Annotated in this window: 54 protein-coding genes and 3 tRNA genes (1 of these 57 running past the window's edge); 19 read left to right on the top strand and 38 right to left on the bottom strand. The window is 56.7% G+C overall.

Annotated elements, in window-relative coordinates; translation table 11 throughout:
* Positions 1-921, top strand: partial view of an MFS transporter gene (locus GC165_17805; protein ID MBI1334726.1) — the 3' portion only. The gene continues 246 nt to the left of window position 1, outside the view; only the last 921 of its 1167 coding nucleotides appear in the window; its start codon lies beyond the left edge, outside the window; it ends in the stop codon at positions 919-921.
* On the opposite strand, the gene GC165_17800 is transcribed toward GC165_17805, so the two are convergent.
* From GC165_17800 to GC165_17775, 6 genes are all read right to left on the bottom strand, one after another.
* The gene (locus tag GC165_17800; GenBank protein MBI1334725.1) at positions 918-3233 is read right to left on the bottom strand and encodes an aldehyde dehydrogenase family protein; all 2316 of its coding nucleotides are present in this window, start codon (positions 3231-3233) and stop codon (positions 918-920) included. The two genes, GC165_17805 and GC165_17800, sit on opposite strands and share 4 nt — an antisense overlap.
* A gap of 34 nt (positions 3234-3267) precedes the next feature.
* Positions 3268-4239 (bottom strand): deoxyribose-phosphate aldolase, encoded by a 972-nt coding sequence (gene deoC, locus GC165_17795; protein ID MBI1334724.1) that lies wholly within the window; start codon positions 4237-4239, stop codon positions 3268-3270.
* A gap of 47 nt (positions 4240-4286) precedes the next feature.
* Positions 4287-6704 (bottom strand): FtsX-like permease family protein, encoded by a 2418-nt coding sequence (locus GC165_17790; protein ID MBI1334723.1) that lies wholly within the window; start codon positions 6702-6704, stop codon positions 4287-4289.
* On the bottom strand, positions 6698-7414 hold the full coding sequence (locus tag GC165_17785; protein MBI1334722.1) for an ATP-binding cassette domain-containing protein: 717 nt from the start codon (positions 7412-7414) through the stop codon (positions 6698-6700). Before GC165_17785 ends, GC165_17790 begins: the two co-directional genes overlap by 7 nt.
* The gene (locus GC165_17780) at positions 7404-8897 is read right to left on the bottom strand and encodes an efflux RND transporter periplasmic adaptor subunit (protein ID MBI1334721.1); all 1494 of its coding nucleotides are present in this window, start codon (positions 8895-8897) and stop codon (positions 7404-7406) included. The genes GC165_17785 and GC165_17780 overlap by 11 nt, the downstream gene beginning before the upstream one ends.
* Positions 8898-8975: 78 nt before the next feature.
* Positions 8976-10451, bottom strand: coding sequence for a DUF853 family protein (locus GC165_17775; GenBank protein MBI1334720.1), 1476 nt, complete (start codon positions 10449-10451; stop codon positions 8976-8978).
* 193 nt (positions 10452-10644) lie between these two features.
* On the opposite strand from GC165_17775, the gene GC165_17770 reads away from it, so the two are divergent.
* The gene (locus GC165_17770; protein ID MBI1334719.1) at positions 10645-11097 is read left to right on the top strand and encodes a pyridoxamine 5'-phosphate oxidase family protein; all 453 of its coding nucleotides are present in this window, start codon (positions 10645-10647) and stop codon (positions 11095-11097) included.
* Here GC165_17770 and GC165_17765 read toward each other — a convergent pair.
* The 3 genes from GC165_17765 to GC165_17755 form a co-directional block, all read right to left on the bottom strand.
* Positions 11094-11735: a PAS domain S-box protein gene (locus GC165_17765; GenBank protein MBI1334718.1), complete on the bottom strand. Its 642-nt coding sequence runs from the start codon at positions 11733-11735 to the stop codon at positions 11094-11096. The two genes, GC165_17770 and GC165_17765, sit on opposite strands and share 4 nt — an antisense overlap.
* A 124-nt stretch (positions 11736-11859) precedes the next feature.
* Positions 11860-12276, bottom strand: a complete 417-nt coding sequence (locus GC165_17760) for an Hsp20 family protein (GenBank protein ID MBI1334717.1) — start codon at positions 12274-12276, stop codon at positions 11860-11862.
* 3 nt (positions 12277-12279) lie between these two features.
* Positions 12280-12474, bottom strand: coding sequence for a hypothetical protein (locus GC165_17755; GenBank protein MBI1334716.1), 195 nt, complete (start codon positions 12472-12474; stop codon positions 12280-12282).
* Between the two features lie 7 nt (positions 12475-12481).
* Here GC165_17755 and GC165_17750 point away from each other — a divergent pair, with 7 nt between their 5' ends.
* The 6 genes from GC165_17750 to GC165_17725 all read left to right on the top strand — a co-directional run bounded on the left by GC165_17750 (position 12482) and on the right by GC165_17725 (position 18116).
* On the top strand, positions 12482-13315 hold the full coding sequence (locus GC165_17750) for a PAS domain S-box protein (GenBank protein ID MBI1334715.1): 834 nt from the start codon (positions 12482-12484) through the stop codon (positions 13313-13315).
* Positions 13316-13386: 71 nt separating this feature from the next.
* A complete protein-coding gene (locus GC165_17745) occupies positions 13387-13578 on the top strand; it encodes a hypothetical protein (GenBank protein ID MBI1334714.1) in 192 nt (63 codons plus the stop codon).
* A gap of 5 nt (positions 13579-13583) precedes the next feature.
* Entirely contained in the window at positions 13584-15992 is a 2409-nt protein-coding gene (gene ppsA / locus GC165_17740; protein MBI1334713.1) for a phosphoenolpyruvate synthase, read from the top strand.
* A gap of 24 nt (positions 15993-16016) precedes the next feature.
* Positions 16017-16793 carry a glucose 1-dehydrogenase gene (locus GC165_17735; protein MBI1334712.1) on the top strand — a complete coding sequence of 259 codons (777 nt, stop codon included), beginning with the start codon at positions 16017-16019 and terminating at the stop codon, positions 16791-16793.
* 132 nt (positions 16794-16925) lie between these two features.
* Entirely contained in the window at positions 16926-17486 is a 561-nt protein-coding gene (locus GC165_17730) for a protoporphyrinogen oxidase (GenBank protein MBI1334711.1), read from the top strand.
* Between the two features lie 3 nt (positions 17487-17489).
* The gene (locus GC165_17725) at positions 17490-18116 is read left to right on the top strand and encodes a hypothetical protein (GenBank protein ID MBI1334710.1); all 627 of its coding nucleotides are present in this window, start codon (positions 17490-17492) and stop codon (positions 18114-18116) included.
* Here GC165_17725 and GC165_17720 read toward each other — a convergent pair.
* The 4 genes from GC165_17720 to GC165_17705 form a co-directional block, all read right to left on the bottom strand.
* The gene (locus tag GC165_17720; protein ID MBI1334709.1) at positions 18106-19374 is read right to left on the bottom strand and encodes a 4-hydroxybutyrate CoA-transferase; all 1269 of its coding nucleotides are present in this window, start codon (positions 19372-19374) and stop codon (positions 18106-18108) included. The two genes, GC165_17725 and GC165_17720, sit on opposite strands and share 11 nt — an antisense overlap.
* Positions 19375-19469: 95 nt before the next feature.
* Positions 19470-19868, bottom strand: a complete 399-nt coding sequence (locus GC165_17715) for a hypothetical protein (protein ID MBI1334708.1) — start codon at positions 19866-19868, stop codon at positions 19470-19472.
* A gap of 167 nt (positions 19869-20035) precedes the next feature.
* Entirely contained in the window at positions 20036-20461 is a 426-nt protein-coding gene (locus tag GC165_17710) for a hypothetical protein (GenBank protein MBI1334707.1), read from the bottom strand.
* Between the two features lie 67 nt (positions 20462-20528).
* Positions 20529-20972 (bottom strand): hypothetical protein, encoded by a 444-nt coding sequence (locus tag GC165_17705; GenBank protein ID MBI1334706.1) that lies wholly within the window; start codon positions 20970-20972, stop codon positions 20529-20531.
* A 157-nt stretch (positions 20973-21129) separates the two neighbouring features.
* Between GC165_17705 and GC165_17700 the strand changes: the two genes are divergently transcribed.
* From GC165_17700 to GC165_17680, 5 genes are all read left to right on the top strand, one after another.
* On the top strand, positions 21130-21957 hold the full coding sequence (locus tag GC165_17700) for an aldolase (GenBank protein ID MBI1334705.1): 828 nt from the start codon (positions 21130-21132) through the stop codon (positions 21955-21957).
* On the top strand, positions 21954-23063 hold the full coding sequence (locus tag GC165_17695; GenBank protein ID MBI1334704.1) for a gfo/Idh/MocA family oxidoreductase: 1110 nt from the start codon (positions 21954-21956) through the stop codon (positions 23061-23063). The genes GC165_17700 and GC165_17695 overlap by 4 nt, the downstream gene beginning before the upstream one ends.
* A complete protein-coding gene (locus tag GC165_17690) occupies positions 23060-24028 on the top strand; it encodes a carbohydrate kinase family protein (protein MBI1334703.1) in 969 nt (322 codons plus the stop codon). Before GC165_17695 ends, GC165_17690 begins: the two co-directional genes overlap by 4 nt.
* A gap of 76 nt (positions 24029-24104) precedes the next feature.
* The gene (locus GC165_17685) at positions 24105-24710 is read left to right on the top strand and encodes a PEP-CTERM sorting domain-containing protein (protein ID MBI1334702.1); all 606 of its coding nucleotides are present in this window, start codon (positions 24105-24107) and stop codon (positions 24708-24710) included.
* Between the two features lie 102 nt (positions 24711-24812).
* A complete protein-coding gene (locus tag GC165_17680) occupies positions 24813-26090 on the top strand; it encodes an NAD(P)-binding protein (protein MBI1334701.1) in 1278 nt (425 codons plus the stop codon).
* 10 nt (positions 26091-26100) lie between these two features.
* Here GC165_17680 and GC165_17675 read toward each other — a convergent pair whose 3' ends face one another.
* The 19 genes from GC165_17675 to GC165_17585 form a co-directional block, all read right to left on the bottom strand.
* Positions 26101-26496, bottom strand: a complete 396-nt coding sequence (locus tag GC165_17675; GenBank protein MBI1334700.1) for a DoxX family protein — start codon at positions 26494-26496, stop codon at positions 26101-26103.
* A gap of 117 nt (positions 26497-26613) precedes the next feature.
* On the bottom strand, positions 26614-27396 hold the full coding sequence (locus GC165_17670) for a helix-turn-helix domain-containing protein (protein ID MBI1334699.1): 783 nt from the start codon (positions 27394-27396) through the stop codon (positions 26614-26616).
* 232 nt (positions 27397-27628) lie between these two features.
* On the bottom strand, positions 27629-28297 hold the full coding sequence (locus GC165_17665) for a PEP-CTERM sorting domain-containing protein (protein ID MBI1334698.1): 669 nt from the start codon (positions 28295-28297) through the stop codon (positions 27629-27631).
* 323 nt (positions 28298-28620) lie between these two features.
* Positions 28621-29481 carry a prepilin-type N-terminal cleavage/methylation domain-containing protein gene (locus tag GC165_17660; GenBank protein MBI1334697.1) on the bottom strand — a complete coding sequence of 287 codons (861 nt, stop codon included), beginning with the start codon at positions 29479-29481 and terminating at the stop codon, positions 28621-28623.
* 154 nt (positions 29482-29635) lie between these two features.
* Positions 29636-30163 carry a hypothetical protein gene (locus tag GC165_17655; GenBank protein MBI1334696.1) on the bottom strand — a complete coding sequence of 176 codons (528 nt, stop codon included), beginning with the start codon at positions 30161-30163 and terminating at the stop codon, positions 29636-29638.
* 32 nt (positions 30164-30195) lie between these two features.
* Positions 30196-30272 (bottom strand) — tRNA-Pro (locus tag GC165_17650).
* 120 nt (positions 30273-30392) lie between these two features.
* Positions 30393-31313, bottom strand: coding sequence for a ferrochelatase (gene hemH / locus GC165_17645; GenBank protein MBI1334695.1), 921 nt, complete (start codon positions 31311-31313; stop codon positions 30393-30395).
* On the bottom strand, positions 31310-32614 hold the full coding sequence (gene hemG, locus GC165_17640) for a protoporphyrinogen oxidase (GenBank protein MBI1334694.1): 1305 nt from the start codon (positions 32612-32614) through the stop codon (positions 31310-31312). The genes hemH and hemG overlap by 4 nt, the downstream gene beginning before the upstream one ends.
* Complete coding sequence (hemE, locus tag GC165_17635; GenBank protein ID MBI1334693.1) at positions 32607-33623, bottom strand: uroporphyrinogen decarboxylase; 1017 nt, start codon at positions 33621-33623, stop codon at positions 32607-32609. The genes hemG and hemE overlap by 8 nt, the downstream gene beginning before the upstream one ends.
* The gene (gene hemL / locus GC165_17630) at positions 33620-34915 is read right to left on the bottom strand and encodes a glutamate-1-semialdehyde 2,1-aminomutase (GenBank protein ID MBI1334692.1); all 1296 of its coding nucleotides are present in this window, start codon (positions 34913-34915) and stop codon (positions 33620-33622) included. Before hemL ends, hemE begins: the two co-directional genes overlap by 4 nt.
* Positions 34915-35586, bottom strand: a complete 672-nt coding sequence (locus GC165_17625) for a chlorite dismutase (GenBank protein MBI1334691.1) — start codon at positions 35584-35586, stop codon at positions 34915-34917. Before GC165_17625 ends, hemL begins: the two co-directional genes overlap by 1 nt.
* Complete coding sequence (gene hemB, locus GC165_17620; GenBank protein MBI1334690.1) at positions 35568-36536, bottom strand: porphobilinogen synthase; 969 nt, start codon at positions 36534-36536, stop codon at positions 35568-35570. Before hemB ends, GC165_17625 begins: the two co-directional genes overlap by 19 nt.
* Positions 36529-37299, bottom strand: coding sequence for a hypothetical protein (locus GC165_17615; protein ID MBI1334689.1), 771 nt, complete (start codon positions 37297-37299; stop codon positions 36529-36531). Before GC165_17615 ends, hemB begins: the two co-directional genes overlap by 8 nt.
* A complete protein-coding gene (gene hemC, locus GC165_17610) occupies positions 37296-38234 on the bottom strand; it encodes a hydroxymethylbilane synthase (GenBank protein MBI1334688.1) in 939 nt (312 codons plus the stop codon). The genes GC165_17615 and hemC overlap by 4 nt, the downstream gene beginning before the upstream one ends.
* Positions 38221-39618, bottom strand: coding sequence for a glutamyl-tRNA reductase (gene hemA, locus GC165_17605; protein ID MBI1334687.1), 1398 nt, complete (start codon positions 39616-39618; stop codon positions 38221-38223). The genes hemC and hemA overlap by 14 nt, the downstream gene beginning before the upstream one ends.
* Before the next feature lie 224 nt (positions 39619-39842).
* Positions 39843-40130, bottom strand: a complete 288-nt coding sequence (locus tag GC165_17600) for an RNA-binding protein (GenBank protein MBI1334686.1) — start codon at positions 40128-40130, stop codon at positions 39843-39845.
* A 116-nt stretch (positions 40131-40246) separates the two neighbouring features.
* On the bottom strand, positions 40247-41335 hold the full coding sequence (locus tag GC165_17595; protein ID MBI1334685.1) for an acyl-CoA desaturase: 1089 nt from the start codon (positions 41333-41335) through the stop codon (positions 40247-40249).
* Positions 41336-42071: 736 nt separating this feature from the next.
* Positions 42072-42146: transfer RNA gene (locus tag GC165_17590), tRNA-Thr, on the bottom strand.
* A 37-nt stretch (positions 42147-42183) separates the two neighbouring features.
* Positions 42184-43011: a phytanoyl-CoA dioxygenase family protein gene (locus GC165_17585; GenBank protein MBI1334684.1), complete on the bottom strand. Its 828-nt coding sequence runs from the start codon at positions 43009-43011 to the stop codon at positions 42184-42186.
* Positions 43012-43068: 57 nt separating this feature from the next.
* Here GC165_17585 and GC165_17580 point away from each other — a divergent pair, with 57 nt between their 5' ends.
* From GC165_17580 to GC165_17560, 5 genes are all read left to right on the top strand, one after another.
* Entirely contained in the window at positions 43069-43920 is an 852-nt protein-coding gene (locus tag GC165_17580; GenBank protein ID MBI1334683.1) for a helix-turn-helix domain-containing protein, read from the top strand.
* A gap of 6 nt (positions 43921-43926) precedes the next feature.
* Positions 43927-44970 carry a threonine synthase gene (locus tag GC165_17575; protein ID MBI1334682.1) on the top strand — a complete coding sequence of 348 codons (1044 nt, stop codon included), beginning with the start codon at positions 43927-43929 and terminating at the stop codon, positions 44968-44970.
* On the top strand, positions 44967-45893 hold the full coding sequence (gene thrB / locus GC165_17570; GenBank protein MBI1334681.1) for a homoserine kinase: 927 nt from the start codon (positions 44967-44969) through the stop codon (positions 45891-45893). Before GC165_17575 ends, thrB begins: the two co-directional genes overlap by 4 nt.
* 57 nt (positions 45894-45950) lie before the next feature.
* On the top strand, positions 45951-46436 hold the full coding sequence (locus GC165_17565) for a sigma-70 family RNA polymerase sigma factor (protein MBI1334680.1): 486 nt from the start codon (positions 45951-45953) through the stop codon (positions 46434-46436).
* 86 nt (positions 46437-46522) lie between these two features.
* Complete coding sequence (locus tag GC165_17560) at positions 46523-47854, top strand: hypothetical protein (GenBank protein MBI1334679.1); 1332 nt, start codon at positions 46523-46525, stop codon at positions 47852-47854.
* Between the two features lie 17 nt (positions 47855-47871).
* On the opposite strand, the gene GC165_17555 is transcribed toward GC165_17560, so the two are convergent.
* Complete coding sequence (locus GC165_17555) at positions 47872-48846, bottom strand: family 10 glycosylhydrolase (protein ID MBI1334678.1); 975 nt, start codon at positions 48844-48846, stop codon at positions 47872-47874.
* Positions 48847-48929: 83 nt separating this feature from the next.
* Positions 48930-49015: transfer RNA gene (locus GC165_17550), tRNA-Tyr, on the bottom strand.
* A 76-nt stretch (positions 49016-49091) separates the two neighbouring features.
* Here GC165_17550 and GC165_17545 point away from each other — a divergent pair.
* Positions 49092-49652: an NADPH-dependent FMN reductase gene (locus GC165_17545; protein MBI1334677.1), complete on the top strand. Its 561-nt coding sequence runs from the start codon at positions 49092-49094 to the stop codon at positions 49650-49652.
* 3 nt (positions 49653-49655) lie between these two features.
* On the opposite strand, the gene GC165_17540 is transcribed toward GC165_17545, so the two are convergent.
* The 4 genes from GC165_17540 to GC165_17525 form a co-directional block, all read right to left on the bottom strand.
* Positions 49656-51743: an alpha-galactosidase gene (locus GC165_17540; protein ID MBI1334676.1), complete on the bottom strand. Its 2088-nt coding sequence runs from the start codon at positions 51741-51743 to the stop codon at positions 49656-49658.
* A gap of 26 nt (positions 51744-51769) precedes the next feature.
* Positions 51770-54832 (bottom strand): preprotein translocase subunit SecA, encoded by a 3063-nt coding sequence (locus GC165_17535; protein MBI1334675.1) that lies wholly within the window; start codon positions 54830-54832, stop codon positions 51770-51772.
* 60 nt (positions 54833-54892) lie between these two features.
* The gene (locus GC165_17530) at positions 54893-55204 is read right to left on the bottom strand and encodes a hypothetical protein (GenBank protein ID MBI1334674.1); all 312 of its coding nucleotides are present in this window, start codon (positions 55202-55204) and stop codon (positions 54893-54895) included.
* A 122-nt stretch (positions 55205-55326) separates the two neighbouring features.
* Positions 55327-57036, bottom strand: coding sequence for a hypothetical protein (locus tag GC165_17525; GenBank protein ID MBI1334673.1), 1710 nt, complete (start codon positions 57034-57036; stop codon positions 55327-55329).
* Between the last annotated feature and the right edge of the window lie 635 nt (positions 57037-57671).

Here is a 57671-nt window from a genome sequence, read left to right as displayed (position 1 = left end):
GGCATTAGTGTAGTAGCTAAGCCACTGGTCGGATTGGCGGCATCGTGGCCGTTTGTGCTCGTGTGTCGCCTTGCCGACCGAGTCGGAAAGGGCATTCGAACGTCGTCTCGCGACGCGCTGATCGCCGACTCGGTCGAACCCGCGCAGTCGGGACGGGCGTTCGGATTTCATCGCATGATGGATACCGCGGGGGCCTTTTGCGGCGTGTCGATCGGAGCCGCGATTGTTTGGCGGTTCCCGGACGCGTTACGAACGATTCTCCTGCTAACCGCCTTTCCGGGCCTGATCGCGGTGGCCATCACCTTCTTGGTTCGCGACGCTGATCATCACAAAGCGGTGTCGCCAACCTCGGCACTCAAATTTGACCTTCATCTCCCAAAACGGATATGGATCCTGCTAGGTGTCCTCGCCCTTTTCGGGCTGGCCAACAGTAGCGACACCTACTTACTTTTGTACGCAGGGGCCAACGGGGCGGCTCCCTATCAGGTCACGCTCCTTTACGCCTTGTTCAATTTGGCGTACGCCATCAGTTCATCCCCCTTGGGGTCCATTTCGGACAAAATCGGCTCGGGTCGAGTTCTGCTGGTGGGATGGGCATTGTTCGGGGTCTGCTACATGCTTTTGTCGCGTTCGTTTGGTTGGGGAATGGTGCCAGTATTCGCACTCTACGGAGTTGCGGTTGCCGCTACCGACGGCGTCTCGAAGGCGTTTTTGGTTCAACAGGGCGTCGAGATTCCGAAGGGGACGCTCATTGGCGCTCACTACTTCATCGTGGGATTGGTGACGCTCGTTGGTAACCTGCTGGCCGGTGCAATTTGGGCGAAAGTCTCGCCCGAAGCGATGCTGGTCTTCGGCGGCGGCCTGGCCCTCGTGAGCGGAGTGGGGCTTAGCCTTTACCTGACGGCAAAGGCTAAGGCTTAGGCGCCGTAGGGCACCCAGACGTTCTTGATCTGGGTTGCTCGGCGCAAAAACTCTCGCGACGGCGTCGCGTTCCAGTTCAACGACTTTCCAAGTTGGCACCAAGTCTGTTTGAGGTTCCCAGCCGATGATCGCTGAGCCATTTCGCCGCCTTCCTTCGATCCGAAATGCCAGATGGCCTGGATTCCGTCGTGGTCGGCCAACGTCTTTTCCAATTCCTCCGGCGTGCCCGTGATGATGTTCCAGACTCCGGCGGGAAAGTCGCTCGCTTCGATGATGCGATAGAGTTCCAGCGCGGGGAGCGGGTTGGCGTAGCTCGGGACTGAAATCACCGAGTTGCCCATCGCGATGAGCGGCAGGCAGCCGGAAAGAAAGCCGAGCAACGGGGAGTCGGCGGGAGCGACGACGGCAACCGGGCCAATCGCCTCCTTGCGAGTGTAGATCAGCGATCGCGACGGGGCTTGATGGGTTTCCGCCTCGAACTTGTCGGCCATAGCTGCGTAATGGAGAATCCGGTCCAGGCTCGCTTCGAATTCGGCGGTGGCGGCCTTGGGTGTGGCTCCCATCGTCGTTAGCGCTTCGACGATCTGGCTCTTGGCTGCTTCAAAATTCTCGGCGAAGTAATACAGAACCTGCGACCGATTGAAGGCGGTGGCGGCCGACCATGCCAGATACGCAACGTCAGCGGCTTCGACCGCATTGCGGATATCCTTGCGGTTGCCCCGTCCAATCTCGACCGGACCTTCGGTCGTTTGCAGGGTCAGCGAATAGCCCGAATCAGGTCGCGCTTGTTTGCCGCCAACGTAGAGCTTGTGCGTCTTGTCGATGCCGCTCGTTCGTTCTTGGGGCTTCACAGTTGGCATCGCAGTCGGTTTGACCGTCTCCAGCTTTGGCTTCAGATATTCAAAAAGACCTTCGCGACCACCTTCTCGACCATAACCGCTTTCGCGGTAGCCACCGAATCCGGCGCTGGCGTCGAACTGGTTGGTGCAGTTGATCCACACCGTTCCTGCCTTCACCTTAGCGGCGATATCGTGGGCGACATCGAGGTTTTGAGTCCAAACCGAGCTGGCCAGTCCGTACACCGTGTTGTTGGCTAAGGCGACGGCTTCGGCTGGCGTTCGGAACGTCATGGCGACCAGGACCGGGCCGAAGATTTCAACCTGAGCGACCGCGCTGGCGGGTTCAACATTCGTCAACAAGGTCGGTGGGTAGAACCATCCACCTGCCGGGAAGGCGCATTCGGGTTGATAGATCGTGGCTCCTTCCTGCACGCCTTCCTTGACCAAACTGTCTATGCGGTCAAGTTGGACCTTGTCGACAATAGCTCCAATATCGACAGCCTTGTCAAGCGGGTCACCGATGCGGAGCGTCTCCATTCGACGTCGAATCTTGCCGTACAGCTTTTCGGCAACGCCTTCTTGCACCAGAAGTCGCGAACCGGCGCAACAGACCTGCCCCTGATTGAACCAAATCGCATCGACCACGCCTTCGACGACCGAATCGAGATCGGCATCTTCGAATACGATGAAAGGCGATTTGCCGCCCAACTCAAGTGAGAGTTTCTTATCCGTTGCCGCCGTCGCACGTCGGATGATCTTGCCGACTTCAGTCGAGCCAGTAAAGGCGATCTTCTGAATTCCCGGATGCTCGACGATCGCCGCGCCTGCTTCTCCATCACCGGTCACGATGTTGACCACACCCTTCGGCAGTCCGACCGTCTCACATATTTCGGCAAAAAGAAGGGCCGTTAATGAAGTGAACTCGGCTGGTTTGAGGATGACAGCATTGCCCATCGCCAAGGCGGGCGCAATCTTCCACGACAACATCAGGAGCGGGAAGTTCCAAGGGATGATCTGTCCGCACACGCCGACCGGCTCGTAGTCGGGGAATTCGGTCTCCATCACCTTTGCCCAGCCCGCGTGGTAGTAGAAGTGTCGAGCGACGAGCGGGATATCGATGTCGCGGGTCTCGCGGATCGGTTTCCCATTGTCCAAAGATTCCAAAACCGCAAAAAGCCGGGAGTGTTTCTGCACCTGGCGTGCCAACGCGTACAAATACTTGGCTCTGGCAGTGGCCCCGATTTCCATCCAAGCCTTCTGTGCTTTCGCCGCCGCTTTTACCGCCGCGTCGATATCGGAAGCCGAAGCTTGTCCAATTTGGGCGATCTTTTGGCCAGAACTGGGCGAAAAAGTGTCGAAATGAGAATCGGCATTTCGCCATTTTCCGTCGATGAACAGACCGAACTTCCGTCCATGCGCCTCCAGCCACTCGTTGGCGAGGTTCGCCGCTTCCGGCGCGGGACCGTAGTCCATTGTTGCTAAGATTTCTGCGACTTTGCTCATGGGGTTATGCCATCGGGTGGCGGTTGAACGCCGAGTATCGACCGGTGATGAAGTGCTCGAGTTGGCGCTCGATATCGGAAAGTAGGGTGCTCGCGCCTAGTCGGAACAGGTTCGGTTGGAGCCATTCGTCGCCCAGTTCCTCTTTCATCAGAATCAGGAAGTCGAGAGCTTGCTTGGCGGTTCGAATACCTCCGGCCGGCTTGAAGCCGACTTTGTAGCCGGTGTCGGCGTGGTACTCGCGGATCATGCGGTCCATCACCAAGCCATAGGGAATCGTGGCGTTGACCGGCTCCTTGCCGGTCGATGTCTTGATGAAGTCGGCTCCGGCCATCATGCAGACCATGCTTGCCTTGGCAACGTTTGTCAGTGTTCCAAGTTCACCGGTCGCCAGAATCGCCTTCACGTGGGCTTCACCGCACGCCTCACGAAACATCTGCATCTCGTCGTAGAGCGCCTGCCAGTCGCCGCGCAACACGTGGGCGCGAGTGATGACGATGTCGATTTCATGAGCGCCAGCCGCCACGCTTGCCTGAATTTCGTGGATGCGCTCGCGCAACGGTGAAAGTCCAGCCGGGAAGCCGGTCGAAACGGCGGCAACGGGGATTCCGGTCCCGGAGAGGTTCTTGACGCACTCTTCAACGTATTGGTGGTACACACATACGGCTCCGGTGGTGATCCCCGACACGCCAAGGGCATCCAGAAGGTCCTGACGGACCGGTTGCCGAGCTTTGGCGCAAAGTCGATGCACATTGCCTGGCGTGTCGTCGCCACTCAGGGTCGTGAGGTCGATACAGCGAATGGCTTGCAGGAGCCAAGCCGCCTGCCAATCCTTCTTCACGGTTCGACGCCCGCCAAGGGTGGCGGCACGGCGCTCCACCGCGCTTCGGTTAACCGTCAATCCCTCGACATGGTCGAGGTTTAGCGGCGTTCCGGGGTTTCTTGGATGAGCCTTGATGGCGCGCTCCAAAGTTGACATAGTCCTTCTATTGTACGTTGTTCGCCGACATCCGAATTCGAGTTGGTTCATCCGGCGGCCCTCTCCTTGGTCGACTTGGCAAGATCCATTCGATTCAGTCGGAGGAGAGAGGGGACCGTCGAAACAACTGCAACGACCAGTACAGCAATGCAAGTCCACAAGTAGGTTGACGAGTGGATGGCAATCTTGAAGCTGAACAAGTCTTCCTGCTCGGGGCTCTGCGAAGCCCGCCAGAATGCCCCAACGAACCAGCGCCCAAATGGTAGCCCGATCGCCATGCCAAGCAGACTTACCGCCAAATTCTCAATCGTAATCAGCCAACTAATTTGGCTACGGCTCACCCCTATCGTCCGAAGGGTCGCCACTTCGGTCGAACGCTCGAGAACATTGATCGACACCATGTTGAAGATCACTGCAAATGCTAGGAAAACGCCAAAGATTTCCATGATCCAAACGAAGATGCGCATCGTCTTCATCATGTCGTGAACAAGAATGGAGATATCGGCGCGAGACAGAACCGACCCGGCGTCGGATAGATTCTCCAGTCGCTGCTTCACAACCTGTTGATAAGATGGGTCGCACACGAGTGCGATTCCAGTTATCGCATTGGGTGGCAGTTCTAGGTCGCGACGGAACATACGCTCCACCGAGTCTCTTCGGCAGTACATGACCGTGCCCATCGCTTCGTCGTTAAACCCAGCTACACGAATGGTTCGGTGAGAAGACTTTTCCGCAGTCAGTTGTTCCGGCAATGACAAGTCGACTTGGTCGCCCAACTCCAGGTTCAGCCTTTTTCGGAGGGTGGGACCGAAGATCGCCCCCTCAACCGGAACCGAAATTGCCTGTCCGTCAAAATCAACCAAACTGCGTAGCCGCTGGCCATCGGGAAGCCCGGACACCATAGCCGAGTAGGTCTTGGTTCCGTGACGAATCTCTAATGGAAGCTCAAGAGCCCCTTCGGCGTACCGAACTCCGGGCCAGCTTCGCACTCGCTCGACCACGTCGTTGGACTGATAACGGATGAAATCGACACGTAGGTCATAGTGGTAAGAACCCGAAACGATTTGGTCCATCGCCGTCTCGCTGGAATCAAGCAGTCCCTTGGCCGTCATCATCAGGGCCATCCCGGCAACAATCCCGAAGAGCGTTGAAAGCGTCCGCTTCGGCTGTCGAAAGACGTTTCGAAGCGGAATCCGCCACAGCAGGCGAACGGAAGGCAAGAGCCGATCGAGCATCAACGAGCTAGCTCCGAAAGTGGGTATCTCTGGACGCATTGCCTCAGCCGGTCGAATCCTCGCCGCAGCCAGTGACGGAAAGACTCCGGCCAATCCGCAAGTCACCACCCCGACGATGAGCCCTACACCAAGCACATCGTAACGAGGAATGATCTCCTTAAATGGAACCTGAAGCATCCTCATATACAAATGGGATATCCATTGGGCGAACCAGATTCCGGCGAGGTCTCCAAGGAGACTTGCTACGACGCCAAGGACCAAGGCGCCGCTGAGGTAATGCCATAGGACTTCCCAGCGGGAAAGACCCAGACTTCTCAGCAGACCAATCGCGGTTCGTTGCTGGCTCACCATCCGCATCATCAGCGTGTACACGGAAAGGAAGGCGACACCGAGGAAAAAGGCGGGGAAAAGGGTGGCGTAGGCTTGAAATCCCGATAGATCCTGCTGAAGCATTTGGTAGCCGGGTTGGTCTTTGTACGAAACCGGGTCCTCGGGCTTATAGATGTGCAGAGCTTCTTTGGTCCGCCTCATCGTTGCCTTTAGGTCGGCGTCCTTGGCGATGCGGACCTTGACTTCGTCCACTTCGCCAGACTTTTCGACGAGCGGCCCCAAGACGTCTTCGGAGACAAACATGACGCCAAAGGTGCTTGGCATCGCCATGAGTTCCTGCTTGCTCCGAACGACGTACAGATACTCCGGACTCTGAACAATTCCTGCCACCTGGAGCTTGACACGGCTAGCGCCACGAACCGCCACTACGAAGTCTCCGGGAACGAGCTTGTGGTATTTAGCAAAGGCGGCTTCAAGCAGAATCTCTCGGGCCGTTGCTTTGATGAGCTTTCGCCCTTCGACAAGTTTTAAGTCGTCGACCGCGGCTGGCCGTCCTACTGGAACAGAGATCAGCCGCCCGACGAGTTTCAGGTTCCCTCTGTTTGGTAGCTCCAAACCAACGTCCTCAACCAAACGGGCTTCGACCGCAGCAACGCCAGGAACCTTTTGAATCCTCTCGGCCACTCGACGCGGTGCGGCATTGAAAGACACCCCGAAGTCCTCGAATCGAAGCTGCCTATATGATCCGCTGTACGATGAATCGAGGTTTACGTAGGCCGAATAGGCGGCGTTGAAGAACGTAATCCCCAGCATGACGGTGACGGTAATGGCAATGTATTGCCAGCCCGAAGCGATCCAATCCCGAACGAGTTTACGGGTGAGGATGCTCATACCTACCATTCCAACTGATCCGGCGAAATGGGGTCAGGGTTTGTCTCGTCAGCAACAATTCGTCCGTTGCGGAGCCTTAGGATTCGGTCGGCAATTCTCGAAATCGTCGCGTTGTGCGTCACCATCATCACGGTCTGGCCATGGTCGTGGGTGATCTGGTGTAACAGGGCCAAAACCAAGCGCCCGGTTTCGGAGTCCAGTTCGCCTGTCGGTTCATCGCAAAGCAGCAGAGGGGCATTTTTCACCAGCGCCCTCGCAATGGCCGTGCGCTGCTGCTGTCCTCCGCTGAGTTCTGAAGGGAAGTGACTCGCGCGATCAGCGAGCCCAACGGCCTCGATAACCTCATCGACGTCGCGTGGATGGCGGCTCATCTCCGCCACCAGTTGAACATTCTCTCGAACTGTAAGCGTCGTCACCAGATTAAAGAACTGAAAGATGAAGCCGACGCGGTTGCGACGATAGTTTGTCAGTTCGACTTCTGTGTATAGGGTGATGTCCTCTCCCGCCACTTTCACCACGCCGGAAGTTGGAGAGTCCAGCCCGCCGATGATATTCATCATCGTGCTTTTGCCGCAACCGCTGGGACCGAGGATCACCACAAATTCTCCCGCGGCAACCGATAAGCTGGCATCAGAGAGGGCCGTCACCTGCACCTCCCCCATCGGATAGACCTTGGAGACGTGGTCGAGTTCGACGATCCTTTCGGGGCTACTTGCCATGCTCGCCGCTCTGGTGGACCTTGGCTCCTACGGTCACTTCGTCTTTGCCTTTCACCACAACCAAATCACCGACGGCCAGTCCTTTGACGATTTCGGATTCCGTCGCCGATGCGTAACCGACCTTGACCTTGCGCTTCGAGGCCGTTTGTCTCTCGATTCGCCAAACGTAGGCGTCGCCGTTTTCGTACAAAAGCGCATCGCTCGGCACAACGAGAACCTTTCTCAGAGTGGCGATACCTTCAACATCCAACTCCATCTCGGGACGGAACCGATCCCACCCGCCGTCGAGAGAAACTCTGACGCGGACGATACGCGTTCGAATCGCTGACCCCGGCTTGAGTTCGCCGGAGGCCATGATGGACTCGACTCGTCCGTCGAATTCTTGCGATGGATACGCCGCGGAAGTCACTTTCACCGGCATGCCGACCGAAACCTTGGCGATGTCTTCGGTATCGACCTCGGCTTCGATGTGGATGTCCTCGCGGGTCGATACGGTCGCGACGGCTTGCCCAGCCGCTGCCATCATGCCGGGTTCCAGGTTTCGGCGAGTAACGGTTCCGGTCGCCGGGGAATACAGAGTCAGCTTGCCCCGAGCAAGTCTTACCCGAGCTAGGTCGGCCTCCACTTGCCTCAATTGAGCGTTCGCCGCGTCAACAGCATCGTGCCGTATCGACACTTGTCCCGCCGACTGCACCACCGACTTTAGCTCGGCCTGCGCACTTTTTAGTCCTGCTTCGGCGATGTCAATGTCTTCACTTCGGGGCCCACGTTCCAACAGCATCAGACCATCCTTAACCTCGGCCAATTGCGATTGGCTTGCCTTCAAACGAGCTTCCGCGGAATCGAAGACGGCCTTGGCCACGGCACCTTGCTTATAAAGTATCGAAGCCCGATGATAGGCTTTTTCGGCGTCGTCAACGGCAACCTGAGCCGCTTCGACTCGATGCTTAGCTTGCGAGATTTCTTCCGGCAAAGCGCCGACTTTGGCTCGCCGTAGTCCTGTCTCTGCCTGATGGACTCGGGCCTGAGCAGACTCGATTGCCGCCTTGGATTCCCTGTCGGCGAGTTTCCACTCCGCTGTGGCTTGTCGAACCTGGGATTGTGCCGACGCCCGGGCCGCTTCAGCTTTGGCGATTTCTTCGTCGACATCCGATTTATCGAGTTCGGCGACGACCTCGCCTTTTCGAACTTGCTGCCCTTCAGACACCAAAATTCGTCCGACCCGAGCCGATACCTCGGGCACGACACTGTAGGTTTTCGCCCTCACGAAAGCTTCGGCAGTAAAGGAACCGGTTATCGGCTTTTCTTGTGCGGTCGCCGCCGAGACTTCTACCGAACGGTTGAGACCGTCAACGAGAAACCACCCTGCTATGCCGATCGACGCAATCATCGCCAGCCAAAGCCAATATTTCGGACGACGCTTTGGACTTATTCGCCCGGCATCCACCGTCCCGCCTTTTTTCGCAGAGTCTAATTCCACCATGAACAGCCCCTCACCTTCAGTATCCCTGAGGAAGAGGCTGTGCGCCCGTCGGTACTTTAGCCTACATCTGGCACTCTATCATCTTCTACCAAAGAGCCCACCGAGGACTCCTCTCACAAGCTGCCGACCAAGCTGGGAACTCATGGCGCGTGCGGCGGACTTCACCATCGCCTCGACGACCGTATCCGAGTGTCGAGCCGGAGCCTGGCGCTGTTGTCGTTGAGCCTCCTTCTGAGCCTCTTCTTCGGCCTGCGCTTGCTGGGCTTCCACCTGGATCTGCTGGGCTCTTGCCGTCAGCTTTTCGTACGCGCTCTCCCGATCGATCGCCTGCGAGTACTTCGGCGCCATCATCGAGGCCGAAAGACATCGTCCTCGCTCATCGGTCGAAATCGACCCCAATCGACTTAGCGGCGGCTTGATGAAGACGCGATCCACGATGGTCGGTGTGCCTTTCTCATCCAGAACACTGACGAGCGCTTCGCCGATTCCAAGCTGGGTGATAACCTCTTCCGTATCGAAGTCAGGATTCTTGCGGAAGGTTTCGGCGGCGGTCTTTACTGCCTTCTGATCGCGCGGCGTGAAGGCGCGCAAGGCGTGCTGAACGCGGTTACTGAGTTGGCTGAGGACAGAGTCCGGCACATCGAGTGGGTGCTGGGTGCAGAAGAAGATGCCAACGCCTTTTGAGCGGATCAGGCGAACCACCTGCTCGATCTTGGTGAGCAACTCCTTCGGTGCGTCCGTGAACAGCAGGTGGGCTTCGTCGAAGAAGAACACGAGCTTGGGTTTGTCCAAGTCGCCGGCCTCAGGCAGAACCTCGAACAGTTCGCTCAGCATCCACAGCAGGAACGTGGCGTATAGCTTCGGGCTCTGCATCAGTCGGTCGGCGGCCAAGATGTTCACCATGCCGCGCCCATCCGGTGTGAGCTGAATAAAGTCTTGAATGTTCAGCGCCGGCTCGCCGAAGAACTGCTCCCCGCCCTGTTCTTCCAGGACCAGCAACTGACGTTGGATCGCGCCCACCGAGGCAGGTGACACATTGCCGTATTGGTTGCGAACGGCGTCGGCATTTTCGCCCAGCCAGTTCAGCATCGACCGCAGATCCTTCAAATCGAGTAGGAGAAGACCCTGGTCGTCGGCGACTTTGAACGCAACGTTGAGAACACCTTCCTGTGTATCGTTGAGATCGAGCATGCGGCTCAGAAGGAGCGGCCCCATCTCAGAGACCGTGGCGCGAACCTGGGTTCCTTGCTCGCCGAACGCATCCCAGAACGTGACCGAGGAGGACTGGTAATGCAGGGGATCGATTTTGAGCATCTTGGCGCGCTCCTCGATCTTGGCGTTGCCGCCTCCGATCTGGCTGATTCCTGCCAAATCGCCCTTGACATCGGCCATGAAAACGGGCACGCCAATTTGTGCGAGCGATTCCGCTATGGTCTGAAGTGTCACCGTTTTTCCGGTGCCGGTAGCGCCCGCGATCAGCCCGTGGCGATTGCAGTACTTGGGAAGAATGACGGAGTCCTTTGCTCCGCGGCCGATAAAGATTGGGTCTGCCATCGTTCTTTACTTATTCAACTCTACCGCGTAAATCGACGCCCCTTCCCTCGCCAAGTTCCCTCTTGCACGCTCAGACGAAACTCAAACGAGACCTTTCTCCTATCCATTCTGCTGTCCATCAAAGGGTTGACAGAGAAAGCTCCGACTACTCGGCGAAGAAGAAATCCATGACAATCAATCAGGAGAATTCACGATGGTAGGAACCCTCGATCCCCAAGAAATGCGGGAATTGCTCGCGGACCATAGCTTTGCCCATCTCGGGTGCGAGCATGATGGACATCTGTACATTGTGCCGATCAGCTACGTCTTCGACGAGGATCGAATTTATGGACAAACGAAGGCAGGACGCAAAATCGACATGCTTCGCCAAAATCCCAGGGCCTGTGTGCAGGTCGAGGAGATCGCAAACATCGCCAACTGGAAGAGCGTGATCCTTTGGGGGCAGTTCCAAGAGCTGAAGGGACCGGAAAGGGTTCAGGCCATGACCAAGCTGATCGACCACCTCAGCCCCCAGATCGAGGAGCTTCAAGGTTCGAGAAGTCCACGCGATGTAACGCCTGGGCGCGCTGACGATCAGACGCAGATCGACATCGTCTACCAAATCAAGATTGACGAAATGACGGGACGGTTCGAACGCGAGCCCTAGCGTCCAAACGACGAATCGAGTTCGTAGTTGATACCGTGTACCGACTCTTCGTCGGCCACGACCTCACGGCAAACCACCATCACATCATCGGTGGCATTCGTCGTCGTAAGGGCAATATCCAGTTCGATATAGCGACCATCTTTGGTCAGCGCATAAATGGGCGGGTGGAAACCAAGCTCGCGCTTGCGAACACTGTTGAGGAATCCGTTGCGAAGGGCTGCATGCTTTGAGCGCAGATCGGGGTCAACCAGCATCTCCATCGTCTTATGCAGCAACTCCCGCGGACTGTAACCGAGGAGGATAAATGCCCGGTTATTGGCTTTGGTGATAACTCCCGTTCGTCCGTTAATGACTAGCACGGCTTCGGGCGAGATATCCATCAGAGCCCGAAGCCGAGCCTCGGCGGCACAGCTTTCCGCTTCGAGATCCATCCTTTCGACGCGCTCAAACATCGCGACGGTTCGGTAGTCGTCGGTAGTCTCCGGAATGGAGATTTGGACATGGGTTCGGATGGCTCGCCACTCCTTTTGGAGGATCGAATCACTGATCTTCAGACGAATCACAACATCGCGGGTCGTAAAGCCGGAATGCAGGAGTGCAAGTATCTTCCCTTGCCGATTGGTGAGACTGAGGGCCATGTCTGCTACCTAAAGTAAATATCACATCGGCCCATTTTGTCCAGAAAATAGAGGACAAAATGATCAAAAATGCAAAAACGGTGGGCTAGACAGCCCACCGTTCGGACAGAGAGAGAAGGAAAGTCTATCGAATGGCGATTCGCTGAGGTTCGCTATGGTCGCGTTTGGGCACCTTGATGGTTAAGATTCCATCACGATACTCAGCGTGAATCTGATCGGCCTTGATAGCGTCGTCCAGCCGGAAAGAGCGGTTGAAGGTTCCCATGCTTCGCTCTCGGCGAAGATAGGTTTCGTTCTGCTCTTCCTTTTCTTCGACGCGTTTCCCCGAGATGGTGAGGATTTCACCGTGGAGTTCCACGTTAATATCCTCCTTATTGACACCGGGCGCTTCGATCGTAAAGATGTAGTCCGTTTCGGTCTTCTTCACGTCGACGGCCGGGTGCCATCCCGCGAGAAAACTCGACTTTTCAAATAGGTCGTCGAAGAGGTTCCCGAATCGCTCGGTCGCCCAAATCGGAGATTGATTCAAAAGATTTGACATTGATTAGCCTCCATTTTCTGGGAAGGCGTCGGGTGCGTAAATACTCACCATTCCAACGACATCGCGATCAACCATGATTTCTACGTAGGAGCCGTCGGGCAACCAAAAGACCGTCTGACGGTCTCGATTGAGAAACCCACGGTAGAGCGCTTTGCCAGGAAGGCTTGTGGCCGCATCCTTTTCTCGACGCGAACTCACTTGTCGAATGGTTGGTTCGTCTTCACTCACGTTTCGCCTGCCTTATCGTGAATTCTGGTCCAGGAATCGCCACCTGCAAAGTCGGGCTTTCTCTGTACGACTTTTTTATGTCAAACTTTGGAACGACGAGCAACCAGCGTTTTTGATCTTGCACAGGTGCTCACGTTCGAAACCACAAAGGCAGGCCCGATTATCCATGGATCGCAAGGAACACCCCTCTCTATCCGAACGAGAAAGGCAACTAATTGATCTCGCGGCGCAGGGACTTATCGATACGGCCATCGCGAATAAACTCGGGATCAGCGAAGCCACCGTCAGCACATATTGGGGAAGGGTCAGAGTCAAAATCGGCCCTTACAGTCGCACGGAAATCGTCGCGATCGTGATGAAGGAAGAGAGCGAAAAGGCGATGGCCGCCTTGAAGGAAGAAAACGAGAAGCTCTCCGAAAGGCTTCGTATCGACGCTGGCGACTATCACAACGAGTCGAATTTCTATCGAGACCTACTCGAAGTCGCCGCCGATGCCATGTTTATCGTCAACTCTAATGGAATCATCGAAAACCTCAATGATTCGGCCGCGGCCCTGTTTGGATATGAACGAAACGACCTCCTGGGTCAACCGATCAAGACGCTTATTCCTGAGCGTTACCGCATGATCCACGATTCTCATCGAGAGGCGTACCTTTCCCAACCGGGAAAGAAGAAGATGGGCGAGCACTTGGCGACGATGGCGCTTCACCGCTCGGGCAAAGAATTCTCGGTTGCGGCCACGCTCTCGTCGTTACCGACCGAGTCCGACGTCGCGATCCTCTGCATCGTCCGGGCCGTAAGCCTTCTTTAAGGCTGTCGTCCTTTTGTATTACGTGAAAAGTACGACTTGTCGCTAATCGCGCCCCGCTCCACACTGAGGGCATGTCACACGAACGAAAAAAGGCGGGACAACGCAAGGACAAAAAGAACGAGCGTATGCACGATTTTGTCGCGTTCCGGAAGAAGATGTTTCGCGGTAAGCCGCACCACTCAGATCAATCAGACATTCAGCGGTTCAAGCCCGGCGGGGCTGACGATGACAGCCGCCGAAGCAACCCGGACCAACCGATGTGATCGCCATGCCCAACCGCTTTGTCAAAGATATCGCCGACATCGCCCTTACCGACATTGCCAAGGTCGGCGGCAAGAACGCCTCACTCGGCGAACTCTGTAAGAATCTGAGTCAGTTCGGGGTCAAAACGGTTTGCGGATTCGTCCTCACTACGGATTCCTATGATGAGCTATTGAATCGGGGCAATCTGCGATTCAAATTGGCGAAGATCCTGGAGAAGATCAACTTTGCCGACGTCGAAAGCCTCGCTTTTTGGAGCGAGCGTGCACGAGAGGCGGTCCTGAAAACGCCGCTGCCACCTACGGTTCGCTTTGCCGCCGAAGCGGCTTACGAGCAGTTTTGCAGCCACCAAAAGGCGGAAGTCGAAGTAGCCGTTCGGTCCTCGGCGACAGCCGAAGACCTTGCCGGCATGTCGTTCGCCGGCCAACATAGCACTTTTCTCAACGTGAAAGGGAAAGACGCACTGCTCAGAGCCATCCACGAATGCTTCGCTTCGTTATTCACCGATCGAGCCATCGATTATCGATCTCGAAATGGAATCGACCACCTCAAGGTCTCGCTTTCGGTGGGCGTTCAGCCGATGGTTCGGTCCGATCTCGGGTGCTCAGGCGTGATGTTCACCCTCGATCCCGAAAGCGGCTTCCGAAATGCCGTCGTCATCGAGGGCTCGTATGGCCTAGGCGAGATGATCGTTCAAGGGAATGTCAATCCCGATAGCTGGACCGTCTTCAAACCCACTCTCACACCGCTGACGAGGCCGATTGTCTCCCGCCGCCTAGGCTCCAAGGAGGCGAAACTAGTCTTTAACAGTTCTCGCGACGGAATTCGTCAGGTTGCGGTTCCGAAAGAAGACCGATCTGCGTTTTGTCTCAGCGATCAAGAAGTCGTGACGTTGGCGACCTGGGGGGCACTCATTGAACAGTACTACTCTAAGCTGTATGGGCACCCTCAGCCGATGGATATCGAATGGGCGAAGGACGGCATCGACGGCAAGCTGTACATCCTCCAAGCTCGACCTGAAACTGTTCACTCGGTAGTCCAACAACCCAAATTAAGTCTGTACCACATTGGGAAGCGCCGATCGCGCCCGCTCTTGTCGGGTCAAGCGGTCGGTAACCGCATTGATGGCGGCATGGTTCGGGTGATCCAAAGCCCAGCCGACCTCGCCAAGGTCCAGCCACGGGATGTTCTCGTCGCGGCCTCGACCGACCCAGACTGGGAGCCGGTGATGAAGCAAGTCTCCGCTATCGTTACGGATCAAGGGGGGCGCACGTCTCACGCCGCCATCGTCTCCCGAGAAATCGGCATCCCGTGCGTCGTGGGTACCGGCAACGCTACCAAACTCCTCAAGGACATCGACCGAGTCACCGTGTCGTGCGCGGAAGGCTCCGTAGGGTACGTGTACGAAGGCGCGGTTCAGTTCTCCATCGATGAAGTACCGGCTGGTGCAATGCCCAAACTCCACACTAAGATCATGATGAACGTGGGGGAACCGGACAAGGCTTTCTCTCTTTCGTCGCTGCCAAACGACGGCGTGGGGCTAGCTCGCATGGAGTTCATCGTCGCCAATTCAATTGGCATCCATCCGATGGCTCTGGTGAAGTATCCCAACTTGAAGGATCAATCAGCGATCCGAGACATTTCGCGTCGCCTGAATGGGCAGAATCCCCGCGACTTCTTCATCGAGCGACTAAGCGAAGGCATCGGTACGATTGCCGCGGCCTTCTATCCCAAACCCGTTATCGTCCGTACGAGCGACTTCAAAACCAACGAATACGCCAAGCTTGTCGGCGGTTCGGAGTTCGAGCCAAAGGAAGAAAACCCGATGCTGGGATTCCGGGGCGCAAGCCGATATTACGACCCTCGCTATGCCGACGGGTTCGAGTTGGAGTGCCAAGCCCTAAAGCGTGTTCGGGAAGAATTCGGCCTCACGAATCTCAAGGTCATGATCCCATTCTGCCGGACGACTCACGAAGCGGAACTCGTCGTCGCGACGATGGAGGCTCACGGCCTTCATCAGGGTCAAAGCGACTTGGAAGTCTACGGCATGTGTGAGATTCCTTCGAACGTGCTGGACGCCGACCGATTTCTGAAGATCTTCGACGGATACTCGATCGGCTCAAACGATCTCACTCAGCTCATCCTCGGCCTCGATCGTGACTCGACGTCCGTCGCCCACTTGTTCGATGAACGCGATCCCGCCGTGAAGCGAATGATCGCCGAAGCGATTTCGGCGGCTCATCGCAACGGCCGACCGATCGGAATCTGTGGTCAAGCCCCATCGGATTTCCCTGACTTTGCCGCGTGGCTTGTCGAGTTAGGAATCGACTCGATTTCACTCAATCCTGACTCGATCCTGGCAACGATTCCTGTCATCGCCAGGGCCGAGCGTGCCCTTTCGCGCCAACTCGCGTAGAACCAAACAAAAAGGAGAACATCAATGATCGAAAATGGAAGAGTCCGGGGAGAGGTAGCCGTCGTCACGGGTGCCGCCCTCGGCATCGGGCATGCGTGCGCGAAGCTTTTGGCCGCCCACGGCGCAGCAGTAGCTGTCACCGACGTACTCGACACCGACGGGCGACACTTAGTCGAAGAAATCATCCGCCTTGGCGGGAGTGCCCAATACTGGCACCTCAACGTGGCCGACGAGGCCAACGTCAAAGCCACGATGGAAGAGATTGCCGCTCACTTCGGCAAGATTTCTATTCTCGTCAACAACGCCGGTATCTCCGGTGTCAATAAGCCGACTCACGAGGTCTCCTCCGAAGAATGGGATCATCTGATGGACATCAATGTGAACGGCGTCTTCTACTGCACCAAACACGCTCTCCCGTTCATGATGAAGAACGGCAAGGGAAGCATCATCAACCTTTCGTCCATCTACGGCCTTGTCAGCGCCCCTGATGTTCCACCCTATCACGCGTCCAAGGGCGCGGTGCGAATGATGAGCAAGACCGATGCCCTTATCTATGCGTCGAAAGGTATTCGCGTCAATTCGGTCCACCCTGGATTCATTTGGACGCCGATGGTCGAGAACTACGTCAAATCGATGGGAGACGTCGCCGAGGGACGGAAGATGGTGGATGCCCTGCACCCTCTTGGCCATGTTGGAGAGCCCGACGATATCGCGTACGGCGTCCTTTACTTGGCATCGGATGAATCCAAATTCGTGACCGGCACCGAACTCGTAATCGACGGAGGCTATACGGCCCGCTAGTTTTTCTTCCTTAGTGTATATGGGGCTAACGGACGGCATTATGCCGTCCGTTTCCATTTGCGCCCGTCGTCCTTTCCTTGGACACGAAAGGTCTGGCTGGTTCGAAACGTCTCCCCGACGTACCCTGATGACATGGCAAACATCCTCTTTGTTTACGGCACAACTGAAGGTCATACACGGACCATCGCTCAACGGATGGGTGGTTACATTCGGTCGCAAGACCACGTCGTCGACGTGGTGGATAGCGCAGACGTTCGAGAAAACCTAGACCTGACTAAGTACGACGCTTTTGTTCTTGCGGGTTCGCTTCACCAGGGTTTTCACCAACGGCCGCTGGCTCATTTCATCAAGCATCACCTCGATCAGCTTACCAAGAAGCCGTCGGTCTTCCTCTCCGTGAGCCTCACTGCCGTCCATAAGGACCGTGAGCATCAGGAAGAAGTGCAAAAGTGCATCAAGCGGTTCCTCGCAGAAACCGGATGGGAGCCGACCAAGACGCGGCCAGTTGAGGGTGCGCTGAAGTACATCGAATACGATTGGTTCAAGCGGATGATCATGAAGTCCATCGCTAAGAAGGAAGGCGGCGATACCGACACGTCGCATGACCATGAATACACCGACTGGGAAGGGCTCGAAGTCTTTCTTGAGGGGTTCCTTCAGGAATCTTTTAACCTCGCAAAGGCTACAACGTAATCCATGTTCCGGCTCTTGGTCAGCATCGTAGGGATTCTGTTGGCGATGCCGATTCTGGCGCTCATAATGAGGCCCTTCTTCCTCTTTCGAGGGCTTACGCCCGACGACAAAAGGAGGAAGTGGCCCGGCGATGACGAAGTGCCCGGTGCCATGCCAAGCGGCTCCCGGGCGATTACCATTCGGGTACCTGCCGAGCAACTTTGGCCCTGGATCACTCAAATTGGGCAGGATCGAGCCGGGTTCTACAGCTATCGATGGTTGGAAAACTTGGTTGGCGCTCGGATGCCTAAAGTCGAATCATTGCGGCCAGAGTGGAAGAATCGCGAAGCCGGTCAGAAGCTCTTAATGGCGCCAACCGAGCGATTTGGTCCCATCGCCGCTATGGAAATCGTCGAGGTACGCCCGTGGCATCACATGGTAGCCAAGAATTCGGAAGGCACATGGGCGTTTATCGTCGAGCAAGTTGATTTGAAGACTTGCCGATTCATCGCGCGGGGGACTTGGCGCCCATCTCTCAGTTGGCTCGCTCGTTTCTTTCACGCCACCGTATTTGACCCCATTCACTACATCATGGTATGGAAGATGCTACGCGAAGTGAAACGTCTGGCTGAACGTCGCTTTAATAGTTGAACAGCTCGTGGGCTTCTCGTGCCAGCCGTTCGCGATGGTCCGGGTGTGCAATTCCGATCAATGCCTCGGCGCGCTGTCGGAGGTTTTTGCCATGGAGATTGACGGCACCGAACTCGGTGACGACGTAATGCACGTGCGCCCGCGTCGTCACCACACCTGCGCCGGGCTTCAGGGTCGAAACGATGCGAGAGACACCCTTCTTGGTCGTTGATGGCAAAGCGATGATCGGCTTTCCGCCCTCGGATTGCGCCGCGCCACGCATAAAATCCATCTGCCCACCGACGCCGGAATACAGCTTTGTTCCAATCGAGTCGGCACAGACCTGGCCGGTGATGTCTACCTCGATCGCGCTGTTAATGGCGGCAACCTTGGGGTTTCGGCGGATGACCGCAGAATCGTTTGTATAGGCGATATCGAGCATCGCTACGAGCGGGTTATCGTCGATGAAGTCGTAGATTCGCTTCGAGCCCAACACGAAACCAGCGACGATTTTGCCGGGATGAATGCGTTTTCGGCTCCCGTTCACCACCCCGCTTTCGACTAAGTCGATCAATCCGTCGGAAAACATCTCGGTATGCACACCGAGGTCCTTATGGTGCGTCAGGCTTGCTAGTACCGCATTAGGAATCGAGCCGATGCCCATTTGAAGCGTCGCTCCATCTTCGACCAGTTCGGCACAATGCCGCCCGATTTCGAGCTCGATGGCCGTCGGCTCGGGCGGGTGAATCTCGGGCAGAGGCTCGTCGTACTCCACAAAGGCGTGCAGGTTGTCGATGTGAATGAGCCCGTCGCCATGGGTCCGGGGCATGTGCTTGTTCACTTGGGCGATCACGTGCTTGGCGCAGAGCACAGCACTCCTAGTGGCGTCAACGGAGACGCCTAGCGAGCAGAAACCGTGACGATCTGGAGGTGAAACTTGAATGAGGGCAACATCGATTGGTAAAACGCCCTGCTGGAAAAGGGCTGGAACTTCGCTCAGGAAAACCGGAATGTAGTCCGCCCGGCCTTCCTGTACGGCCTTGCGTGTATTGGCGGCGATGAAAAGTGCATTGACGCGAAAACTGTCTTGGTACTGCGGCTCCGCATATGGCGCACTCCCTTCGGTATGCAGGTGGACGATTTCGACGCCCCGCAACTCGTTGGCTCGTTCGACCATCGCCTGAATCAATGCCCGTGGGGCCGCCGCGATACTGTGAATGTAAACCCGATTCCCAGAAGAGATGGCTTGGACGGCCTCGGCCGCGGTGCAGGAATTCATCGAGTTAAAGAATATCATCGGCCCCAGCCTGTACGCTGGGGTCCTTTTCTTCGACTAAGGGCCACCCCACTCGGGTCGAGGCGGCCCTGCCTGGGCTAGCCCGGCTGAATCCACATGTAAGTGCAGATGTCATGGGCCAGCGGCGACGTGTTGGGATACTGGTGCCCCTCAGCCCAAAGTTCAACCCGTACCGAATGACCGGACCAAACCGGATAGTTTCGAGAGTAGGTCGTCGAAGAGCCGTAGGCCTGGAATGTTTCCACATATTGGGGCACGGTGTAGCTAAGGGCATAGTCCCACACTTTGATTTTCCAAAGCGTGCGACCAAGGTAGGGGGACTCGTAACCCGTCCACGTCACGTTGACGTAGCCGGTGTTGCTGGTGACGCTGCCTCCAGAAACGAAGGCGTCGCTATTCCAATAGCCGATGACGTTCCAAGCCGACGCGTACGCCGCAGAGCCAAGGATTGCCAAAGCAAGGAGAGTCTTTTTCATTAGTTTCCTTCCAAAGCCGCCGACCATTCGATCCGGCGGTACTCCAGCCTACGACAACTTGGTTATCTAATTATTAATCACATTTTTAATAAATCGTTTCTAATACTTTGATAACAGGATTCGGTCTAGCGCCGACGGTTTCCCAACAAGCCCCTGGGGCGAAGGGCTTATCCGGCCTGATAGTAGACCGTCGGTTGAAGAGCGGCTGCGGAAAAGTACGTGATGACGCTATGCGACAGCGGCCAGCTTTGAGGCATCTGGTTTCCAGCCGCATACAGTTCGACGCGCACCGTGTGTCCAAACGGCACCTGATAGTTATGGGAGTAGTATCGGGGGCGTGGCGAATTATAGAACCACTCGTTGACAACCGGCGTTCGGGCACTAACCTGCGGATCCCAAATCACGACTCGCCACGCCGTTTTAGCCTGATAGGGCGTCTCATAGCCCTGCCATTCGACATTGACCACACCCGTCGTGCTAACCACGTTCAGACCGGTCACAAAGGCGTCGCCATAATATGTTCCCACGAAGCCAGCCGCATTGGAAAATGCCGCAACCGACATCAAACCCAAACCTAAGATCAATCGTTTCATAGTCGTCTCCAACTCTTTCCACGACAGCCAAAGGCTAACCTGGGCAGGGCGGCCCAAAAGGCCTAGCTTACTTCTTAAACTGGGTTCCGATTCGAATCAGCGTTTTACCGTTCTGCTTAGTGAGCGTCATCGAGAACGACCCTTTGTCGCCAACTTTACCGGTCAGCATCATCGTGTCGCCCGATCCCATTTCCTTTGCTTCCGTCAGCTTGGGTTTGTAGAATTCGACAACCTTGCTTGACTCGTCGGAAGTGTAGCGAAGCGAAATCGCTCCCTTCTCCTCCGGAACTTCCATTTTGGTATCGCCGATTTCGGACAGCGTGGAACCAGGATAAAGCGGCACTCCAAGGTCGGCTTCCGTTACTTCTGACTGTCCGGCCGTCATTTTTCTGTCCTTATCCTGTATGGTTACCGATCCGTTGTTCGATGCGTCCAACGTGACCTTTTCGCCGTTGTCACCTTCGTAAGTCACTTTGGCGTCCTTCGAATCGCCACTGGTCTTCACCTTCATTCCACCAATTTCCACTGAGGTCGAGGTCTTAGAATCATCGCCTCCCGAGCAGCCGCACAAAGCCAAAGCGATGGTAAAAATACACCCCACAGAAACGATCTTATACATGGCGAAATCTTACCAAATTCCCCGCCAGGTAACCTCCCATCCAACCACAATGAACAAAACGGCCCGGCTCAACCGACTCTTTGGATCGGACGGAAAGTGCTTCGATGTCGCCATCGACCACGGCTTCTTCAACGAGCGGACCTTTCTAACCGGGATCGAGGATATTCGGCAAGCGATCGAGACGGTGGTGGACGCTAAGCCGGATGCAATTCAGCTTCCACCGGGTACCGCGCCGCTCTTACAGGGTCGTTCTGGGGCCAAGCCCGCGCTGGTGCTGCGCACCGACGCCGCCAACGTCTATGGACACTCATTGCCGACCCGCCTCTTTAGCCAGTTGATCGAGGATGCGGTGGAGCAGGCGATCATCCTCGACGCCGCTTGTGTCGTCGTCAACCTCCTGCTTCTGCCCAATCAGCCCGAACTCCATGAGCAATGCGTGGCCAATGTCTGTCGCTTGAGACCGGTCTGCACGCGTTATGGTATGCCGCTCATGGTCGAGCCTCTCGTCATGCAGGACAACCAGAAGGCGGGCGGCTACATGGTCGATGGCGACATCGACAAAATCCTCCCCCTGGTTCGCCAGGCCGTCGAACTTGGGGCGGACATCATCAAGGCCGATCCGACCGACGACGCGGCCGAATACCACCGTGTAGTCGAAGTCGCCTGCGGCGTTCCCGTCCTCGTGCGTGGTGGAGGAAGCGTGCCCGACGAGGAGATTCTTCGCCGAACGCATGCCCTGATGGAGCAGGGCGCAATGGGCATCGTTTACGGCCGAAACGTCATTCAGCACCGCAATCCCGCGGGCATGACCCGCGCACTGATGAGCATTGTCCACGACGGCGCGACACCCGAGACCGCGCTCGGCTTCCTGTCATGAAGACCATTCGATTTGGGATCATCGGTTGCGGTCTGATGGGCCGCGAATTCGCCAGCGCCGCAGCGCGGTGGAAGCATCTGATCGGCATGACGGCTCGACCCGAAATCGTCGCCGTCTCCGACGTGAATCCGCAGGCGATGGAGTGGTTCGAAACACCCTTTGCGACCACCGACTATCGAGAGCTTCTCGCCCAAGCCGACGTCGACGCGGTCTACGTAGCCGTGCCGCACGACCTCCACCAAACTATCTACTGCGACGCCATTCGCGCGGGCAAGCACCTATTCGCCGAAAAACCCTTTGGTATCGATCTTGCGGCTGCTTACACCATCATGGAGTGCATCCAGGAGAACCCAAACGTCCTCGTGCGATGCTCAAGCGAATTCCCCTTCTTTCCTGGCGCCCAGAGGATCGCCAAGATGGTCGCCGATAACGCGTTCGGTCGAATACTCGAAGTCCGCGCTGGATTCTGCCACAGCTCCGACCTCGATCCCACCAAGCCGATCAACTGGAAACGGCGAGTTGCCACTTGCGGCGAGTATGGATGCATGGGCGACCTTGGCCTCCATGTTTTGCACCTCCCTCTCCGCTTCGGCTTCGAACCGACCGACGTCCGCGCCCTCCTTTCCAAGGTCGTCGAAACTCGCCCTGACGGCAAAGGTGGCACCGCACCGTGCGAGACGTGGGACAATGCCATCCTAGCTTGCCGAGCCAAAGCAGGCTTTCCAATGGTCCTGGAGACCAAGCGAATCTCGCCCGGCGATACCAACACTTGGTACCTCTGCATTTACGGAACCGAGAACAGCGTCGAATTCTCCACTCGCCATCCGAAGACTCTCCGCACTTTGCCATACCAACCGGGCAAGCCGCAGGCTTGGTGCGAGGAAGACCTGGGCTACGCTTCGGCGTACCCAGCTATCACTGGCGGCATCTTCGAATTCGGATTTCCCGACGCCATTTTGCAGATGTGGGCCTCGTTCGTCGATGAACTGGGAGGCAACGAACCGAAGTTCCGATGCGCAACTCCTGAAGAAGCCTTTGCAAGCCACCGTCTCTTCACTGCCGCCCTCGAATCCCAACGCGAAGCAAGCGTTGTTTCTCTCGCATGATCCTCGTTGCCGGTCACCTCTGCCTCGACGTCTTTCCTGCACTTGCGAGCGGCACGGAGATTCAGCCAGGTGTGCTCATCGAAGCCGGCCCGGTCAAGTTCACCACTGGCGGAGCCGTTTCCAACGTCGGCGTCTCGCTTCATAAGCTCGGTGCTTCCGTGCGCCTGGTCGGAAAGGTTGGCGATGATCCCTTCGGCAAGATTGTTCTCGACCTCTTGCGAGCCGAGGACCTCACCGACCACATCCAAATCGATCCGACCGGCGACACCTCGTACACCATCGTCATCAGCCCACCCGGACGCGATCGCACGTTCCTGCATTGCCCTGGATGCAACGACTCGTTTGTGGCAAGCGATGTGCCTGAGAGCGCCCTCATCGGAGCCAAGCACCTCCATTTCGGCTATCCGCCGCTGATGGCGGCGATGAGCGCCAACGGCGGCGAAGAACTCGAGTCTCTGTTTCGCCGGGCCAAAGCGCACGGCCTCACCACATCGCTCGACATGAGCCTGCCGGATCCCGACTCCAAGCAGAGCAAGGTCAATTGGACTTCTCTCCTCAAGCGCATTCTTCCTTTCGTAGACGTCTTCCTACCGAGCGAGGACGAACTCGATATGATGCTTCCGGGCGTGCAAAGCGATGTCGAAGTCTTGGCCTTCTGGTGCACAAGGGCAGGAGCGAAGGCCGTCTGCGTGAAGCGAGGCGCGGCGGGCCTTTATGGCCTCGACGCCACCAACTCCACCTATCAACCGTGCTTCAAGAGTCATGTGGTGGATACGACCGGCTCAGGCGACGCCACCATCGCCGGGTTCCTCTACGCTTACCTTGCAGATAAGCCTTTCGCCCAATGCCTCGAAGCCGGTTGTGCGGTTGGCGCCTTTTGCGTCGAAGAAATCGGGGCAACCACCGGGATTCCGGCATGGCCATTGGTTCAAGAAAGGATTGAGGCCGGTCAGAGTCGCAAATAGGACTACTTGGCAAGAAAAATAGGCTAGTAAAGGCCAATATTATCCCTGTATAATTACGGTAGTTGGGGTTTTCCTGATGAAGTTACGGGCTATTCTTGTTCTTTCTCTTGGTGGATGCTTTGGGGTCGCAAACGCGAACCTTATCCAGAATTCGGATTTCAGTTTGGTTGGGCCAAATGGCAGTCCGACGACGCACGTCGGTATTGGAGCCATGGGCAGTTCCTCCGCTGACTTTTGGGCTGTCCTTCACAACACGAACGGAGTCACCACAACCCAGTTAGTGGACACCGGGAACCTGCTTCCTGCGGTTGCCCCGACAGGAGCGACGACCGGCATTCTGATGACCAGCACGGCGGCGAATAACGGACTGATTCAGAAGTTCTCGAACGTCAACGATCCAGCCACCTTCGATGTGTGGGTTTGGGTCCTGCAGGGCCAAGTCTCAATCGGCATTGGCGCTGGAGCTTCGACGGTTACCAGTGCAACCTCTTCGGGCATTAACTATTGGCAGCACCTTACCGCGGTAAACAACGATTCTCTGTCGAATAATGTGGTCATTTACTCCGCCGTTCCATCGGTTTACTATGCGACTTCGGCCAATGTCAGCACCGTGCCAGAACCGGCCAGCATTGCCGTCCTCGGTCTGGGTGCTCTCGCCCTCGTTCGCCGACGACGAAAGTAAGAACGGTCTGGTTTTCTCGTGAATAAGCCACGCAGCGCTTGCGTGGCTTATTCTTTTTTAAGATTCGAATTTGATCGCCACGGTCTCTCGTAGAAAGAATTGATGAGTGCCAGACAGCGTGTCGTGATCATCGGCGGCGGCTTTGGTGGACTCTACACAGCAAAGGCGCTGGCGAATCGAAACCTCGACGTCACCCTCATCGACCGGAAAAACCATCATACGTTTCAGCCCCTGCTCTACCAGGTGGCGACCACCGTTCTTTCTCCAAACCAGATCGCGGTTCCCCTTCGATCCATCCTTCGCAAAGCCAAGAACATCGAAGTCCTGCTTGGAACGGTGACGAGTATCGATACCGTCGGCCGAAAGGTCATGCTCGAATCCGGCGCTGAACTCGATTACGACTTTTTGGTCGTTGCTGCCGGGGCCAGGCATTCATACTTTGGCCACGACGAATGGGCGAAGGACGCTCCGGGTCTCAAAACTGTGGAGGACGCGACGGAAATTCGAAAGCGCATCCTTTCCGCGTTTGAGGAGGCCGAACGAGAGGCATTCCTCACGGGCAACCATACGCCCGTGAACTTCGCCATCGTAGGCGGAGGGCCCACCGGCGTGGAACTCGCCGGTGCAATCGCCGGAATTGCCCGGCAGGCATTAGTTGAAGACTTCCATGAGATCGACACCCGCAAGGCGCGCGTCATGCTCTTCGAAGGCATGGATCGCATCCTTGGCATGTATCCTCCCGAGCTTTCCGCCAGCGCCGAGCGCCAGCTTGCCGCCCTCGGGGTTGAGGTCCACACCAAGAGTCCAGTGATAGCCATTGAAAGCGGACGGATTCGAGTCGGTGAAGAGTGGATTCCTTCGAAGGTCACGCTTTGGGCCACCGGCGTTGCCGCCTCGCCGCTCGGCAAGATGCTTTCTTCGGAAACGGACCGCGCCGGTCGTGTTCCCGTTCAACCCGACCTGAGCCTGAAGGACCATCCCGAAATTTTCGTGATTGGCGACATGGCGTCGCTGAAGGATACGAAGGGGGTCGCGGTTCCTGCCCTTGGGTCGTCGGCCACGCAGATGGGAGTGGTAACCGCGAGGAATATCCTTCGGCAAAGCGAAGGTCAACCAACGATGCCGTTTACCTACAAGGATAAGGGAACGATGGCAACCATCGGTCGCAATCGCGCCATTTGTCTCATCGGCTCGCTCAAGCTCTCAGGCTTTATCGCCTGGCTCGCCTGGGGTTTAGTCCATGTCCTTCTGCTAATCGGATTCAAAAACAAGTTTCTCGTCCTGCTGGAATGGTTTTGGAGCTACCTTACCGGACGGGGAAGCGTCCGGCTAATCACCACGCCGGGAGACCAGGTTCACCCAACCGAAGCTGGACAATAACTTCAATCCATCAGCCTTCGGCGAGAGCGGACTTACTCGGGGCCAACTTCGCCCGCAAGACGTAGGAGGCGCACAGAATAATCAGGAAAACGGCAGGCATTGCAGCCGCTTGGGGACCATCGACCGACGAATGGGCGATCACGGCGGAAGCCAGCGTAATGCCAAATCCGGCATAGGCCCATTCCCGAACCCGATCAGGTACAGGTGCTAACAGGGCGGCGACCCCGGCATACTTTGCGAGCGCCAATTCCACGCGGAAATACGTCGGGAAGCCAAGGTGCCGAAAGGCCTGGACCATCGCATCGGATGTTAGGTACATCGTCGCCGACAGAGCCATCATGAGCGAAAAGAGAACGGTTAGAATCCAATAGCCAACCCTTGTGGTTCGATTCGATTGATTATTCATTTTCAACAAATGTCGACAAAGCGACACTTGTTGTTTACTCTCAATTGAGAAGACGAATCCCCGACACCTTCTTTGGTCTGTTGTGAAAGCAACGAATGGCCAGAAGTGTTGGAGAAACTAGGAGTCGCAACCCTTGGCGGCATCTCGGTCGGGCAGGGCAGGCAGAATAGCAAGCCTTGTCATCATGAACGTGGGAACCTCGTCAATCTTCGTTATCGGCTCAACCGGCACCACCGTCATATGCGATATCAGATGCATGACCACCGAGTCACCACACTGAAGATCGTACTCCCGTCCCTTAACCGTCATCTTCAACCGCCCTCGTAGCATATAGATGAGATAGGTATGCCCGGCCGGGTCGACCGGTTGCTCTCCTGCGCCAAAAACCTCGGCAAAGCAAAGGGAAAAGCGCCCGGTAGACATCGATCCACTTTTTACATGGATAAAGACTCTCGCCAGATTTGTAGTTCCCAAGCGAAACCTTTCTTCAATGTCCTGGATACCGTCGGGATCGTCGCGAACTCGACTGTTTGGAGAGACTTCGCCCATTCGAGTCTTACGGGTGTGATAGGCGTCCGCCTCCTCGAAATAGCCAAAGTACCAGCGTCCCTGCTCGCTAGGCACGAACAGGATCGAGTCTTCGGTTCCGATAAATGGTTGACGAAGGCGACTCCGCATCGTCCTCAGAGCCATGGCGAGCTTTTCTTCCACTCTGGCCGAGCAGCCCTGACCGTTTTCTATATTGACGACCGTCTTCGGGGAAACGTCGGCTTCCGAAGCCAACTCGCGGATAGTCCATCCGCGCAAACCTCTGAGGGCGCGAACATTCTTCGCCAGAGCCTCTTTCTCCGCCTGCTCCATGAGTGCTTCCACCACCTCTGAAATAAATCCTGGTCTCATCCCAGTATTTCTTTCAGGTCCGTCGCGGTATTCGGAGCGCGTTTTACATCAGGCGGCGTCGGATGTTGTAAACGTGACCGACTTCCGTCGGCGCGCTCTTCCTACTTTCGATGAAAGCATTGTATCCCTTCGGAGCTCGCGGGTGCTCAAAAATGAGGAACCCCGGAGTCGGCTTCGTGCAAACCGAACTCCAGGGCATGAAGGGCTATTTCTGGCCTAGCTAAAAGGCGGACTAGTTCTTCGAGCGACGTCGGCGAAGCAGGGCGAGGGCACCAACCGCTAACCCGGCCATCGAAGCTGGTTCGGGAACCGTCGTGATTCGAAGTGCACCGGGAACAGCCGAGCTTGGACCGTAGGTCGAACCCGAGCTGTGGTTGATACGGTAGGTGTTCGGCGCACCGGATGTTCCCGCATTCCAAACGATCGTCCCACTGTTTGACGAGGAGAACCAGTCGGACCACACCTTGAGATAGTACGAAGTCCCCGCCGTCAGGTGGATGTTGGAGGCCTCGGTATCGATAGACACATAGGGGTGGGAGTTAGTGACGGTGGTGCCGTTGAACGAGTTGGGATCCGACATGCCAGTCCAGGTGTCGAGCAAGGTGCCCATTCCGCTGGTTCCGGTGTCGAAGGTGTAGAGGCTGATGTTGAAACTCTTCGACGTGGTGCCCGAGTAGTTGTTGATCGCGATGTCGATGGTCGTCATCGTTCCGTTCAGCGCCGAAGTAAAGCTGTTGGCGACCCAACCAATATCGTCCGTCGATGTACCAAAGCCCGCCGTCCCGATGCCGAAAGTCCGATAGGCGTCCATGGTATCGTAGGCGATTTGCGCGTGCGCGCTAGCAACGAAAGCGCCAGCCGTCGCAGCCACGAAGATTGCTCGAAAGCTCGTAGTATTCATGTTTCTGACCTAAAGTAACGCAACACCGAAAACCAAAGTTAACGAATGCTACGAGAACCCATTTTACGACGATGTTTCCAAATACTTAACACGAAGAAATCCAGGGATCACTGCTTCTACAACAAGACATGGCGCGTTGTTGTAATTTTCACATTTATCGTTCCAGATTGGCCCTAAATCTAAGTCAAATCTGATGAATTTTTGAATCCGCATGGTGACTTCATCCGACTTGATTCCCGGTAAAATTGCTAGCATCATATATGCTAATAGGTGACTCACTATTAATCAATAGCGAGTCACCTATTATAGATCGAACTAAATGACTACGGTGTGAATGTCGTCGAGGATTTCGTTGCCTTAAATAACCAGAAATCGTTCGCACGAATTCGATAGTAGTTCAGGAGTTTGGCGTGCCCATCTCCGAAGCAGTAATTCTGCCCGCTGGTATGGCTACCTCCTCCCGGAGCGTGCGTGTTCGGACAGTTTGGAGGCAGATTATCGGCCGGCTGTTGGGGAGGATACTTGCGTCCTGGAATCTCCTGGATATCGCAGTCCATGAAGATCGATCCGTAGGGCTCCCCGATCCATGAATCGTCCGAATTCGATGAATCCAGCCAGTCCTCCAACAAGACCAACGTGTTCGCTGGCTCGTCCATTGCTGTACCGCTTCGCGATCCGATTTGGTTGTTAAACGGATAGGGGTCGTAGCCGCTGTGGATGCCCACGCCGGTATTCGTGTCACGAACGCCTCCTTCGACGGTGGTGATGTTCCCGATGAGACCATACGATCGCTTCAGGTTCTTGCCATAGTAGCTGCCGTCCCAGTAGTTCGGCTTCGTCAGCCAAGACGGATAGCTGCCGCTGTCGGCTGGGCATCGAAAGATGTCGGCATTTTTGACATACGGCATGATCGCCATATCATACGAAAGTGTATAGTTGCTACCGCCGTTAACCGGCGCAACTCTCGGCAAAAGGAGCGGATAGTTATCAGATTCGTCGTTCATGTAGAGCAAGAGCGCAGTTCCGATCTGGTGGGTGTTGCTCAAACAGGCGCTTTGCTTGGCCGCTGCTTTAGCCTGGGCGAAGACGGGGAATAGGATCGCCGCGAGAATCGCGATGATGGCAATGACCACGAGCAGCTCGATGAGCGTGAACCCGTGACGAGATGATTTCAAAGAATGCATGGTCGCTCGATAAGGTTAAGAATTCTCCCATTGTAAAGGGACGCGCCTCGTCTGGCGAACCTACTTAGGCTGAAACTGTATTGCTTTTATAACAAAATTCGCAAAATGTAGTAGAAAGTCGTAGGTTGTTAACGTAAAAATCTATCTGTCTCCGCTACTCCGACAAGACGTCAAATGCGGTCAGCCGTTTGTCTGCGCCGATGCTGATCGTCCAGGTTGTGTACCGATCCTTATCCCAGTTGACGAGCCTTTGGCGATACTTCACCAGCCCCTTCTGAGTTGCCTTGCCTCCAACAAACTTCAAGTGAAGCGCCTTCTCGACCTCTTGCGTCGACATTCCGCGCCTTAGCTTAGCGAGAATGCCCAACTGACTTTTCTTCAAGTGAATTCGAGGAACGTGCGGTTCGAGATCCTTTTCGTCCACCCACTCGATTCCCACACCGTCAACGACGGCACCGTTATCCGAGTAGTTAAAGGGATCAATACTGATCCGAATGTGAAGCCCGGGATCGTACCACGTTCGCCCGCCGTGCGGATGGCCACCGGTAAAGGCAAGGCCCTTGCCGTGACTTCGCTCAAATTGCTCCTTAGTGGTGACCCCAACAAAGAACCCGGCCACATGCCCTATCGGAGGAACATCGACCTTCTGATGACCCACTAAAAGCATCGCCAAAACGACCATGACGCTTTCAGTTTACAGGCAGAAAAGGAGTTTGGTCGGGATGACTGGATTCGAACCAGCGACCTCTACGTCCCGAACGTAGCGCTCTACCAAGCTGAGCCACATCCCGATACATGTCGAGGACCGACAGTACGCGCCACAGCGGCTTGGTCAGAAGGTCCGGGAAACCCACGGCCACTCGCGGCTTAAATACTATACCCGCTCGCAAAATGCGAAAGAAACGACCAAACTACTGGGGATACAGCTTCGCCGCCAGCCCCGCAAGCCCGGTCATCACCTTCTCATCCGCGTTCAGCGTCTCGGCCCTTCGGAAGTTCACGCCGACCTCGGCGCACTTGTCGCGCGCTTCGATGCCCAGATCGTAGAGAACCTCCAAGTGGTCCGACACAAATCCGACCGTGCAGGCCACGATATTGCGATAGCCCGACGCCTCGGCCTCGATCACTTCGAGAATGTCCGGGCCGAGCCAGGGTTCGCCGGTCTGGCTCGCGCTCTGGAACGCGAACGTCCAATGCGGAAGGCCGCATGCTTCGGCCACCAATTGGCTGGTCTCAAGAAGTTCGCTTTTGTAGGGGTCGCCGCTCGCCATAATCTTTTCTGGCAAAGAGTGGGCCGAGAAGATCACGAGAGTTTCGTCCAAATTCCACTCACCAACCGCGGCTTTCACTCGGTCGGCCAGAGCCTGAATGAGTTCGGGCATCGTGCCCCATCGCTCAAGGACTTCGAGACCCATTGTGGGTCGGCTCTCGTCGCGGGCTTCGGTCGCGTACTTTCGATAGGCTGCGACGCTGAAGGAGGAAAAATGTGGGGCGAGGATCACGCCAACCGCGTGGTCGATGCCGTCCGCCGCCATCTGCTGGACGGCCTCGGCGACAAACGGAGTCGTATGCTTGGTCCCGACGTAAAGCTTAGCCTCAACGCCGAATTGGCGCAGTCCAGCCTGAATCAGTTCGGCTTGACGTTGCGAGATTTCGGTCAGCGGCGACGGACCTCCGATCGCCTGATACCGTCCCACCAAGTCGTCGAGTAGTTCTTGGGTGGGCGGCCGGCCACGGCGAATATGCGTGTAGTAGGGCAAAACGTCGTCGATCGTCGCCGGCGTGCCGTAGTGCATCACCAAAAGTCCAAGGTTGGAAGGTTGTTCGCTCATAGTCTTTCCGCGATTGTCTTTGCGGCTTTCCGTCCCTGCGAAATGCAGTCGGGAATGCCAACGCCCCGGAAGCTCGTTCCGGTCAAAATGATGTTCGGCGTCGCCGCCAGTTCGGCCTCAATCGCCGAGATTCGGTCGAGGTGACCGACTTCGTATTGAGGAAGCGCATTGGTCCACCGGGTGACCATTTTTAGCTTTGGCTCGCCTTTGATGTCGAGAAGGGATGCAATTTCGGCAAGCCCGCTCATGGCCAAGGTGTCGTCATCGGCATCGAGACCCGACTTCATAAACACGCGCATCAGCACCGACCCCTCGGGGGCCCGGCCCTCCCATTTTTGACTGCTCCACGTTGCGCCCGAAACCCGGCATGGCTCGTCCGGCGGGACCAGGAATCCGGTTCCATCGAGAGCATGTCCGATTTGGTCTCGGTCATAGGCCAAAGTCACAATGGCGCTGGAACGATGCGGAATTCTTTGGAGGGCCCGGCCCGCTTCGGGCATCCTTTTTCCAATCAAATTCGAGGCGTTTGCCGCCGGAATCGCGAGGACGACAAAGTCGTTGGAAAGCTGCTCGAAGTCAGTGGCAGTGCCCAAGTGAACTCTCGTCCGTTCGAGTTTCTTGGCGACGCCATCCACCAAAGTCTGCATGCCGCCCCGGAACGAGAGGAACGACGGCTTGGATGTTTCTGAGCCTGCGGCGGGAGTTGGCATGCCCGCAGCTAATGAGCCGTGCTGCCTCTCCAGATTGAAATAGCCGGGATAGAGGGCGGCCATGCTGAGACAGTCTGGATCACCCCCGTGGGTCCCGGCCAAGAGGGGTTCCACCACCAGACTCGTAAACTCACGACCAAATCGCCGATTGAAGAACGATCGAATGGACTCATCGGCCCCTGTTCCCATCGGCTGTTCGGCTTCTTTCATGACTCTGGATTTTGCTTCAGGGCTGAGGAAGGTCGCCTCATCAATTGCATCCGGTTTCGAATACGTCAGGGTCACGAGCCCACCGGGAATTCGGTGGAGATTTCCGCCGATGAGCATCATAAATTCCTTCTGGATCGGCCGAATCACGTCGTCGTCGAGCCCAATCTCCGAAACAAACTCGTTGACACCTGGCTTGCGACTGAAGAAGCAGTCAGGACCCTCTTCCACCAGAAATTCGCCGATGCGGCTCGTCTGAATCTTTCCGCCAAGCCGGTCGGTTGCCTCGTATAGGTCGATCTCACAATTGGTTAGGCGTTCCAAATCGTAGGCCGTGACCAGCCCCGAAATGCCTCCGCCAACGATTGCGATCGACTTAGGCATCCTTCCACTCCTTCACGGTCTCCACCAGCGCTTCGACATGCCCAAGCGGCGTCTCCGGCAGAATGCCGTGGCCAAGATTGAAAATGTGCCCTGGGAGCGAGCGACCTTCGGCGACGATTGCCGATGCCTCGCGGCGGATTGTGTCGGGGTTGGAAAAGAGCAATGCCGGGTCGAAGTTGCCCTGCAAGGGTACGCCCGGCACCATCTGCGCCGCCTGGCTCAGGGTCGTTCGAAAATCGACGCCGATAACCGTTCCACCAGCTTCTCGCATGACTGGCAGCAAAAGCGGATTGCCCGTGCCAAAGTGGATGACCGGCGCACCCGAAATCCGCTCGAAAATGGTAGGCATGTACGGCAACAAATGTCTTCGATACGCCTCCGGCGAAAGATTGCCAACCCAAGAGTCGAAGAGCTGGACCGCATCGGCCCCGGCTTCGATCTGCGCGGTCAGGTATCGCGCCACGACCTCGGCGAGAAGCTCCATTAACCGCGCCCACAGTTTGGGCTCGCCGAGCATCATCGCCTTCGTCCGCTTCAAATCCCGGGATGGTCCGCCCTCGATGAGGTACGAAGCAAGCGTGAACGGCGCGCCTGTGAATCCAATCAGCGGAACCGGAAGCTCCTGCTTCAGTCGCCGAATCGTTTCCATCACGAACGGCAGTCCGTCATTCGGATCGAACAATGAGAGACGCTCAAAATCGGCGCTCGACCGCATCGGATTCTCGACCACCGGCCCTACACCCTCCTTGATTTCGAACGGCGCGCCCATCGGCGTGAAGGGCACGGTTAGGTCGGAAAACAGAATTGCGGCATCGAAGCCGAACCGCCGGATCGGTTGCAGGGTCGCCTCGACCGCCACGTCCGGGTTGCTGACGGCCTCCAGCATCGTCATGCCCTTTCGAAGCTCACGATATTCAGGGAGGTACCGCCCGGCCTGGCGCATCAGCCAGATCGGCGGGCGTTCGGTCTGCTCGCCTCTACAGGCTTGCAGAAAGAGACTATCTTTCAGTCCGTCACCTCGGCCAGCGCATCACGAACAGCGTCGAGGGTTTGGTCGATGTCTTGCTCACCGTGCGCCGAATTAAGGAACCAAGCCTCTAGCGCGCTCGGCGGAAGATAGACACCACGGCGCAAGAGTGCGTGGAACAGCTTTCCGAAAAGCGCCTTATCCGTCGTGCCCGCTTCGCCGAAATTGCGCACCGGCGAAGCCGTGAGGAACACCGAAATCATCGAACCGATTCGCTGAACCTGGGCGGGCACTCCGCGCTCACTAAAGATGCCGTTCAGGCCAGTCTCGAGCCGACTGCCCATCTGCTCCAGTTGTTCATAAACGCCTGGCGTCAGATGCTCTAATGCCGCCAAACCGGCCGCCATGGCTAGCGGATTTCCCGAAAGCGTTCCCGCCTGGTACATCGGCCCGAGGGGCGCGACCATCTCCATCAAATCCTTTCGGCCGCCGTAAGCGCCGACCGGCAGACCACCGCCAATGACCTTACCCATCATGACTAGGTCAGGTCGAACGCCATAGCGTTCAGATGCGCCGCCGCGCGCCACTCGAAAACCAGTCATCACTTCGTCGAGCACCAAGAGCGCGCCATGCTGATCGCAAAGTCGTCGCAGTCCTTCCAGAAAACCCGGCTCGGGCGGCACCAAGCCCATGTTGCCCGCCACCGGTTCGACGATGACGGCGGCAATCTCACCCGGATTCGAGCCAAAAATTGTCTCGACTCCGGTCAGGTCGTTATAAGTCGCGGTCAGGGTTCCGCTCGCCGCCTCCTTGGGTACACCCGCGCTATCGGGCAAACCAAATGTCGCGATCCCGGAACCAGCCTTGGAAAGCAGAGGGTCGATCGCGCCGTGGTAATTCCCTTCGAATTTGACGATCTTCGTCCGCCCAGTCGCGGCCCGAACCAACCGAACCACCGCTAGTGCGGCCTCGGTACCCGAGTTCACAAATCGAACCCGTTCGACCGCCGGCATTCGGTCGATGACCTCGCTCGCCAGTCGAATTTCACCCGCGTGCGGCGCGCCGAAACTCGTCCCATTCGCGGCCGCATCGGCGATCGAGCGGTTAATATCCGTGTTCGCGTGGCCTGCGATGATCGCGCCCCACGACGATACATAGTCGATATAGGCGTTGCCATCGACGTCATACAGACGACAACCTTCGCCCCGCTCGAAATACACCGGAGTTCCGCCCACGGCGCGAAACGCTCGGACGGGGCTATTGACTCCGCCCGGCATCAAGCCGCAGGCTTGCTCGTACAGCGAATTCGACCGCTCAGATTCGTAGACTGACATTATCGAACGAATGCTTCAGGAGTCTGGTACATGCCAACGATGATCGGCGCATCCATGGCTGTGTGGCGTCGAGCCTCGGTACTTCGCAGGTCGCGCACCAAGTCCGAGAACTTCGGCAGAATGTTCGTTTCGTAGGCAACCACAAACTCGTGATCCTGCAAGCCGAAGGAGTACAGAAGCAACTGCTTGATCTCCGGGTACTGCTTGCCCAGCTTCATGTGCTCGTTCATTTGGCCCTGCCGCGCATCCATGCTCATCAAGTACCACTCCTTCGTTTTGGCGAACGGGTAGGCAATGAAGTACATCGACCGCTCAGCATCGTACGGATCCATATCCTGCTCGCTCTTGCCGCGCGCATACATTGAGACGCGGGTGAAGCCCCACAGCGTTTGCATCGGCTGAATGTAGGTTCGCAAGCCCTGAACCACCGTCCCCATCTTTTCGAATGCCACGTGGGTGGAAGACTCTTCGTCGGCTCCCCAGGCCGACCAAATGAGGAAATCGGAGTCAGGCCGAGTCGGGAAGATGGAATAGAGGAACGTTGCCTCGGCGGCACCGGAAACCTCGTCGACGATGCGCTTTCGCAAAGCCTTTTGGTCCGCTTCGTTCAAGCTGAAATAAGCCTGCGTAAAGGAATAGGTGGTGTAAAGATTCAGTTGTCGTTCAGCCATTTTGCTCCATCTAATGCGTGGTACGTGATAATCAGGTCCGCGCCCGCCCGTCGAAAAGCGAGTAAGGACTCCAAAACAATTCTGCGTTCATCGATCCAGCCGCGCTCGGCGGCGGCCTTCACCATGCTGTATTCGCCGCTCACGTTGTAAACCGCGATCGGCAGATCGGTCGTCTCGCGAGCCAAGCGAACCACATCTAGATACGCGAGTCCAGGCTTGACCATCAGCACATCGGCTCCTTCGTCTACATCGGCCAGCAGCTCTCGCTGGGCGTGGCGGATGTTCGCCGGATCGTGCTGGTAGCTAGCGCGGTCTCCGTGTGACGGAGCCGAATCGGCCGCGTCTCGGAAAGGCCCGTAAAACGCTGAAGCGAATTTCGCCGAGTAAGCCAGGATCGCGGTTTGATCGAAGCCCGCATCGTCCAACCCTTCGCGGAGGGCATACACCTGGTGGTCCATCATCGAGCTCGGACCGACCATATCGGCTCCGGCCTCGGCGTGAGAAACAGCCATTTCGGCCAAAAGCTCCAGCGATTCGTCGTTCACGACGTCGCCATCGCGCACGATTCCGCAATGTCCGTGCGGCGTGTACGCACACACGCATACGTCGGTGATGACCGTCAAATCCGGTTTGGCGTCCTTCGAGGCACGGATCGCGTTCTGCACGATCCCGTCGCGTCGCCGTGATTCGCTAGCGGATTCGTCTTTCGAGCCGGGCAAACCAAAGATCAATATCGCGCCGATCCCGGCCTCGGTGGCCTGTTTGGCGGCGTTTGCAACGTGAGAAAGCGGCAGTCGGAACTGTCCCGGCATCGACTCGATCGGCTCTGGCTCCGTCGCTTTCTCGCTCACGAAAATCGGATAGATCAGGTCGGAGGGGCGAAGCCTCGTCTCCTGAAACATGGTTCGCAAGCCCGGAGTTCGGCGAAGCCGCCGCAGACGATCAGACATGGACGACGCCTCCCTGCGCATGCTCGACGATCGCCTCGACTAACCCGGGAATGGTGAACTCGTGGGCAATCACGGCGGGTTCAAAGCCTGCTTCGCGAACGGCGGATTCGGTAATCGGTCCAATGCAGGCCAGGTTGGCGCTGCGGAGCCAATCTGCGTGGCCTTTTTCCTTCAGAGTGTCAATAGTATTTCGCGCCGCCGCCGCGCTGGTCAGGGTGATGTAGTCAGGCGACCGATCCGGCAAGACGGTCTCTTCCGACGCCCGCACGATCCGGTATGCGTTTACTTCGTCCACGATCGCTCCCTCGGCTCGCAACATGTCCGGCAGTTCTCGCCGCGCCAGGTCGGCCCGGGCCAACAAGAATCGCTTGCCCTTTACATCGCCCAAAACCTCCATGATGCTCTCCGAAACGTACTGTTCCGGCATCGCGTCTGGCGCACGAAAGTCGTTCTCCAGCGCCGCCGCCGTAGCCGGGCCAATCACTGCTAGCCGCCGTGACGAAAGCTTGGACTGATCGATCCCCAACGTCACCATCCGATCCCGAACCGACGCCACACCGTTCACACTCGTTAGCACCACCCAGTCGTAGGTTTCTAACTGGCTAAGCGCTGTATCAAGCTTCGAGGTATCTTCCAACGGGGCAATCTCGATCGCCGGCATCGAGAAAACCTCGGCCCCCAGTTCCTGCAAAGGAGCATTCAGCAACCCAGCCTGACCTTTCGGCCGCGTGATCAGAATTAGCTTGCCTGCGAGCGGCTTCATAGCACTCCGCTCCGAGGCTCGAACAGCGACAAAGCGCCTTTCAGGATCATGGCCTCAGCCATCTGCCGGGCTTCATCGGCCAATGTCGCTTCCGAAGCCACGAACTCGGCCCGTATTGAGTCTTGGCCGTCTGGGCTAGACACCAAACCGCTAAACGAATACCCGCTTTCGACCGGCTGAGCCAACGACGCCACTGGCAACGAACAACCGCCGCCAAACGCGTTCAAAAAGGCGCGCTCAGCAATGGCCGAAACGCGCGATGGAGCGTGGTCCAGACCTCTGACCCATTCGTGGGCCTCGACGTCGCCTTCCCGCGTTTCCAAAACCAAGACTGCCTGCCCCGCCGACGGAAGCATTTCCTCCGGGCTCAACGGCAAAACCTGAAGCTCCCGATAGTCGCCGTTATGCCAGTTGGCCATCAGATCAAGGCGAATCAGCCCAGCGACCGCCAAGATGATCGCGTCGTACTCGCCGCTCATCAATTTTCGCATGCGCGTGTCGACGTTCCCGACCAGCGGCCTGAAGACCAAATCGGACCGGATGGCCGCCAGCTGCGATGTTCGCCGCAAGCTCCCGGTCCCGACCACTGCACCCTCCGGTAGGCTTGCAATCGTATGTCCACGGCTGATCAGCGTATCGCGTGGATCTTCCCGTTCGAGGTAAGCCGACAGACGAAGACCAGGTACGGGTCGCGTCGGCAAATCCTTCAGACAGTGCAGGCCGACGTCGACTCGGCCCTCCAGCAAGGCATCCTGAATCTCGCCAACAAACGCCCCAAGTCGCTCCCGTTTCCCCAGGTCACCGCTGGTCTTGACGACCGTGATTTCGACCTCGGCATCCGGTTGCAGGGCAAGAAGCTGCGCGCGAACGGACTCGGCTTGGGCTAGGGCGAGGCGGCTTCCACGGGTTCCTAGCCGAATCCTAGAGATGATCATCCCCCGAGGTCAAATCATAAAGCTTTTCGACCACGTCAACGTGGTCAATCACCGCTTGCTCGGTCTTCAGCCCCTCCAGCGGCGCCTCCAAAAATCCAAGCATCATGCGTCGTGCGAAATCCTCGATCACCTTCAGGTCTTTTTCCGGCAGGTGCTGTAGTCGGCTCTCGACCCAGTCCAGGTTCGACCGGCGAATCTGATCGTGCTTGCGCATCAGCGCTGCGATCGTCGGCGCGGCATACCGCTCCTTGATCGAGCCCGAGAATCGCTGGACCTCTTGCTCGATGATCCCGGTGGCTACTGGCACCGCCGCCAGCCGTGACTCCGTGCCCTGCGAAGCCGCTGCCGTCAACTCGTCCAACGAAATCGCCTCGACGCCACTCGGCATGGAACCCAGTTCGACATTGGAAGGGACTCCGAAGTCCACGACCACCAGAGATCGCCCTTGTCTTTTCGCGGCTAGATCCGTCAGGTCGTCGATCGTCAAAATCGGTTCAGCGATGGCCAGGGCAGTGAAAACGACGTCGGCCGTCTCCATAACATCATTCAAATCCGAAAGCGGTGAAACCTTGCCGCCGCAGAGCGCCGCGACAGGGTTCGCTCGCTCCACATTGCGGCTCAAAACCTGCACGTTGGCCGCGCCCACGGCCGAAAGCTCTTTGGCGATCCGCGTGGCAATCTGCCCGGCGCCAACTACGACGAACTGACACTCCCGAGCGCCAAATCGCTTCGCCGCATCGCGAACCGCGATCGAGGCCGTAGAGGTCAGATTTCTCGAAATCTCTGTCTCCGTGCGGACCCGCTTGCTGGCCTCCAGAGCCCGCTGGAAAAGCAGTTCCATCTTCGCGCCAACCATGCCCGCTTCTCGCGCTACTCGCCAGCTTTCCTTGATCTGGCCGACGATTTCGGTCTCACCCAAGAGCGCCGACTCAAGCCCTGATGCGACTCGGAACAGGTGGCACGCCGCGCAGGCGCTCCCTCGCATAAAGAGGTGAGGGGCGAGGTCATCGACGTCAACTCCGAGGCTCCGCGAGAAAAAATCGACCGCTTCGGGGGCGGCTTTTCCGGCGAAGTACATCTCAACTCGGTTACAAGTCGAGAGAAAAACGCAGTCGCTAAACCCCTCTTCCTTCGCCTTTACCAAAAGCTGAGGAATGAGGTGCGGTTGAATTCCGATGCCTTCCTGGAACTGTTCGCGCGCCGAGCGGTGGTCGATTCCGATCATCGCGACGTGAAGATCGAGCGTCTTGTCGATGTTGGGAATTCGGCAGTCTGCATTTGGACCGGATTGAAGGAGATGAAGACCGCTAAAGGTGCCCCGGTGCCCACCACAACAGCGTGAAAACGACTCGGTTGGCTTGTCAAGGGAAGGGGCTAGCGGCATGAAAACCTCATAACAAAGGAGACCTGACCCTTAAATTTTTGCCGATGAAGCCAAAGCGGGGCATGCTCAAAATGACGAAATTGGTACTCATATGGCTAAATTCGTCAAATCCATCAAAAATGGGCGCCAGCGATGGAGGTGCCCCATGACGAGCCTATCCCGTCGAATAAATAGAAAAGGGTCCTGCCACTAAACTGGCAGGACCCTTGAATTCTAAAAAGGAATTACCGACGGCCGCGGCCGTAGCCATTGCCCGACGAACGTCCGCCGCCACCGCCACCGGAGGACCGAGGCTGGGCTTCGTTGACGGCGATGGTTCGACCGCCGAGATCCTTCATGTTGGTCTCGTTGATCGCTTCGGTCATTTGGTCGGCATCGACGTCGATAAAGCCGAATCCTCGCTGGGCGATGATTCTGGCGTTGCTCGGAGAGAATTTGGCGAAATGCTCGAGAAGTTCGTTCTCGCTGATGCTGTATGGCAGGTTGCCAACAAAGAGGGTTTTAGTAGCCATGATGTTTCAGCCCATTGGGCTTCCGTTATGTCATTGTTCAGATCTGAAGGGAGAGAGTCGTCGATTAGAACTGGCCAATATGGCAAAAACTTAACGGAAACTGAAACCTTTAGTACTTAACCCTTACACTTTACCCTTTTTGAACCTTTTCTGGCTGGAGGCTGCTGCTGATCCAAGCCGTGGCCAAGGGTTGGAACCGTCACTTGTTTGTGTGGATCGACGAGGCTCATTCCGTCCTCATCGTAAATCCAAGGGGTGTTCCAGAGCAGTTTCAATGCCTCATTGAAAGGCATTACGTGGTACCGGTCCGGCCAGAGCGCCATGATCTGCCTTTCGATCTTCCGGGCGTGCCGCGACGGTGCCTGGGGGAAGAGGTGGTGGGCCACATGAGCGCCAAAGTGGCTGTGCATCGTGTCGAGCCAAGCTAGCCATTTCGGCAGGGTTACGGAAAGCGAGGAGGCCAAAACGTCGCCGTCATCGACCAATGGGTTGAGAAAGTGGTTCGTTGAAATGTAGGAAATCACCATAAAATTGGCAATCAGGAGAGGAACGATGTAGCCGAAAACCAACACGGGCCAACCCATCAGCGCCGTCCCTACAATCCAGAGTAGTTTCGGAACCAAGAATTGGAAGAGGATTGCCAGCCGGTCCTTCGCCTTCAGCTTTGGATCGCGGACGTACCGCATCATCGCCGAGAGGTTTTGCTCGGACATCATCAGGCAGTAAAACCCGAAAATCAGCAGGTTGCGCAGGAGAATCGAACGGCGGTAGAGCCACTTGAGGACCGGCTTGTTTTTGTACTCGTCCAGCAGGAAAAGTCGATCCGGGTCGAGGTCGGCGTCCTGGGTATGGCCATGATGCTCGGCGTTATGCCACTTGCTCCACAGCAGGGGCCCGATGGCGAATGGCGAAAATGCCACCCCCGCCAAAAAGTGCCGCAGTCGACGATTTCGGATGGCTCCGCCGTGACAAATCTCGTGGGCGATGAATCCCATGCACCCAAAGCTGTGCCCAATCAGGAGCGACACACCCGGCACGAGCCACCAAGAGCTGTTCCATTTTAGGAGGATCAAAAGCCCGGCACAGAGACCAATGTGGGCCAAGAGCCATAGCAGATGCAAGTTGTCGGGCTTGAGGTAGCTGGCAGGAATGACGGCCTTGAGTTCCTTACGGTACTGGGGGCGCGGCGGGCAAGAAGGGAGCATGGGGTTGGTAACGGCCTGAAGAGGTTTCAGGCGAAGGCAAGTTCGAAAATGCCACGACTCGAATCTGCTTCGCTTCGATTTTGGGTTCGACTGCAAACGGATTTTCCAGGCATGGCAAAACTCGCTCCTCTAGGATGCCATACAATGCCGCCCAAAAAGAGCCCTATCTGAAAGACTGTCCATATTTTAATGTCCCGGACAAATGCTGTCGGAATAGTCACGCCGAGAGCGGGGCGGGCTTGACGCATCATCGGCACACCCTTTTACCCGAAAGAATGACGAGCCAGGATCGTAATCAGGAACCTAGATAGAACATTCTACGTCTGCTTGGAACGCGGTCAGATGCTGACATGCCAGTCGTCCTTTAACCTGAACTTGCCTTATGCTTCGGCTTGAGGCACTGCCTTCAATCCATACCGCTTCACCAAGAGGCGACCGACCATGGGAAGGGCGAGGGCCATGTGTTCTGCCCTCATGCCTTGGTGCATCGTCGCTTTGGCAACTAGGTAACCATCCCAAGCGACCACAAGAGCCGCAACAAGGCAGACAGCGTAGATGAAGATTCCTAACCGCGACAAAGGTCGATTGATGGAGAGTATGCAGTAAAGAGTTGACAACAAAGCCGCCGAAACGCCCATCCCCAATGTAACCCAAGGGTTTTGCATAGCGCCAACATCCACATTGTAGACCGGAAAGGGAGTCCGCTCGACAACCGAACGGAATTGAACTTGAAAACTGGAGCCTCTGACGAGAATCGAACCCGTGACCTCTTCTTTACCAAAGAAGTGCTCTACCTCTGAGCTACAGAGGCTCGCGAAGACAAAATTATACCTTTGCCCTGCGCGGTGTTAGCGACGGTAAACCAGCGGATTTAGATCACTTGCCGCAAAGTCACCGGGTTTTCGCCCCGGGAACCAAGTCTCCAGGTCCAACTGGCGCTGCGGACTGTCCGGCTCGGAAATTCGCGCCCCATCCTCCAGATAGATGATCGTCATGACTTCCCGGGTCTGGTCGGTCGAACTATTGCCCGGCGCGCCATGGATGCACCATCCGTCGTGGAATGTCGCATCACCCGCCGACATGTCGCCCGCCGCCGAAACTGGATAGCCCTTCTCCCGAATCAGGTCTTCCAACTGCGCTTCCGAGTCGTCCGAAATGTTGAGTGCGCCGAGATATCCCAGTTCCTGCGATCCGTCGGCAAACCGCATCGTCCCCATCTCGGCCGTCACGTCCACCAGCGGCATCCAAAGCGTCACACACTTCACCCCATCGAGCGGCCAATATTGTTGATCTTGGTGCCAAGGAGTGTGTCCACCGCCCGGTTCCTTGTACAAAGCTTGGTCGTGATACACCCGCACACCTTCGACTCCCATCAGGTCCGCGGCAATTTTCGCAAATCTTCGAGACAACGAAAATCGGCGCACCGCTTCGTCGTTCACCCACAGGTTCATGTTCTGAATGAAGGCCTTCCCGTAGGTATCCCGCTCGGCCATCGGCTTGTACGTTTTCGCCAGTTCTTGAGTTGATTTTGTGATCAAATCTCGGTAAACCTGTACTTCTTGGGGGCTCGCTACTCCGCGCAGGAGCACATGGCCATTTTTGCGGTATGAAGCCACTTGCTCGCTCCCCAAATCGTAGGGGGTCGAAAGGTCTGGAAGGGTTCGAATGTCCGTCATTTGGTCTATTTTGTGTGCAAATGTGCTCATAATTGAATAGTCAAATTGGTGAATCTAATGTCTGAAATGGGAAGTATGCACCGCCACCACCGCCTCATCACCTCGCCGGTTCAGACCGAAGTCGGGTCCATTCTGCTGGCTGGACTGCACCTTTTCGGGCACGGGGTGAACCGATCCGGCAAGGCCCGCGTCTTCGATGGAGCCGCCCTCGTTCTCGTCACCAGAGGCGAAGGCGTCTACAAGGACGCGAAGGGCAAAAAGACGCCGCTCAAGCGGGGCGACGCAATCCTCGTCTTTCCTGGTGTTGCTCACTGGTACGGCCCCCAAAAGGATCAGATTTGGGACGAAATCTACGTGGCCTTCGACGGTCCGCTTTTCTCACCCTGGTTCACTAGCGGCCTGCTTGACCCCGAACACCCGATCAGGCACCTGGGCGAGCAGATCGACGCTAAAAGCTCCTGGCTTCTCCTGTGGATCGAGCAGTTTGCCGAACTCAAATCGCAAGCCAAGCAGATTCAAGCCATGACCTCGCTGGTTCAATTCCTCAGCGAAGTCGCCCTCGGCGAAGGCTTCGTGCAGAAGCAGAACGACGATTGGCTGAACCGCGCCAAAGGTCTTCTCAGCTACGACCTCAAGGGCAACATCGACCTTGAACGTGTCGCCAAGGACCTCGGCTCCAGTTACGAGGCATTCCGAAAGCGGTTCCAAGCCCACGCGAACCAGTCGCCGATGCGCTACCGAAACGAGCGCAAGGTCGAAGCCGCCAAGCAGATGATTCGATATTCACCACAGGTCAGCAACCGCGAAGTCGCGGAGGCATTGGGATTCAGCGACGAATTTCACTTCAGCAAGAGATTTCGGCAGATTGCGGGCATGACTCCAAACGAGTTCCGCACCTCCGTGAAGTAGAAGTTCATGAGTTATTGGCAAGGCCTTATCCACCGCTACGGTCCCTCCCTCAACATCGACGGTGTCGATCGCCCCGTCAGCCTGCATGAAGGGAACACTCCTCTTATCCCGGCTCCCAAGCTGGCGGAAGCGATCTGCCCAGGTGCAGAAATCTTTCTGAAGTACGAAGGTCTTAACCCGACTGGCTCGTTCAAAGATCGAGGAATGACGACGGCTATAACCCATGCTCAGGCCCAAGGGGCCAAAGCGGTGGTTTGTGCATCTACTGGGAATACGGCCGCCTCGGCAGCAGCCTACGCGGCCCGTGCCGGCATGAAGTGTTTGGTCATTATCCCCGACGGCAAAATCGCCCTTGGCAAGCTCGCAGGAGCCATCGCTTACGGCGCGACCGTGGTCGCCATCGATGGCTCGTTCGACGACGCGCTCAATCTTGTTCGCGAACTCGAAAGTCGAATCCCGATCGCGGTGGTTAATAGTGTCAATCCGGCCCGCTTGGAGGGCCAGAAGACCGCCGCATGGGAGGTCGAGGACCAACTCGGCCGCGTACCCGATTGGCTTAGCTTGCCCGTCGGCAACGCCGGAAATATTTCCGCTTACTGGCTTGGCTTTACCGAGCGCGGCGGCCCACGTCCGCGCCTGCTGGGTACCCAAGCCGCCGGTGCCGCCCCGCTGGTCCTCGGGCATCCGGTCGAAAAGCCAGAAACGAAGGCAACCGCCATTCGCATCGGCAAGCCAGCTCGCGGCGACCAGGCGCTCGCCGCCATCCGGGAGTCGAACGGCATCCTTCTCGCCGCGTCCGACGAAGAGATTTTCGACGCGTATCGCCTCGTCTCTAGGCTCGAAGGCGTCTTCTGCGAGCCATCTTCGGCCGCTGGAATCGCTGGGCTCAAAAAGACATATGCAGACCACCCCGACGAATTCAAAGGCAAGCAGGTCGTGTGCGTTCTGACTGGCAACGGCCTCAAGGACCCCGACTCGGTCTTCGAACAGGAAACCCACCTGATCCGAATTCCTAATGACATCGAAGCTCTGGTCGAGGTGGCACGATGATCCGCATTCGAATCCCCGCCACCACCGCCAACCTCGGCCCGGGCTTCGACTGCATGGGCCTGGCCCTCGATCTCTGGAACTCCTTCGAGATGCACCTTCAGGGCGAAGTAATCACCGTTTCCATCGATGGCGAAGGTGTCGGCGTTCTCGCCACCGACGACACCAACCTCATCGCCACCACATTTGCCGCCGAGGTCCAGCGACTCGGACTCGCCATGCCCGCGGGCATCCTTTTCAAGGTCCATAACGCCGTCCCCTGTGCTAGCGGACTCGGTTCAAGCTCAACCGCCACGCTGGCCGGAATCATGTTTGCCCAGGCTTACGCGGCCCACGCCAAGGGGACCGACCCCGCCGAAATCGATCCCGACGAGACCCTTCGCCGGGCCGTCGAGGTCGAGGGGCACGGCGACAACGTCGCACCGGCCCTTCTTGGTGGATTCGTGATCGTCGTCCCCGATGGCGAAGGGGTGCTTACCCAAAAGGTGCCCCACACGAAGATGAAGGTCGTCGTGTGCGTTCCCGACTTCAAATATTTGACGGCCGACGCGCGAAAGGCTCTGCCGGACTCCTACTCCAAGCCTGATGCCATCTACAACATTGGCCGCGCGATGCTCGTCGCCGAAGCGTTCCGCGCCGGAAATGACGAACTCCTCAAGAGCGCGATGAATGACCGCATTCACGAGCCGTTCCGGCTGAAGGACATCCCGGGGGCCATAGGTGTCAAACAGGCCGCCCTCGATGCGGGCGCACTATGCGTCTGCCTTAGCGGCGCTGGGCCGGGCATCATCGCCTTCACCCGAGATGGATTCGACCGCATCGGTCGCGCGATGAAGGACGCCTACAAGACCGCCGGGCTCGACGCCCGCTACTGGATTCTCGACACCAGCGAAGAAGGCACCCACGTTGGCCGCCTTCCGGTGTAAGAAAGCCCCCATCTCGCGATGGTTTTTGATACGCTGAAACGAATCCTTCGTTGAAGCATGATTTCCATTCGCCGGTATTTTGCCCAAGCCAAGTCAGAGGTTGTCGACCCGTACGGCTTCATCGACGACGTCTATCGCTACGCTTTGGCCCGCACGGGAAGCAAGGAGGACGCCGAGGATATCGCAATAGAAGTTGTCCAGCACACCCCCAAAAGGATGCTGGCCGCCGAACTTCGCCCCTATATGATCGGCATGGCTCGACGGAAGGTCGCCGACTTTCACCGAAGGGCCGACCATCCTACGATGGTCGACGCGGGGGTGTTCCTACCCGCATTCGACCAGTCAATTGACGTCCATCGCGCCCTGGAGAGACTCACCGACAACCATCGCGAGGCCCTAATCTTGAAGTACGTCAACGGATTTTCGAGCGCCGAAATCGGGTCCGTCATGAGCCTCACATCCGAGGCCGTCGACAGCCTGCTCCAGCGCGCCCGCAAGTCCTTCGTGAGCGAATGGAACGACATGCACGGAGAAGAAGAATGAACGATCAGAAAGCGGATGAACTACTATCCCATTACGCCGATGGGCTGGGCCACTACACTGGCCCTTTGCCACAAAGACGTCACAGAATGGCCCTTTGGAAGCCCCTTTCGCTCACTGGCGTCGGTGCCACCATCGCGCTTGCCATTATTTTTGTTCCTCGGCAGGCCAGCGCCGCCGCCAGTGAAAGGATTCTGGTTGCCTTCCAAAATGCACATTACTGGCGACAGGTTACGTCGACCAAGAGTTCAAAGCAAGCGAAGTGGATTTCCTCTAGCGAAACCACTTACTTCGACGGAAAAGTCCAAATGGTGAGCGGGATTCCCAAGTCCAGGCAACTCACATCCACGATCGATGGAGTCGAAGAATACGATGACTTTCGCCAACTTCCCTACATCATCCAGACAAAAATTGACTCCAAGTACCGGAGCAGTTCGTTTGAGAATCCGATGGACCATGCGATGCGGTTCCTTCGGTCGCTTAATTCGTTCCAGAAGCGTACGGCCAAACCCTACCGAGGCATCGAAGCCTATGAGCTAGTCAGCAAGGGGGCCAATGCTCAGCATGGAACTGTCGTCACAGTATCGAAGGATTCGGATTTGCCTCTCCTTATACGGACCGTTGGTCCAACTCCCCACGATCGATTCGAAATTCGACAGGAATACTTCTACGACTTGCCAAGTCCGTCTCCCAACTTCGATCCCAATCCAGCCAAGCCGATTATTGACATTGAGGCGGATCGCCAAAAGACCCTTGACCACTATGGACAAGTGCCCGTGTCAGATGAAAAGCCATTGGTCTTTGACGGCGTTTTGGGCCGGAACGGCGAACTGTGGGTCATGCTTGGCCTAAAGAGCACAAGCAAACCAGGTTGGGTGCCATCGAGCAAACAGAATGGATACCAAGTCGGAACATCCTTTGTCATGTCCAATTACGGCAGACGAAAGGACAATAAGGTTGGTGATTATGAGATTGTCGCCTACTTATTCATCCCAACTGATAAGCAGATTTCACGGCCAAATTCGGTGGATATTAAGTTCCAGCTTCGACCGATGTTTGGACGATCTACCGCCGATACCGCTACAGCGATGGTGCCTGTTGGACTGCACGAGTCTCAATGGTCGTTCCCGGAGTTTATGCCCGCATTCGCCCTCCAGGTCCCCGTCGAATTCGTCGCCGATCGCTTCTGGAACATCCGTGGGCACGTCTTCATGGGCCAAGGTGACTACCGCGATGCCGCTATCTGCTTCGAAAACCAATTCGATGTCTCTGTCAAATATCAGATGATCCCCAAGACCAATTATTCGAATCCGCTCGAAGCTGCGGCAACGTGCTACGACAAGCTAGGCGACCATGCCAGGGCGAAAAGCCTCCGCAAGCGCCTGGCCGAAATGACGCTGCAGAAACTTTTCGATATGTAGAATCAATCGACTGGGTTCTAGCCTGCGATAGCCCGCTCGAACTCTTCCCACTGAGCGTCGCTTGGTGACCCGAATAACGAAACGCCCATCGCCCCACGGTGATGGGCGACCTTTACGGCCTTTTCCAGGTCGCCAGCTTTGAAATCCGGCAGATACAGGCCCGCGTAAACCGGAAAGGTCACCGCGTCGATATTCTCGCGAACGCAATCGCCGATCCAATCAACTTCCTGCTCATAGAACTTGTTGTAGGTCATCGGGCAAACGGCATCGAGGGGCCATTTGTCCCAATCCTGCCGGCAAATCTTGCGTGCGAGCGAGGGAGTCGGGAACACGGCGGCCGTCACGACCTTCTTCTCAGCGTGGACGCTTTGCACGACCTTGGTGACGAGATTGGTGACGTTGTCGTATCGGAAGTGAAGCCAACGCTGGTCGATGTCAGGCCGATCCAAAGTCTTCGGGTCGTACCCATATCGCTCCTGGAATGCCTTCCGGCTCGCGTCCGAGTAGCAAAAGTCGTAGTCGGGAAGCTCTTCGGTCTGGTCGAGGTTGTACTTGCTCCAAAGCCCTCGCGGCAGAATGACGTCGGGGTAGCGCACGTAGTCGAGATGAACCCCGTCCACTAGCGGGTTCTTGGCTCGGTCGTGCGCTTGACCCACGATGTAGTCCACCACCGCAGGGATCGATGGGCAAACCCATTTGTAGTAGGCCACATAAGGCGGTTGATCGAAGCAGCTCTTGCCCGACCGACTGACCTGATACCACTCTGGATGATTATCGTGAATCCACTGATCGCCGCGATTGACCGTCCACATCCATGCGTGGAGCTCAAGCCCGGCTTCCTTGATGGCGTGGCATTCGGCGTCCGGCAGTTCGTGCTCCAGAAAGATGCCCGTAATCCCGTGAGCGCGAATCTTTTGGTACTTGTCCTTCAGGTCCTTTTCGGATGCCGATTTCGACGGTCCGGTCCACATCCAGTACTTCCGGGTGGTCATTGGCTTAGGATACTTTGCTTGACCTCGTAGCTATCGGTCCAAAGGGACAAATGCCAATCTGAAGGCTTCGATTGGAGCGAGAATGGTGGTGAGTGTAGGATTCGAACCTACGTAGGCTCTCGCCGACAGATTTACAGTCTGTTCCCATTGGCCACTCGGGCAACTCACCACGCGGGAATGAAAATTATACCATCTGTATTCTGCGATACATCTTCATCAAGCAAGAACCAAGTAGAAACAGATACATGAGCAACATTACCATTGCCTTCCACAGCGGATACGGACACACCAAGAAGGTTGCCGAAGCGGTTGCGGCAGGAGTCGAATCCGTCGCTGGGACCACCGTTCACTTGCTTGACGTCACCAAAGTGGATGAGCCTCTCGACGGTTTTGCATCCGGATGGGATGCCCTCGACGCATCGGAGGGAATTATCTTCGGATCTCCAACTTACATGGGCGGACCGTCGGGACCATTCAAGACCTTTGCCGACTCGACCGTTTCTCGCTGGGTCAGTGGCGCTTGGCAGGACAAGCTCGCCGCTGGATTCTCAAATTCAGGTTCAAATTATGGCGATAAAGGTCTTACCCTCTACTACTTTGTGACGCTTGCCTCCCAGCACGGAATGAACTGGGTCTCAAAGGCCCTGAAGAACGATGGCGTCACCAATCGCAACGGATTCTCCGTCGGACTCGGTGTGCAGAGCGACAACGATTCTCCCGAGGTCACTCCGGGCGAAGCCGATTTGAATACATCGAAGAAGTTCGGTGCTCGATTTGCCGAGGCCGTTGCTCGCTGGAACAAGTAACGCTTATCGCAAGGTAAACCAAGTCATTCCTTTTGCCGGGATATTGATGGTTACAGGAATTGTAAAGCCGCGAGAGACTTTGATCTTTTGCGGCTTTCCATCGTGTTCGGCTAGAACCACCTGGTCAAGCAACCCCGTGTAGTAAATGGGAACCTCTATCTCTTCATGGATGGGCTTATTGGTAGAATTGTAAAGCACCAGCATGCCCTTCTCATGCGAGCCCGTCGGGTTGGCGTGGAGAATTCCATCCCATGATCGACCATCGCAACGACGGAGATGAATCACGTCTGACTCCAGCACCTCGCGGTACTTTTTGAACCAGCCAACCCACTTCTTCACCATCGCTTCGGTCTCGGGCGAGTCGTAAAGCCTTGGGCCGCGATAGCAAGCCTGGGCTCCATAGCCGAGGTTATTCGCTAAGTGCATCTCATAGTCCGCCAAATGCTCCTTCAGAGGCTCAATCGTGGCCGCCGCACCCCCGCCCTGGTACTGCACCAATGGCACGAAGGTCCAACCCATACTCGGCGTCTTTTCCCAGGTTCCATCGTACAGATTCTGACGACAGTGAACGTGCTGCAGAGCCCGGGGCAACGACCAATTCGTCTCGCGGTATCCCATGCCCGTTTTGTTGGATCCCGATAAGAAGTAGTTGTCGGGAACATTCAAATAGATGTTCTTCGAGCGGCACCATTGGTAGAAATCGGTAATTTCGAGCCACTGCTTGTACTGCGAGTCGTCCAGCCCCTTATGCCCGGGGTGGCTCGTTGAGGCGCAAAGATCGCCCGGATAGCTTCCGTCATGCTCCAGTAGGTCGAAGCCGGTTTTCGTGAGGAAGTTTTGGATGCGATGGAAGTAGTCGATGCCCCACTGGCTGAGGAGGCAGGGGGAGTTACCGAAGATGGCACCGCCCGTCTTTCCGGTCTTGGGGTTGATGACGTCGTTCTCGTCGTCGATTCGGCGGCTGGCCAGGAGTGAGTAGCCGCCGAGCCGTAAGCCTTTCGAGTGGGCGTAGTCGGCGAACTCCTTAAACTTCTGAATCTCAGCCGGATTCGTGGTCTCCATATTCACACCACTTCCAAAGCTCAAGATGATCATCTCGAATCCGCATGCCGCCGCCTGATCGATGGCGGTATGGACGGTGGCCGGATCGGTGCTCGTCAGATGGAGCATCAGCGGGTTATCCTGACTCCAGGGCGCAAGGGTTCGATACAGCTTTCGCACCGCTAGCCCGTTTCGCTCGCGGTCCGTGGAGTCGTAAAGAAGCTCGTGGACTCGATACGACTTGAACGTCTGGCCAGCGGCAATGTCGATGTCGGGTCCAAGTTGGGGTTCACCTACGAGCAGGCAGGGGGTTTTCAGATCGTAGTTAACCTGCGTGGTGTAGGTCGGATCGTCCACCCAATGCACGCCTTTCATTTGGCTGTAGGTGCTCATGCCGCCAAACGTATAGTCGCTCGTCACGAACATGTTCGGCAATCGCCAATTCGGACTTGGATCGACGTTCGATTCGCCTTCCACCGCCGCCAAGACCTCGTTTTGAAAGTGGTTGAGCGTGACCGGAACCGAACGATCATTCTTTATTTCGATCCACTTTGAGACCACCGGCACTGAAGTCGGCATCTGATAACGAACGGTCACGATGATGCCCGGAACTGCGGCGTTTCGGTACTCGAACGAGATGCCCTTGCCCGTTGGCGAGTGAGGGTCGCTGATCAGCGGCTCGTACGGCATGACTTTGTACGAAGCGAGTTGAAAACTGCCGGGAGCCGGAGAAGCCCTTGACAAAAGTCCGAGGTCGATATAGGCTTGGTCGGGTGTACCGCTCAGTCCACCGATGTCGTACCGATTTCCACCCAGGGTAACTGTCGCCTCTGGCTTGACGGCCCGGAGGAATTCGTTCTTACGTGTCTGTTCCAGGAAGCTGAAGCAAGCGCCCGAATCCTTCAGCCATGAACGAGAGATCAAGCCGTTGGAAAGGCTGATCGTCTGGTCGGCCATATCGACGCTGACGGAAGGAGAGTGATGGCCGAGGAGCCAGTCGTGCGAGGGGTTCATCGTCGCCATTGAGAATGCCAGGAGCGCAAAGTGCACCCTGACATTCTATCGCAATGGCTAGATTAGATGACGCCCTGTTGGCGCAGGACGGAGTAGTGGCAAGACTTGAACTTGAGACCACTGCCGCACGGGCAGGTGTCGTTTCGTCCGACCTTCTTGGGATCGACGTTGCCTGGGAACGGGAGAGAGCCCGGTTCGGCTTTGCTGGCTTCCTTCGGTGTGTCGCCATCCGGAAAAGCGTCGGTCAACGCCTGGGCCAGTTCTTCGTCCTCACGCTGAGCCTGGACTCGTACGTGGAAGATCATCTTCGAGGCGTGCTCGCGAATGTTCTTGAGCGTCGATTGGAAGGTGTCGTAGGTCTCCTTCTTGTACGCGACCAGCGGATCGACCTGGCCGTACCCCCGCAGACCGATACCTTCGCGGATGTATTCGATCAACTGGAGGTGCTCCATCCACTTGTCGTTGACCGCGCGGAGCATCACGAACCGCTCGGCTTCCGGCATCGCCTCGCCCGCCTGCTCGACCTTTTCGTCGTATGCCTTTCGGGCGATGTCCTGGACAAAGGAAATCACAGGCTCGCCTGGCTCGTGCTTTTCGAGGTCGGCGATCGTGGCGTAATCCACCAGCGGGAAGATTTCGTTAAGGTCTTCGAACAGAACGGAGTGGTCGAACACTCGGTCGCCGTTCTCCTCGATCATCCAAGCGTTGTCGCAGATGTCGGCAACCACCTCGTCAACGTAGTTGAGGAGCTCTTCGCGAACGTCTTTACCCAACAGAACTTCGCGGCGAAGGCCGTAGATGTGTTCGCGTTGAGCGTTCAGAACGTCGTCGTACTCAAGAACGTTCTTTCGAGCCTCGAAGTAGTGGTTCTCGATTCGCTCCTGCGTCTTCTGGATCATTCGACTGAGGAAGTTAGCGTTCACCTCTTCCATCGGGGGCCAGGCCTTCAGCATCGGATTCTCCAGCATGTTCGGGTTGAAGATCTTCCAAAGCTGGTCTTCGAGCGAGACATAGAACTTCGATTCGCCGGGGTCGCCTTGACGTCCCGATCGTCCACGAAGCTGGTTGTCGATTCGTCGCGACTCGTGTCGTTCCGTACCAAGAATAAACAGACCGCCGAGGGCTCGGACGATCTCTGCCTGCTCGCGTCGCTCTTGGTCGCTCAGCGGAAGCGGCGGTGCGGCGCGCTCGTGACCACCACGTCGGTAGCTCTTGAAGGTTTCGCCGTACTCGTCGACGCCGTCGTGAGCGACTGCGACCTGATCGCGGGCCATGCGGACGAGATCGTCTTCGACGCGGCCACCAAGAAGGATGTCAACGCCACGGCCAGCCATGTTGGTAGCAATGGTGACGGCGCCCTTTCGGCCAGCTTCGGCAATGATGACCGCTTCTTGCTCGTGGAACTTCGCGTTCAAAATGTTGTGCGGGATGCCATGCTTCAGAGCTTCCAATAGGAACTCACGGTTGGACTCTTCCAGTCCCCACTCCTTCAGGCACCAGTCGGTCCAGTTGGCGTCGGTAATCGAGGTCGGCAGACCCATCTGACCGAGGAGCATGGCAACCTCGCTCATGTTGAGCTCGGCAAGGTTCATCTCGTAGAAGCGGCGGGCATCCTTTGCTTGGTCGCCCTTCAGCTCCTTCGTCACCTCGTTCATGCTCTGCAGCCGCTTGGTGATCACCAACTTCTGAAGCATGTCGGCTTCCAGTCGGTTGGAGACGATTTCGGACATTTCGATCGACCGTGTACCCACGAGGACCGGCTGTTGCTTCGTGTAGAGTCGAAGGATTTCGTAACCGATCGCGCGGAATTTGGCTTCGTGCGTCTTGTAGATGCTGTCGCCGTGGTCTTCGCGCTGCTTCGGTCGGTGTGTCGGAACGCTGACGACGTCGAGGCCGTAAATCTTTCGAAACTCGTCTTCCTCGGTCTTGGCCGTACCGGTCATACCGGCCAGCTTTTCGTAAAGTCGGAAAAGGTTCTGGAACGTGATGGTCGCAACCGTCTGGCTTTCGTTTTGAACGCGAACACCTTCCTTCGCTTCCAGGGCTTGGTGCAGACCATCGCTGAAGCGGCGACCGAACATCATTCGTCCCGTGTTCTCGTCGACAATCACGACTTCTCCGCTTCGGACGACGTAGTCGATGTCGCGGGTGAAGAGGCCGTGGGCCTTGACCGACGCGTTGATGTAGTGGAGGAGCTTGACGTCGGCGGCGATGTTGTCGATACCGAGCATCTCTTCCAGCCTGTCCATGCCCTCTTCGGTCAGGGTTGCACTGTGGTTTTTCTTATCGGCGGTCCAGTGCTCTTCGGGCGTCAGTTGCTTCACCAAGCCATCGATGGTCTTATAGGTCGAAACGTCTTCCATCGAGGGACCAGAGATGATGTGCGGAGTTCGCGCTTCGTCGATCAAGATCGAGTCGACTTCGTCGATGATGGCGTAGTGGAGCTCGCTCATCACGAGGTCTTCTTCGCTGAACGCCATGTTGTCGCGAAGGTAGTCGAAGCCGAATTCGTGGTTGGTGCCGTAGGTGATGTCGCAGGAGTAGGCGTCTCGTCGGCTACAGGGGACCAGATTCAGATAGCGAGGATCGCCCACGATATCGGCACCCGGCTCGTAGCGATAACTACCTCCCAATTCGTCGTTCTCTTCGCTCTGACCTTGAATGATGCCAACGGACAGGCCGAAGAAGTGATAGATCGGACCCATCCAGACCGCGTCACGACGGGCGAGGTAGTCGTTGACCGTAACAAGGTGGGCGCCTCGGCCGCCGAGGGCGTTAAGGACGAGCGGGGCGGCAGCGACAAGCGTCTTACCTTCACCGGTCTTCATTTCGGCGATTCGTCCGTGGTGGAGGACCAGGCCACCGACCAACTGGACGTCGAAGTGGCGCATACCGAGGGTTCGCTTGCTGACTTCGCGGACACAGGCGAAGGTTTCGACCGTCAGTTCTTCGCCTTTCTCGCCGCCTCGGGCTCGATGGCGGAGAGCGTAGCACTTGTCTTTGAGTTCTTCGTCGGAAAGATTCTCGATATTGGCCTCAAAGGCACTGATCTTGTCGACGAGCGGTTGAATCGTTTCAATGTCTCTCTTCGACGTATCGAAGAGCTTTCTTAGGAGTTCTAGCATGGGTTTATAAGAGGTGGACGTGGCGCACGCAGGCGCACAAGGGGCAAGAATCGGAGTCGATTAGCTTGCGGGTCCGTCTCTGGATCGGCGGATTTCGAGGAATCCGTCGCGAATTTGGGCGTTGCCTTCTATGAAAACGGGGGTCTTTTGCGCTTCGTCCCGACTAGGGACGTTCAGCGATACTTCGCCCGCGTTCTTGTGGTCAAATGACGCAAAAGAAAGCGATGCGAAGAGGTCGTCGAAAGCCTTGAGGTTTCGAGCCTGAACCGGAATGTTCGCCAAATCCTGGTGACACGACAGCAACTCTGCACAGTCTTGTCGTGCAAAGCCCTGAAGGATCAATAAGAGGATGAATGGCAACGAAGCGAACATTCGCTTTTTCTCTTCCTGATTATGACGCACAAATCGTGCCGGGTATTCGTGCTGTTGGCAAAACAATAGTCGTCCCCGGCTTATGCGCCAGGGACGACCTTGATCCGATCTTCGATTGACTCTTACAACGTTCCGTAGAATGCGTTGAAGTTGACTGCGCCCCAACCGGTGCAGAAGTCCCAACCCGCGGTCGGGTTAGCGGTCTTTCTGTTCAAAGAACCACCGCCACTGCTTGGCAACTTGCCAATGCTCGCTCCGGTCGTGATGTCGTACCACACGTCGGATCGACCGTTCTGCGCGTAGATGAAGTCTTGGATGCGTCCAAGTCTTGCCGTTCCGCGAGCTGCGTACAGTCGCTGTTCGCAGGCCGCGAGACCGGCCGCGAAGGTCGGCGACGCCGCGCTGGTACCGCTAAACGTGTACAGCGTGTTGCTGGAGTACGCATAGTAGGCATAGGGGCTGTTAAAGCCGTTCGCACCAGAGGCGTGGAGGGCTACGTCGGGAACCAGCCGCTTATTGACGGTCGACGACGAAGGAACGCCCGTACCAACCTGCCAGCTAGGATGCACGTTGAACGACGAGCCGTTTGCGCCGGAGGAAGTACACCAGCCGCCACCGCCGCCATTGGTACCGGACTTGCCCCACGTAGTTTCGCTCGTTCGGTTGCCAGACGCATCGGTCGTGGCGATGGTTCCGCCCACGCTCAGCACTTCAGGATCATAGTCCGGGTAGTCGTATGGGCCAAGAGTCGTTCCCGCGTCGCCGGACGCCGCCATGTAAGTGATGCCGGAGGCAGTCATGGACAGGTGCTGGGTGTGTGCCGTGGCAGCCGTACTAGCCGAAATGCTCCAGCCATAGCTTTCTGTGATGATGTCCGCTGTGTTCGACGAGGCTTCAGTGGAGAGAACGGTGGTCAGATTTCCGCCCGTGCCATCGTAGATGACGATGTTGGCCAAGGGCGCGGCCGCGAGGATCATCTGGAAGTCTAGATCGCCTTCACCTTGCGCAGTGTTGTTTTGGCTTCCGGTACCGACATGGACGACGCTCACGTTGGACATCGCGCCGCCGGATGGGGTCGGCAGGCCATAGCGAGAGATGAACAGGTTGCCGTTGTTGAGGCTAAAGCCGTCCCAACTCGAGATGCCGACGGTTCGCCCGGAGCCGGTCCAACCGGCCGAGAACATTGAGGCGAGTCCGTAGAGAGTTCGCGTCATGCTGGGCGCAAGGGTGGTGCCACGCATTTGGGGGCGAGTGTAACTTTCGACGCCATCGACGCTTTGAATCTTGCTGACCAACGTGGACGGAACGTTCAGCGGGGTCACATTGGCTCGGTACGAAATCGTGCCGGTGTCTTCAGTAACTTGGAAGTTGCTGATCGTGGTGTTGAAGAGTGCTTCGACTTGGGTCTGCGTACCGGTTGCGGCGATGGTGATGTTGTTAGCGCCGACGTGGGTGATGGTAAGACCGCCTCCGGTCAGGAATTGCTTGACGGCCAAGATGTCCTTGGCCGACGCGCCGTAGCGGATGCCGACTTCCTGAGGGGAGATGAAGTGGCGGTAGATGGCCGACTTTGGATCGCTGACGGCATCGGCATATGCCTGGAGGCCGTACTCATCTCTCGGCTTGAGGCTGATGGACACTTCGATCAGATTCGAACTGGCCACAGGGGCTTTGGTCAGCAGGGGGAAGCTCTGGGATAGGACGGGCAAGACCGAATCCGGCAACGGAACGAGCTTCGTTGTGGTTTGGGGGCTGGCATTGGCCGCAATCGCGAGGGCAAACGGGCCAACTAGGGTTAGCGATGATTTTTTGAGTATGGGTCTTTTAGTCATTTGAATCACTTCCTATGTGGAAGCATTTGGCCGCCCTCGTAGTTTCTTCTTGAGGTAGCCACCTTGGATTTGGTTGTCGCCGGGCGAGAGGTCGGCTGAGCCCCGTGAGGCGTTCTCCACCGTTGCTAGAACCTTGAGCACGGGCGATCCGGTTGACAAATCGCTCATGATCAAAACTGCCTCACCATGATAATAACCTCGCAACCAAATTCGAAAGGTTGTTGACTATATCAAAATGGCACAAAATGGCTCAAGAGTATTTATGATGGGGCGTTGGGAACGGCAGATTTTGAACCTAATCTTATAATTTTCTTCCGGGACTTTAGTCCCGCTTGCAGGTTTTTGTGCCTTTTGAAAACGGCACGAAAAATCGCATTTCATCTGTAACTATAAAATGTTACTTGAATTGATAAAATACTCACCACTGTGCTTCTAAAAGCAATTCAGGCTCTTCGACCGAAGTCGAAGAGCCTGAATTTGTCGGTGAGGGAGGTGGCTTTTAGCTGTCGCCTATTCCGCCCCAGTCGGCTCGCATGATATTGAAGTCAGCGGTGCCGATGACGCCGTCGCCGTTAAGGTCGGCGGCTTCGTTCCAGTTGGCAGAACTCGGGATCGCGCCCCAGGCGGCTCGGAGG

The sequence above is a fragment of the Armatimonadota bacterium genome (assembly GCA_016125185.1).
Classification (GTDB): Bacteria; Armatimonadota; Fimbriimonadia; order Fimbriimonadales; family Fimbriimonadaceae; genus Fimbriimonas.
The sequence above is the reverse complement of the archived record's forward strand: the minus strand, read 5'-3'. Positions and strand labels throughout refer to the sequence as shown.

Coding starts and splice junctions, on each gene's coding strand:
- GC165_17600 (MBI1334686.1), bottom strand. CDS start 40,130: ATGGCTACTAAAACCCTCTTTGTTGGCAACCTGCCATACAGCATCAGC.
- GC165_17750 (MBI1334715.1), top strand. CDS start 12,482: ATGGTTGGTTCGTCTTCACTCACGTTTCGCCTGCCTTATCGTGAATTC.
- GC165_17775 (MBI1334720.1), bottom strand. CDS start 10,451: ATGGCAGACCCAATCTTTATCGGCCGCGGAGCAAAGGACTCCGTCATT.
- GC165_17655 (MBI1334696.1), bottom strand. CDS start 30,163: ATGGTCGTTTTGGCGATGCTTTTAGTGGGTCATCAGAAGGTCGATGTT.
- GC165_17670 (MBI1334699.1), bottom strand. CDS start 27,396: ATGAGACCAGGATTTATTTCAGAGGTGGTGGAAGCACTCATGGAGCAG.
- GC165_17765 (MBI1334718.1), bottom strand. CDS start 11,735: ATGGCCCTCAGTCTCACCAATCGGCAAGGGAAGATACTTGCACTCCTG.
- GC165_17800 (MBI1334725.1), bottom strand. CDS start 3,233: ATGGACTACGGTCCCGCGCCGGAAGCGGCGAACCTCGCCAACGAGTGG.
- GC165_17535 (MBI1334675.1), bottom strand. CDS start 54,832: ATGCTAGAACTCCTAAGAAAGCTCTTCGATACGTCGAAGAGAGACATT.
- GC165_17715 (MBI1334708.1), bottom strand. CDS start 19,868: ATGAAAAAGACTCTCCTTGCTTTGGCAATCCTTGGCTCTGCGGCGTAC.
- GC165_17545 (MBI1334677.1), top strand. CDS start 49,092: ATGAGCAACATTACCATTGCCTTCCACAGCGGATACGGACACACCAAG.
- thrB (MBI1334681.1), top strand. CDS start 44,967: ATGATCCGCATTCGAATCCCCGCCACCACCGCCAACCTCGGCCCGGGC.
- GC165_17575 (MBI1334682.1), top strand. CDS start 43,927: ATGAGTTATTGGCAAGGCCTTATCCACCGCTACGGTCCCTCCCTCAAC.
- GC165_17760 (MBI1334717.1), bottom strand. CDS start 12,276: ATGTCAAATCTTTTGAATCAATCTCCGATTTGGGCGACCGAGCGATTC.
- GC165_17625 (MBI1334691.1), bottom strand. CDS start 35,586: ATGGCTGAACGACAACTGAATCTTTACACCACCTATTCCTTTACGCAG.
- GC165_17695 (MBI1334704.1), top strand. CDS start 21,954: ATGAAGACCATTCGATTTGGGATCATCGGTTGCGGTCTGATGGGCCGC.
- GC165_17685 (MBI1334702.1), top strand. CDS start 24,105: ATGAAGTTACGGGCTATTCTTGTTCTTTCTCTTGGTGGATGCTTTGGG.
- GC165_17665 (MBI1334698.1), bottom strand. CDS start 28,297: ATGAATACTACGAGCTTTCGAGCAATCTTCGTGGCTGCGACGGCTGGC.
- GC165_17530 (MBI1334674.1), bottom strand. CDS start 55,204: ATGTTCGCTTCGTTGCCATTCATCCTCTTATTGATCCTTCAGGGCTTT.
- ppsA (MBI1334713.1), top strand. CDS start 13,584: ATGCCCAACCGCTTTGTCAAAGATATCGCCGACATCGCCCTTACCGAC.
- GC165_17675 (MBI1334700.1), bottom strand. CDS start 26,496: ATGAATAATCAATCGAATCGAACCACAAGGGTTGGCTATTGGATTCTA.
- GC165_17690 (MBI1334703.1), top strand. CDS start 23,060: ATGATCCTCGTTGCCGGTCACCTCTGCCTCGACGTCTTTCCTGCACTT.
- GC165_17615 (MBI1334689.1), bottom strand. CDS start 37,299: ATGAAGCCGCTCGCAGGCAAGCTAATTCTGATCACGCGGCCGAAAGGT.
- GC165_17710 (MBI1334707.1), bottom strand. CDS start 20,461: ATGAAACGATTGATCTTAGGTTTGGGTTTGATGTCGGTTGCGGCATTT.
- GC165_17725 (MBI1334710.1), top strand. CDS start 17,490: ATGTTCCGGCTCTTGGTCAGCATCGTAGGGATTCTGTTGGCGATGCCG.
- GC165_17770 (MBI1334719.1), top strand. CDS start 10,645: ATGGTAGGAACCCTCGATCCCCAAGAAATGCGGGAATTGCTCGCGGAC.
- hemC (MBI1334688.1), bottom strand. CDS start 38,234: ATGATCATCTCTAGGATTCGGCTAGGAACCCGTGGAAGCCGCCTCGCC.
- GC165_17790 (MBI1334723.1), bottom strand. CDS start 6,704: ATGGTAGGTATGAGCATCCTCACCCGTAAACTCGTTCGGGATTGGATC.
- GC165_17580 (MBI1334683.1), top strand. CDS start 43,069: ATGTCTGAAATGGGAAGTATGCACCGCCACCACCGCCTCATCACCTCG.
- GC165_17660 (MBI1334697.1), bottom strand. CDS start 29,481: ATGCATTCTTTGAAATCATCTCGTCACGGGTTCACGCTCATCGAGCTG.
- GC165_17680 (MBI1334701.1), top strand. CDS start 24,813: ATGAGTGCCAGACAGCGTGTCGTGATCATCGGCGGCGGCTTTGGTGGA.
- GC165_17785 (MBI1334722.1), bottom strand. CDS start 7,414: ATGGCAAGTAGCCCCGAAAGGATCGTCGAACTCGACCACGTCTCCAAG.
- GC165_17780 (MBI1334721.1), bottom strand. CDS start 8,897: ATGGTGGAATTAGACTCTGCGAAAAAAGGCGGGACGGTGGATGCCGGG.
- hemG (MBI1334694.1), bottom strand. CDS start 32,614: ATGCCTAAGTCGATCGCAATCGTTGGCGGAGGCATTTCGGGGCTGGTC.
- GC165_17745 (MBI1334714.1), top strand. CDS start 13,387: ATGTCACACGAACGAAAAAAGGCGGGACAACGCAAGGACAAAAAGAAC.
- GC165_17555 (MBI1334678.1), bottom strand. CDS start 48,846: ATGACCACCCGGAAGTACTGGATGTGGACCGGACCGTCGAAATCGGCA.
- hemA (MBI1334687.1), bottom strand. CDS start 39,618: ATGCCGCTAGCCCCTTCCCTTGACAAGCCAACCGAGTCGTTTTCACGC.
- GC165_17560 (MBI1334679.1), top strand. CDS start 46,523: ATGGCCCTTTGGAAGCCCCTTTCGCTCACTGGCGTCGGTGCCACCATC.
- GC165_17700 (MBI1334705.1), top strand. CDS start 21,130: ATGAACAAAACGGCCCGGCTCAACCGACTCTTTGGATCGGACGGAAAG.
- GC165_17565 (MBI1334680.1), top strand. CDS start 45,951: ATGATTTCCATTCGCCGGTATTTTGCCCAAGCCAAGTCAGAGGTTGTC.
- GC165_17595 (MBI1334685.1), bottom strand. CDS start 41,335: ATGCTCCCTTCTTGCCCGCCGCGCCCCCAGTACCGTAAGGAACTCAAG.
- GC165_17720 (MBI1334709.1), bottom strand. CDS start 19,374: ATGAATTCCTGCACCGCGGCCGAGGCCGTCCAAGCCATCTCTTCTGGG.
- GC165_17735 (MBI1334712.1), top strand. CDS start 16,017: ATGATCGAAAATGGAAGAGTCCGGGGAGAGGTAGCCGTCGTCACGGGT.
- hemH (MBI1334695.1), bottom strand. CDS start 31,313: ATGAGCGAACAACCTTCCAACCTTGGACTTTTGGTGATGCACTACGGC.
- deoC (MBI1334724.1), bottom strand. CDS start 4,239: ATGTCAACTTTGGAGCGCGCCATCAAGGCTCATCCAAGAAACCCCGGA.
- GC165_17705 (MBI1334706.1), bottom strand. CDS start 20,972: ATGAAGGTGAAGACCAGTGGCGATTCGAAGGACGCCAAAGTGACTTAC.
- GC165_17730 (MBI1334711.1), top strand. CDS start 16,926: ATGGCAAACATCCTCTTTGTTTACGGCACAACTGAAGGTCATACACGG.
- GC165_17585 (MBI1334684.1), bottom strand. CDS start 43,011: ATGACGGACATTCGAACCCTTCCAGACCTTTCGACCCCCTACGATTTG.
- hemB (MBI1334690.1), bottom strand. CDS start 36,536: ATGTCTGATCGTCTGCGGCGGCTTCGCCGAACTCCGGGCTTGCGAACC.
- GC165_17525 (MBI1334673.1), bottom strand. CDS start 57,036: ATGACTAAAAGACCCATACTCAAAAAATCATCGCTAACCCTAGTTGGC.
- hemL (MBI1334692.1), bottom strand. CDS start 34,915: ATGTCAGTCTACGAATCTGAGCGGTCGAATTCGCTGTACGAGCAAGCC.